Raw genomic sequence first — 56,538 nt, 5'->3', positions numbered from 1 at the left:
CCCCAACTGGCGAAACATGTTCAAGCCCTTGCGGCTATCCAGCAGGGCCACCGACTGCGGCGTAGTGACGATCACAGCTCCCGCCAGCGGCACCGCCTGCACCAGGGTCAGTTGCGCATCCCCGGTGCCGGGGGGCATGTCCACGATGAGATAGTCCAGCTCCCCCCACTGCACCTGGTAGAGGAATTGCCGGATGACGCCGTTGAGCATCGGCCCCCGCCAGATCACCGGCTGATCCCGCCCCACCAAGAGACCCATCGACACCATCTTGACGCCGTAGTTCTCCAGGGGGAAGATGTCCTCGCCGCCGTCTTCCCGCTTGCGCACCAACAGAGAGCGATCCTGCAACCCCAGCATCAGCGGCACATTGGGGCCGTAGATATCGGCATCCAGCAGCCCCACCCGCGCTCCGCTCTGGGCCAGGGCAACCGCCACATTCACCGATACCGAGGTTTTGCCCACCCCCCCCTTGCCGCTGGAGATGGCGATGATGTTGCGCACGCCGGGGACAGACTGGCGATCCGGCAGGGAGGGCGAGCGGGGAGTTTCTGCTGTAACGGTGACCTCGATGGTTTCAACGGGAGCCAGGCGGCGGATGGCAGCCTTGCACTCCTCGACGATGAATTCCCGCAAGGGGCAGGCCGGTGTCGTCAGCACCAGGGTAAAGGCCACCCGCTCCGGCTCGACGCGAATGTCGCGGATCATGTTCAGTTCCACCAGGCTGCGGCGCAGCTCCGGATCTTGAACCGGGCGCAACGCCTCAAGGATGGCGGCAGCATCGAGGGTGGAGGTGGTCATGGCATCAAAAATGAAGTAACGGCTCTATTTTTCACTCTAATCGGTTTTTCTCCAGGGTCTTCGCCCGCTGGCAGGACAGTTGCGAAACTGTCTGCCAACGCTGGCCCTCTGTAGCCGACTGGCCTAGGCTGGCTCTGGTTGGAAGACAAGGCTGTTGGCCGACGGAGGAGGGCAATGGTGCAAGCGCTGATCATGGGAGTCGGTTTGTGGTTGGGACTGACGTTCTTGGCCCAGTTGATCCCTCTGCTGGAAAAGAGAGGCTCCTGCCGCCCCTCAAGCTGGGATGAGCCCACTCCCTCCCGCGAGCTGCAGCCCACCTCGGCCTGGGATCCCTCCTGCCGCTACTTTTCTCGCTCACCCTATCTGCCCTGTGCTGTCAACCCCCTAGGATCCTGTCGCTGCCCTCATTACGTCGCGCCTCCAACCGCTGGGGGAAAAAGAATAAGCTGGAGTCTGTACCCGTGCCGATGTTCCAGGAAAAGAGTGGGTGGAGCCGGGCAAAAGTATGGAAATTCGTCCTGCCACGCCTGAGGATGTGCCCGTTCTGTTTGATCTCATCTGCGCTTTGGCCGAGTACGAGCACCTGAGCCACCTGGTAACGGGATCCGCCGAGCTGCTGCAACAGCATCTGTTTGGCCCCGAAGCCTTTGCTTCGGCCTTGTTGGCAGAAGTGGGGGGGCAAGCGGTGGGGTTTGCCCTCTACTTTCGCAACTTTTCCACCTTCCTCACCCGACCGGGGATTTACCTGGAAGACTTGTTTGTGCTGCCGGAGTTTCGCGGCAGGGGCATTGGCAAGGCGCTCTTGGCGCGGGTGGCCCAGGAGGCAGTGGCCAAAGGATATGGGCGGCTGGAGTGGATGGTGTTGGACTGGAACCAGCCAGCAATTGAGTTCTACCGGCGCCTGGGTGCCAAGCCACATCCGGAGTGGATCCTGCACCGCGTGGTGGGTGCTGAGCTGGAAGCTTTGGCTCGGCTGGCCGAGGATCCCTACCCCTCTTGAGCAAGAGATCCCAGGGATCCCTGCGCGAAAGGGGGATCCAGACCTCTATACTTAGCGGCTGAGCCGAGGTTGAGCCGAGCATGAGCCCAACGCAAACCGTCACTCCCCAGGGGGCTGAGATCCTCTGCATTGGCACAGAGCTACTCTTGGGGGAGATTACCAACACCAACGCCCAATACCTAGCAGCCGAGCTGGCCAAGCTGGGGATCCCGCACTACTACCAAACGGTGGTGGGGGACAACGAAGCCCGCATCCACCATGCTTTGGAGGTGGCCTGCAACCGCTCCAGCCTGCTTTTAATTACAGGAGGGCTGGGGCCAACCCCGGATGATCTGACCCACGCGGCACTGGCCTCTTTTTTCGGCGTGGAGATGGTGGAGCACCCGCAGGTTTGGGAGGAGATTTTGCGAAAGTACGGGCAGCGGGGCCTTGTGCCCTCGCCCAGTAACCGCAAGCAGGCTTTTCTGCCTCAGGGGGCAACCATCCTGCCCAACCCCCTGGGCAGCGCCTGTGGCCTCATCTGGCAGCCCCGGCCCGACCTGCACATTCTCACCTTCCCCGGCGTGCCGCGGGAGATGCAGCAGATGTGGCAGGAGACGGCTGTGCCCTATTTGCGCTCCCTGGGCTGGGGCAAGGAAGTGTTTTACAGCCGCGTGTTGCGCTACTGGGGCATTCCTGAATCGACCTTGGCCGAACGGGTGGGATCCCTGCTGGCGGGGGAAAATCCCACGGTCGCTCCCTACGCCAGCCAGGGGGAGGTGCGCCTGCGGGTTACCGGACGTGCCCCCACGCGTGAGGCGGCGGAAGCATTGATTGCCCCGGTGGTGGAGCAGATTTTACAGATTTCCGGGGAAGACTACTTCGGCAGCGACGAGGCCACCTTGGCCAGCGTGGTGGGGGAGTTGCTGCTGCAGCGGGGGCAAACCCTGGCGGTGGCGGAATCCTGCACCGGTGGCCTGCTGGGGCAGTTGGTAACCGGGATCCCGGGCAGCTCCCGCTATTTTGTTGGGGGGATCGTTGCCTACGACAACCGCATCAAGGAGCAGCTCTTGCGGGTGGATCCCGCGGCGCTGCAGCAGCAGGGGGCCGTGAGCGAGCCGGTGGCGGCCCAGATGGCGCTGGGGGCCAAGCAAGTCCTCGGCTCCGACTGGGCCTTGAGCATCACCGGCATTGCCGGGCCAGACGGGGGTACCCCCACCAAGCCGGTTGGCCTTGTGTATCTGGGCTTGGCCGACCTGGAGGGGAAAGTGGAAGTCCACGAGTACCGCTTCGGCAGCTTGCGGGGCCGCGAGGGGGTGCGCTGGTGGAGCGCCCAGACGGCGCTGGATTGCCTGCGGCGGCGCTTGCTCCGCTACCCCCTTTCGGGGGATCCACCTCAGCAAGGCCAGATCCTTGAGTAAGCTGGGGGAGCAGAGAGATCTCGGAGCGGGCTGATGACCCCCGCGGAGGCGGGCAAAGAGGCGCTGCGGCAGGGCCGCTTTCAAGAGGCCATCCAACTGCTGGAGGCCTACTTGGCTCAATCTCGCCAGCAGGGCGGAGCAGCAGCGATCCCGACAGGCTCCTCCGACAGCCAGACCCTGGAGGCCCAGATGAACCTGGTGCGGGCCTACCATCTGGCGGGCGAGGCGGAGAAGGCGCGGGCGCTTTGTCTGGAACTGCTGCAGCACCCGGATCCCCAGGCGCGAGGCTGGGCCCAAAAAATCCTGCCCCGCCTGCCCCAAACGGTGGAAAAACCCGCTGCTTCCCCGCCCTCCCCAGAACCGGCTTCTGAGGCTCAGCCGCTCTCCAGCCGCCAACGGGCCGCTCAACTGGGCCTGAGGATCCCCCTGCCGGAGCGGGCCGGTTCTCTACGCTGGGCCAAGTGGGGATCCCTGGGGGTGGGCATCCTCTTCCTCTGGTGGCTGAGTTTTGTGCTGGTGGGCGCTCACCTAGATTTCGGACGGCTGAGTTTTCCGCGGCAACTTTGGTTTTTGCAAGGGTTGCTGCCCTGGCTGCGCAATGGCCTGCGCTGGTTGGTAGCCGGCAGCCTGGCGGTCAACTTTGGCGTCGGCCTTTTGTTTTTTGCCCCCTGGCTGATGGATCACCTGCACCGGCGGCTGCACAAGCTGCGCTGGACCACCTTGGGGGAAATTGAGCGCCACAGTCCCGAGGCGGCCCGCCTGCTGCAGCGCCTCTGCGCCCAAAAACAACTGAAACAACCCCGCCTAGGGGTGATCCCGGAAGGGGGGCCGCTGGCTTTTGTTTACGGCACTCTTCCCGACGGCGGCCGCATCGTGGTCACCCAGGCCCTGTTGCAGCAGCTTGCCCCGGATGAGATTGCCGCCGTCTATGCCCAAGCCCTGGGGCGCATCGTCAACGGCGACATCCTGGTTATGACCCTGCTGGGATCCCCCCTTCAACTGGTTTACTTGGCTCTGGAGCAGGTGAGCCAACTGGGGAACAAACGGCGGGATCTCATCGGCCATGCGGCCCCCCTGCTCTACCTAATCTACACAGTGCTTTCCTACCCGCTGTTTTTCCTCTCTCGCCTGGGCACCTCCCACGCCGATCACTTCGCGGTGGAGGCCACGGGCAACCCCAACGGGCTGGTGGCCGCTCTGCTCAAGTCGGCTGCCGGCCTGCAGGAGGCCCACAAAAACGACCGCCGCCCATCTTCGCTGCTGCACTGCACCCGACTGTTCAGCTTCTTGGACTTCAAAACCACCGCCGCTGCCAGTGCCGCCGTCCGCCTGCGGGATCCCGCCCAAGCTGGCCAAGTCTTTCTCTGGGATCAGCTCAACCCCTGGGCCCGCTGGATGCAGGTCAACTCCAGCCATCCGTTGCCGGGGCACCGCTTCCAGGTTTTGGCGGAGTATGCGCAACGGCTGCGCCTGCTGCCGGAGTTGCGCCTGGGATCTGGATCCAAGTTGGATGGGGTCCGTCTGCAAAGCCGCTTCTGGCTGGATCTGGCCATCTACGCTGCCGAAGTGGTCGGGATCCTCGTCGGTTGGCTGGTGGGGCTGATCCTCTACCTGCTGCTGCAAGATCGCCTCGATCCCAAAGTCATTGCTGCGGTAGCGGTGGTGGGCTGTGGCCTAGGCCTGGGATCCAAGGCGGTGTTGATGTACCGCGGATCCCTGTCGCCCCAGACAACTGATGTACTCCACTTGCTGGCTGACCCCGAGGCGGATCCCTGCCGTGGCCAGCCGGTGGAGCTGGAAGGAGAGCTGCTGGGCTTGGGACAAGCCGGCTATCAACTGGGGGCGGAGCCGAAGCTGCAAGATGCCACCGGGCTGATCCCGCTGCGCTTTACCTCTCCCCTGGGACCGGTGGGCAATGTCTTTTCCGGCCTAAAGCAGCTCCGTGCCCTCATGGGCCGGCGGGTCAAGGTGGTGGGCTGGTTCCGCCGCGGCAACACCGCCTGGGTGGATCTGGCCTATGTGCAAGTGGGATCCGACCGGCTCCACAGCCGTCCCCGCCTGTGGCTGGCTTTGTTGGGTTTGGGAGTTGTCTTGCTGGGGATTTGGGGGGCCTTCTATTTCCCCAACCTGCGCTTCTACCTGCGACGGTGGTAGCCGACCACTAGCGACGAGAGGCCGTCAACTGCGCCTTGCGCAGCCGCACCGACTGGGGCGTGATCTCCACCAGCTCGTCCTCGCCGATGTACTCCAGCGCCCGCTCCAGGTTCATCTCCACCGGCGCCTGCAAATGCACCAGCTCTTCCCCGCTGGCAGCCCGGTGGTTGGTCAGTTGCTTGGTTTTGCAGACGTTCAACTCCAAGTCCTGTGGACGGTTGTGCTCGCCCACGATCATGCCCTTGTAGACGCGGGTACCTGGCGTAATGAAGAACACCCCGCGGTCTTCCGCATTTTTCAGTGCGTAGCTGGTGGCCACCCCTTCTTCAAAGGCGATCAGCACCCCGTTGCGGCGCATTTCCATTTCAGAGGTCAGGGGGCGATACTCCAAAAAGCTGTGGCTCATGATCCCCTCGCCGCGGGTGATGCGGATAAACTCCCCACGGAAGCCGATCAGCCCTCGGGCCGGGATGACAAACTCCAACTGGGCCCGCCCGTCCGCGCCCACCATCAGGTTCTGCATCTCCCCCCGCCGCTGCCCCAGCCGTTCAATGCAGGCGCCCACCGTCGATTCCGGCACATCCAGCACCAAACACTCATAGGGCTCGTAGGGTTGGCCGTTGACCTCGCGGAAGATCACCTTCGGCTGCCCCACCTGAAACTCGTAGCCCTCCCGCCGCATGGTCTCCAGCAAAATGCCCAGGTGCAGCTCGCCCCGCCCCGACACCAAAAAGCGATCCGGGGAATCTGTCTCTTCCACCCGCAGCGCCACGTTGGTTTCCAGCTCCCGCAGCAGGCGCTCCCGCAATTGCCGCGAAGTAACAAAGGTGCCCTCTTGGCCGGCAAAGGGAGAGTCGTTGACGCAGATCATCACCTGCAGCGTCGGCTCATCCACCTTGATCAGCGGCAAAGCCTGCGGGTTCTCGGGAGAGGTGAGGGTGTGGCCGATGTTGGCCTCGGCAAACCCCGCCACGGCGACGATGTGGCCGGCAGTAGCCTCGGTGAGCTCGACGCGCTGCAGGCCCTGGAAGCCAAAGAGCTTGGTTACCTTGCCCTTGACGATCGACCCATCTTCTTTGACCACCGCCAACTGATCCCCAAGGCGGATGGTGCCGTTGTGGATCTTGCCGATCACGATCCGACCCAGGTATTCCGAGTACTCCAGCGTGGTAACCTGCAGTTGTAACGGCTTGGCCGGATCCCCAATCGGCGGCGGGACATGCTTGAGGATGGCTTCAAAGAGGGGCTTCATGTCCAGCGGGCCGCTGTACCTTCCTTCCAGAAAAGCTTTCAGGTCAGCTTCTTCCAGGGCAAAGCCCCGCAGCCCCGAAGCAAAGAGGTAGGGAAAGTCGCACTGGTCTTCGTCGGCCCCCAGCTCCAAAAACAGATCCAGCACCTTGTCGATGGCCTTGTAGGGCTCGGCACGAGGCCGATCGATTTTGTTGACCACCACGATCGGGCGCAGGCCCTTTTCCAACGCCTTGCGCAGCACAAAGCGGGTTTGCGGCATCGGGCCTTCGTTGGCGTCCACGATCAACAAGCAGCCCTCCACCATGCCCAGCACCCGCTCCACCTCTCCGCCGAAGTCGGCGTGGCCGGGGGTATCGACAATATTGATCAGGGTTTCGCCGTAGCGGACGGCTGTGTTCTTGGCCAGGATGGTGATGCCCCGCTCTCGCTCCAGGGCATTGAAGTCCAACACGCAGGTGGGAATGTCCTCTCCCTCCCGAAAGGTGCCTGCCTGGCGCAGCAGGGCGTCCACAAGGGTGGTTTTGCCGTGGTCGACGTGGGCGATGATGGCGACGTTGCGGATGGGGAGTGACATAAGAAATAATCAACTCATAAAGTAACGCCCTATAGGCGAGCTTGCCCTAGGGCTGCTTCTATAACTGTAGCGCAAAGAAGCGTTACATTAAGAGATAGGGGAGCAACAGAGCGAACTCCCGCACCGACGCCGACAGGCCCTCCTCAGGGGATCCTGTCAACTGCGCCGGCAACCGGCCTAGGTTGCCTACATATCCGCGCCGCGTAGGTAGAGCAGCAGGATAACCGCCGGCCCTGCCAGAACGATCAAGGCCAGCAGCGCCAACTGCACGAACACTTCGTACTGTCCGAACATACCCCCAACTCCCAGAGCTTACGTTTTGTATCCTAAGGGCAGCCCTTCCCCTGAGATGAGAGAGCTGTTACAATTCTTTAATATTTGACACTGCCCAGGGATCCCTAGCGTTCCTGCTGCGCCTGAAACGGCATGGGATCGAGGTTAAACAGCTCCTGCAGGATTTGCATAGCCCTGCGCCGCGCCTCGATGTCCCGCTTGGCCCGCAGCTGCACCATGGGATCGTGCAGGATCTTGTTGACGATGCCGCGGGTGAGGGCGTCGATCACCTCCAGGTGCTTTTCGGCAAAGTCTTTGCCTAGGCGGGAGAGGGCTTTTTCCATCTCCTGCTCGCGTATAGACTCCACCTTGTGGCGCAGGCTGGAAATGGTGGGCACCGTCTCCAGAGAGCGCCACCACTCCATAAACTGCTCCACCTCTTCTTCCACCAAGTCTTCGGCATCCCGGGCCAGCTTTTGCCGCTGGGCGCGGTTTTCTTCCACAATGCGGGAGAGGTGATCCACGTTGAACACCTGTACCCCTCTTAGCTTTTCCACGTCGGGATCAATGTTGCGGGGCACCGAGATATCCACCAACAGCAGCGGCTGATTCGTCTGCAGCACCCCCGCCAGTTGCTCGTAGGTGAGGATCGGCTGGGTGGCGCCAGTGCTGGTGAAGACCAGGTTGGACTCGGCCACACTGCTCAACAGCGCCTCCCAGGGCAACACCTGGATCGGCTGCTCAAATTGTTTGGCCAGGGCCTCGGCTCGCTCCAAGGAGCGGTTGACCACGGTAATATCCACCGCCCCTTTGGCCAGGAGGTGCTGCACCAACAGGCGGGCCATCCTCCCTGCTCCCACCACGGTCACCTTGCCCTGGGAAAGGGATCCTTGCTCCTGCAAGGCCAACTCCACCGCTGCCGAGCTGATGGACATGGCGCCGGTGCCGATCCCCGTCTCGGTGCGGATGCGCTTGCCGGCGGTGATGGCCGCCTTGAAGAGGCGGTTGAGGATGCGATCCATGCCGTTGCAGGCTTGCCCCAGTTGCTGCGCTTTTTTCACTTGCGACAGGATCTGTCCCTCTCCCAACACCAAGCTGTCCAGCCCGGCGGCCACCCGCACCAGGTGCGTCACCGCATCTTGGTAGAGCAGCGTAAACAGGTGCGGGCGCAGTTGGGGCAGCGGGATCCCTTTTGCCTCCGCCAAAAACTGCATCGTCTGCTGGACACCGCTTTCCATTTCTGGGGTGACAATGTAGACTTCCAGCCGGTTACAGGTGCTGAGGATCGCCGCTTCCTCAATGTGGGGGTGGGCACGGAGCTGCTGGATCCTCTCTCCCACCTCGGCCTCGGAAATGCTGAGGCGCTCCCGGATCTCCACAGGAGCTGTGCGATGGCTAAGACCGACAACCGCGATAAACATGCCTCTCCGTCGTCTGTACAGCAACAGTTATTAAAAGCAAAATCTCTGAACAAAAGCAAATCATCCCTTTTCGGGAAGGTTGAGCTGAGACCGGTGTCAAGGCAGTTCCTTGTCTCGGTTCCAGCAAGCTTAGGTAACTTTTCTCAGCCTACCTAAACCCTAAGACCAGTATCGAACCGGTTTCGCAGGATTTTGCTGAAGAGTTATTACGTTTTTTCGGGTTGCAACTTGATAGATTTTTTAACGTTCGACCAAAGAGAAGAGCGACCTTCGCCAAGGGAAAGTCGCCCTCATCTTTTCGGCAGGGGATCTGTTTAGCGCAGTTGCAGGCTGCGGGGCTGTTGGCCGTCTTTCATGTGGATGGTATCCACGAAGCGCACCGTGCGCGACTGGCTGGAGATCACCAGGGTTTCGGTGCGGGCCCCACCGCCGAAGAAGCGCACCCCCCGCATCAGGTCGCCATCGGTAATGCCGGTGGCGGCAAAGAGCACTTCCTTGCCGCTGGCCAGCTCTTCACATTCCCACACCTTGTCGGGATCCTCGATGCCCTTTTCTTTCAGTTCCCGCCGCGTTTCCTCCACCGGCGGCAGGTAGGTGCCCGCCTGCACCACTTCGGGATCGTAGATCAGCCGCCCCTGGAAGTGGGCGCCCAGGCAACGCAGCGCCGCTGCCGAGATCACTCCTTCGGGAGCCGCCCCGATCCCCATCAGGGCGTGGATGCCGGTGCCGTTGAAGCCTGCCGAGAGGGCCGCCGAGATGTCGCCATCGGTAATCAGCTTCACCCGCGCCCCCGCCTCGCGGATTTGGCGGATGAGATCGACGTGGCGCTTGCGATCCATGACCACCACCGTCAGGTCTGAGATCTCCCGATCCAGGCTTTCGGCGATGATCTGCAGGTTTTTCTCAGGGGGATAGTCGAGGTGCACCTTGCCCTTAGCCTGGGGCGGAGCCGCCAGCTTTTGCATGTAGATGTCCGGCGCGTGCAGCAGGCCGCCTTTTTCGGAGATGGCCAGCACTGCCATAGAGCCGTTTTGGCCTTTGGCCACCAGGTTGGTACCCTCGCAGGGATCCACGGCAATATCGATTTCCACCAGCTCTTCCACACGGCAGAATTGCTCCGCATCCGGACGGGTACAGATGCCCACCTCTTCCCCGATGTAGAGCATGGGGGCCTCATCGCGGGTTCCCTCCCCGATGACGATGCGACCGCGCATGGGGATCTGGTTCAGTTTCTCCCGCATGGCCTCGACGGCCACCTGATCGGCAGTCTTGTTGTCGCCTTTGCCCATCCAGCGGGCCGCGGCGATGGCAGCCTGCTCCACCACTTCGATGATCTCTAGCCCCAACTTGTTGTCCACGGTGTGCCCCCTTTGTGATGTCGGAACGGTGAAGGCCAACTTAAGGATATCTTCAGACTCTGCTCCTCAGTTTACCAGGGTAGGCTTCTTCTCAGGATCCCGTTCTCTCAACCCCAATAATCTGAGAGAACAAATCCCCCAAAGTCAAGCAGAAAGAGCGATCCCCGTCTTGGCCGTTGGCTATTGTCGGCTGGGGATCAAGGGTGATAGCCTGGCTTAAAGCCAATAAGTTTTTCTTAAGGACATTAAAAAAACGCGATGAGAAGATACGTTTTCGTCAACCGTTCCCGGCAGGTTCAGGTGATCCGAACGATCCCCGGCCACTGGGAGCGTACCCTCTTCCCCGGCCAGTATGCCATTTTCGAGGCGGAGCCCGACGACTACCTAGAAGTGTATAGCTGCTGCTGCTCCACCACCCTTTTGGAAGAGCGCCGCCCCTGCCACTCGCTCTTGGATTCTTCGCTGCCTGAGGCCGATCCCCACTCCTGGCTGCCCCCCCACCTGGGCAGCTTGGCAGATGCAGTGAACGGATAAAGTGAATCAGCTTGGGGATCCCAGATCCTGAGGCCGATTCCCGATTTTGGTCAGCTTGGCAGAAGGGGCATCGGGGGGACGGGTCAGGCAACTGCCCCGTGCGGCGTCGCGGAAGGTGTCGATGCCTTCTATGCAATTGTGATAGCCACAATAGGGGCAATAGAGGCGATCCCCCGGCTGCGGCTCCACGTCAGCCTGGCTCCACCACCGCCGGCAGCGGTCACAGCAAAAGTGGTAGAGAAACTCCAGCGCCACCCTCATGGCAACCATCTCCCTGCCCTGGTAGAGTCCAGCGACGAGAAAGAAGGGGGATACCCTAGATCGCGGCGCTCCAGCTTAGCCGACCAGCAAGACAAAGTCATTATGAGTATGGTATGTTAGGTTTGGTTTACATTTGTACTTTACTGTAAGGAGCGTCGACTAATGTCTCAGGAAGGATGTCTGCGGGTGGGGCAGCCCGCTCCCGATTTTTCGGCCACTGCCGTTTACGACATGGAGTTTAAGACGGTGAGGCTTTCCGACTACCGGGGTAAGAAGTACGTGGTGCTGTTCTTCTACCCCCTGGACTTCACCTTCGTCTGCCCAACGGAGATCACGGCTTTTAGCGATCGCTACGACGAGTTTGCCAAGCTGGACACGGAGATCCTCGGCGTCTCGGTGGATAGCGAGTACTCTCACCTGGCCTGGATTCAGACCGACCGCAAAGCCGGCGGGGTGGGCGAGCTGAGGTATCCGCTGGTCTCCGACCTCAAGAAAGAGATCAGCGCCGCCTACAATGTCCTAGATCCGGCGGCAGGGGTGGCTTTGCGCGGCCTGTTCATTATCGACAAGGAAGGGATCATCCAGCATGCCACCATCAACAACCTGGCCTTTGGCCGCAGCGTGGATGAAACCCTGCGCACCCTGCAGGCCATCCAGTACGTGCAAGCTCACCCCGATGAAGTTTGCCCGGCCAACTGGCAGCCCGGCCAGAGAACGATGAACCCCGACCCGGTGAAATCCAAGGAGTTCTTCGCGGCGGTTGCCAAGTAGGCTTGCCCAGGCCCTGTCAGGGTGCAGGTACAGCTCCAGCTTTGCTGGAGCTTTTTTGGCCAAAGGCAGCCCGACAAAAGATCCGACTCTTCCCAACATGACCTTCCGCCTCCTCTCTCCCTCGGGGAGAGGGGCCGGGGGTGAGGGCTAACAGCGCCGAACCCTTTCAAACCCGTTGCCAGCAGAGACGAATAAACTAAAGATCCCCTGAGCTGGCCAGGGGATCCGACAAGACAGAAAGACAAAGGCCGCCGGAATTAGTCCCAGGGCTTCCCGTCGGTGAATTTGTAGGTAACCGGCTCTTTGTTCTTGCCGATGTTGTGATCCACCTTGCCGACGGGCTGGCGCCCCTCGTTGACCTTCTCGGGAAAGACGCCATCTTTGGGATGCACCAGCTCCGGCTGTCCACCCGCCGGGATGCGGAAGATCTGGTAGTCCTTGATCTTGAACTCCGAGATCAACTGGGCGCCGAGAGCCAAGCACTGCTCCTTGCGGGCGAAGGTGAGATAGTTTTTGCCCTCCACCATCTCGGCAGCGCCGCCGGTGGGCATTTCAAACACCTGCCCCGGCTTGCCCGTCCAGGTGATCACGTATTTTTCTTCGGTTTCGGCTGCGCTCAACAGCCCTCCGGTGGATCCGCCAAACAGAGGCAGCTTCGCCCCCTGACGGGGATCGCCTTCCATCACAGCCATAGCCTACCTTCTCGTTGTTGTTTGCGTTGTCGGGCCGCGCTTGGAGTTGCGGCGCGGAGCACTTTGAATCTACCATCGGCCCAATTTTTGACCCCAGATCTGCCGGCGAACTGTAATTTTTCGTAGCAGATCCAGATCCGACGCCGGCGGATCCCGGCTTACCCTGTGAGCCACTATAGAAGCAGGCCGCAGAGCTCTACCTTTGCAACAGGAACGACGTCCATGGCCCAGTGGTCCCTCCATCCCAGTTCGCAATCCAACGCCAGGGTCATTCTCATCCCCACTGCTTTTGGCCACGATACGCAGGCGCCGCTGGCCATTCTCAACGCTGGCGCCGAACTGTGTGCCTTCGAGCCTAGGTTGGGGATCGATGTGGATAAGCTGGCGGTGGCGCAGTTGCCGGGGCTGGTGGATGAGCCGCCCTACGGCATGTGTGAGGCGGCAGTGACGCAGGCTTGGCGACGACAACAGTGGCCGGTGTTGTTGCCTTCGGTCTTGGCAGCCAGTTGGGGGGCCATTCGTGCCCTTTGGAAGCACCACCCGGCCCTGAGTGTAGTGCATTGCAGTGCCCATGCCAACCTGATGCCTCCCGCAGAGATGACCCAGCCGGAGCAAGATATGGGCTATGGCAACGCCGCTTGGGTGGAGCGGCTCTACCAGCACAAGCTGCCGGTGGTGCATGTAGGGCTGCGCAGCGGCAGTGCCCGCGCCTACGCCTGGCTCAAAAAACACTCCAGCCCGATCTTCTGGGCCCAGGATGGCTGGGATCCGCAGCAGGTGGTGGAGGCTTTGCCGGAGCAGCCGGTGTTTTTGGTGGTGGACTGCAGTGTGCTGGATCCCTCTCTGGCGCCGGCGGTGCATTACCCAGAGCCGGGGGGGCTGGGCTGGTTGCGACTGTTACAAACCTGTGAGGCCATCTTCGCCGCTCGCCCGGTGGTCGGCCTTTCCCTGGGAGGGGTGGCGGTGGGATCGGCGACGCGGCCAACCGCCCGCGTGGTGGCCCGTCTGCTCAATTGGCTGCTGGCCTGCTACGGCCTCTACTCCCTGAAGCTGGATCCCGACCCCGCTATGCTCGAACGGCTGGAAAATAGATCGCGAACCTTTTGAGCCCAGCTTATGAAGTCTTTATCCGCATTCCTCTCGACCCTGACCCTACAGGTACAAGGCGGGGTTCCTGCGGTTTCTAGCTGACCTTGGGGTTAGGCTGAGGCACCAGCTTCGGCCCAGAAGCTTGGGGCTGTGCGTCCTCGGCTCTGTCCGGCACCGGGCGCAGGGGTGGGCCGAAGCGGCCAACGACTATGGTGTTGTGCAAGGCCGGGATCTGGCGGATGGATCCCTGGCGTAGGCAGCGGTGCAGGCGGCGCAGCAGGAAGAGGTCGGCCTCGGAGCACTCATCTCGGAACAGCCTCACGTTGAGCTCGTGTTCCTGAGCAGCGGTGAGCAGACCGGTGATCATAGCGGTTTGAATGATCTGCTGCACGGTCATGGTTGTCGCTTCGTTCATAGATTCATGCTGCTAAATCGAGATTTTTTGCTGCTCTTATTCTCGATAAATCCCTCTGATATTGACTCCGCCAAATAGCGGATTCGAGAATGGGGGCTTTCGAGGTGTTCATTGACTGCTGATTCATAAGGACTCCGTCCCGCTGATGCGACCAGATCCCATCCGAGGAAAAAGCCTAGAATCTTTGTGGTGCAAGCTTTTCTCGGCTAATCGGGAGCAAAGCCAGCAACTTGATACGTAGGGATCCAACCTTCGCTGCAGTGCGGAATTAGACTCAACAATGGGTTGCTTGAACTTGCCAAAGAGTGGCCGATTCCATGATTTTCCGAGCTGTTGTTTGAAGCTACAAACAGATGTCTGTAGCAATACGGAACTGGGAAGCGTCGCTCGTTACCGACAAATGGCGTAGGCTTGATTGGCCTTTTATCTGGGCTTTGTGGGACAGGAAGGCAACCAGGATGAGCGGCAACTTTGTGTTAGTGTAGGGGCACTCTGCGGTGGCGGTTGGCCATGTCGGAAAGTCCCCAACAAGTTGGCTGTGCTGTCCCGCTGGGCTGCTGCGGCTGTGGTTGTCTGGGCCTCCTGGCGGTGCTGGGCTTGGGGCTGGCGGGGGCAGGGATCCTGGTTTGGAATGGGATCCGCGCTTCGGGAGCCTATCGCACCTACCAGTTGGCGGTGGAGCAGCTCGAACAGAATGCGGTGGTGGTGGAGCAGCTAGGGGATCCCCTGCGTCCGGGCTGGCCCTCGCGGCTGCGCTTTCAGGAGGATGAGCAAGCCGGCTGGGCCTGTCTGTCCTTTTTGATCACGGGATCCCGGCGCACCGGCGAGGTGGCTGTGGAGTCGGAGCGGGGGGTGGCCGGTAAGGACTCCGTCCCGCTGACGCGAACAGCCTGGCAGTTGCGCCATCTGCAGGTGAAGGTGGATGGGGAGCCGCAGGCCATTCGGGTCATCGAGGGGGGATCCCGGTGTGAAGGGGAAGAGCCGCCCCTACAGCCTGAGGGCGAGATCTGAGTAGTCGGACAAGGGCAGCCACGGCTAGAGTCAAAAGGACTCCGTTCCGCTGACGCGAACGGTTGTGGCCCTGGATCCCTATGCGATCGGTTCCCTATCTGCGCTTGCTGCTGCTGTTGGCGCTGCTGGCCTCGTTCACGGGCTTGATTGTCTGGCTGATCCAATCGTTTTTGGATCTGTACTACGCCACCCGCTACCACCCGATTTTGGGGGGGCTGTTGATCGGGGTGCTGGTGTTGCTGCTGCTGGTGTTTTTGGCCGCTTCCATCTACTACTTGTTTCTGTTCCGCCCCGCCCCTAAAACCGAGAGGCTTCCCAGGCCGGCCCCCCCGGAGACCCCTGCCGAGAAGTGGGAGGCAGCGCGGCGCAACCTGGCGCACCTAGAAGCTCAGATGGCGCAGATCCAGGATCAGGTGGCGCGGGCAGCGCTGGCGGAGCGGTCAGCTCGGCTGGCCCAACAGTTGGCCCAGCCCCAACTGCAGGTGGTGGTCTTCGGCACCGGATCGGCGGGCAAAACCTCGCTGGTGAACGCGCTGCTGGGGCGGCGGGTGGGGGCGGTGGGGGCAACGCTGGGCACCACGCAGACGGTGGCGGTTTACGATTGGGACTTGCCCGGGATCCCCCACCCGGTGCAGATCGTGGACTGCCCGGGCATTTTGGAGATCGGGCCGGCAGGGGCGATGCGGGAAGAGGAGGCGCAGGCCCAGGCCCAGGCCGCCGAGCTGCTGTTGGTGGTGGTGGATGGGGATCTGCGCCAGTCGGAGGTGGATCCCTTGCGCCGGTTGATCGCCCTGGGCAAGCGGGCTCTGCTGGTGCTCAACAAAATCGACCGTTACACCTCGGAAGAACGGCAGCTCCTCTTGCAGCGCCTGCGGGAACGGGTTTACCCCCTGATCCAACCGGAAGATGTGCTGCTGGCTGCTGCTGACCCGGCCCCCGTGCGGCTGGGATCCCAAACCTGGCAACCGGAGCCCGAGGTGGCGGCGGTGCGGGATCGCGTCCAGGCGGTGCTCTACGCCGAAGGGGGATCCCTGGCCTTGGACAATGCCCTGCTGCAATCGCAGCAGTTGGGGGAAGAGGCCAAGCGGATCATCCAGGCGCAGTTGCGCCGCCAGGCGGAGGAGGTGATCGATCGCTTTCAGTGGATCGTGACCGGCGTCGTGTTTGTCAACCCCATCCCGGCGCTGGATCTGCTGGCCATTGCCGCCATCAACGCCCAGATGGTGGTGGAGCTGGGATCCCTCTACGGCTGCCAGATGAACCTGCAGCAGGGGCGGGAACTGGCCCTGTCCCTGGCCAAGACCCTGGCTGGCCTGGGGCTGGTGGAAGGGGCGATCCAACTGACCACCGGGCTCCTGGCTACGGTGGCTGAGGTGAGCGTGGTCGGTTTTTTGGCGACAGCCCCCATCCAGGCGGCCAGCGCCGGCTATCTCACCCGCATTGCCGGCAAAAGCTTCATCGAGTATTTCCAGCGCAACCAAAGCTGGGGGGAAGGGGGGATGCAGGCGGTGGTCAGGGCCCAGGTGGAGAGCACCCAAAAAGCGGGCTGGCTCAAGGAGTTTGTCCGCCAGGCCTCAGAACGGGTTTTTCGCCTGCGCTAGTCCCTGTTGGCGGCCTCGACAGCAATATCCGTCGGCAGGAAGGTCAGCTCCATCTGCGCCACATAGTCGGCGTAGCTCAGGGCGGGCACATCATCCCATTCCGCCAGGCCATGCATGCACTTCGACCATTGAATAAAAGTGGCCGGATAGATATAAGCCAAGCTGGGATCCTGCAAAACCTCTTTGGGCAGCGGCGGAGCCGACTTGAGCACCGCCAACAAAGCCGGGGGCTTGTGGAGGATCACGCGGGTGGCCTCGATCTGCTCTGGGGAAACCTTGAACTTGGCGGCGACAAACGAGATCACTTTGGAAAGGGTCATCACCCACCACCAACCTTGCCTACAGAAAGAGATTGCCCCCAAGCCAAGAGGCTGGCCTCAGGGATCCTACGGAGCCCAAGCAAGGGGAGCAGCGAGGATGGCCGGCTTTGGGATCCCCTTGCCTGAGGGGAGGACTTCTCGCTATTCTAGATAAGCTGAAAAATTGGAAAAACAGGTGAGCCGTGGCTAAAAAGAGCATGATCGAGCGGGAGAAAAAGCGCCAGCGCTTGGTCGAAAAATATCGGGAGAAGCGCCAACAACTAAAGGCGGCCATGGCCGATCCCAACATCGACCAGGTCACCCGCATGGAGCTGCATGCTCAACTGCAAAAACTCCCTCGGGCCAGCTCGCCCACCCGCCTGCGCAACCGCTGCTGGAAAACCGGGCGTCCCCGCGGCTATTTCCGGGATTTCGGGCTCTGCCGCAACAGCTTGCGGGAAATGGCCCACCGCGGCCTGCTGCCGGGCGTGGTCAAGTCGAGCTGGTAGTTTGCCTAAGCCGCCGTTGCTTGGTTCTACAGCCAAACCATTCTTTTGAGGGAGCCGGCGTGGGCCTGCAGCCTTTTCAGCTTTGTGATGAAGATCTCGCTCTAGAGGTTGTGGAGGCATTGGCCGGCGAATCCCAGTTGGCCGTGGATACCGAAACGATGGGCTTGATCCCGCAGCGGGACAGGCTCTGCGTCGTGCAAATAGCTAACGCTGCCGGCGAGGTGGTGCTGCTGCGGCTCAGCCGCGGCGTGAAGCAGGCCCCCCGTTTGGCGCGGCTGCTGACGGATCCCAACATCGAAAAGATCTTCCACTACGCCCGTTTTGACTTGGCCATGCTGCGCTACCACCTGGGGATCCAGGCCTGGCCAGTCTTTTGCACCAAGGTAGCCAGCAAGCTGGCCCGCACCTACACCAGTAAGCACAGCCTGAAGGACGTGGTGAGCGAGCTGTGCGGGGTGGAGCTAAACAAAGCCGCCCAAAGCTCCGACTGGGGAGCTGTCCAGTCCCTCTCGCCGGAGCAGTTGGACTATGCGGCCAACGATGTCCGCTATTTGATCCCGGTGCGCCACAAGTTGGCCCAGATGTTGCAGCGGGAGGAGCGCTGGGAGCTGGCGCAGCGCTGTTTTCAACACCTGCCCACCTTGGTGGAGCTGGATCTGCTGGGATATAGCAACGTCTTCGAGCACCAGTAGGCGGCAGCCCCGAAGAACCGGCCTTGCTGCTGGACGGCAGAGTATTGGGCAATACAGTTGGTTGCTCTCCTCTCTGGTGTAATGGGAAGGAGGCTGGCCGTGAAAACCACCGGAGTTGAGTCGATGTTGGAGTCGCAGCAGGTGGCCCAGAGCAGTGTCTCTCTTGGGCTCTTGGACAAGCCTATCCTGGAGCTGCGCCACGTCTCCCTGCAGTACCCCGGCAAGGGATCCCCGGTCACGATCATCCGCGACCTCAGCTTTTCGGTGGCCCACTCGGAGTTTGTCTCGATTGTGGGGCCGAGCGGCTGCGGCAAGACGTCTCTGTTGAAGATGATAGCCGGCCTCAACACCAACCACGGCGGCACCCTTTACTTTCGGTTGCAGCCCGTCACCGGCCCCCTCAAGAGGGTGGGCATGGCCTTCCAAAATCCGGTGCTGCTGCCCTGGCGCACTACCTTACAGAACGTGTTGCTGCCTCTGGAAGTGGTAGAGCCCTACAAGCGCACCTTCCGGCAAAACCTGGCTCAGCACAAAAAGTCGGCGCTGGAGCTGTTGGCCGCCGTGGGCTTGGATGGTTTCCAAAAAGCCTATCCTTGGCAGCTTTCCGGGGGGATGCGGCAGCGGGTTGCCCTCTGTCGAGCTTTGATCCACCAGCCGGAGCTGTTGTTGCTGGATGAGCCCTTTGCCGCCCTGGATGCCTTCACCCGCGAGGAGATGTGGGAGATGTTGCAGCGGCTGTGGCTGCGCACCGGCTGCACGACTATTCTCATCACTCACGATCTGCGGGAGGCGGTTTTCCTCTCCGATACCATTTATGTCATGGGGTCGCGGCCTAGCGAGATTGTCTTTACCCTCAAGGTGGATCTGCCCCGCCCGCGCCCGTTGGAGATCTGCCTGACGGACGAGTTTCACCACTTGGTTGCGGAAGTGCGCAAGCACATAAGGACTCCGTCCCGCTGACGCGAACGGCGCAGCAGCTAACCAAAGTTTTCTCGATAGATCGCCATAGATCGCCGCGCAACCCAGATGAAGAACTCCTTTGACCGATTTCTCCAGACGAAAGCGGCCTCGCTGCTCCTGCCGGTGGTCACCCTGCTGCTGACCCTTGGCCTTTGGGAGGCAGGGGTGCGGCTGTTGCAGGTTCCCCGCTTTGTTTTGCCTGCGCCCAGCGCGATCTGGCAGTCGATGCAGGAGTGGGACGAGGTGATCCTGGGGCACTCGCTGTTTACCCTCAGCTCAACCCTGCTGGCTTTTGGGCTGGCTTTGGTGGGCGGGATCTTGCTGGGATCCCTTATCGGCAGCTCCCGCCTGGCCCATCTGTGTCTGTACCCACTGCTGGTGGGGTTTAATACCATCCCCAAGGTGGCCCTGGTGCCGCTGCTGGCGATTTGGTTTGGCCTGGGCATGATCCCGGCGGTGATTACAGCTTTTTTGCTGGCCTTTTTCCCCATTGCCGTGAATGTGGCGGTAGGCCTGGAGACGGTGGAGCCAGAAATGCGCGATGTGCTGCGCTCCCTGGGGGCCAGCGGTTGGGAAATCTTCCTCAAGGTGGGGCTTCCCCACAGCTTGCCCTATCTGTTTGCCTCGCTGAAGGTGGCCATTTCGCTGGCCTTTGTCGGCGCGGTGATCGCGGAGACGGTGGCCTCTAACCGCGGGCTGGGCTACCTGATTGTGTCCGCCAGCTCTTCTTTTGATGTGCCCTTGGCCTTTGCCGGCTTGGTTGCCCTCGGCCTCATGGGTGTTCTGCTCTACTCTTTTTTCGCCGCTCTGGAGCGCTACCTCTTGGCCTGGCGGCAGTAGCGGGAGGGATCCCGACGGGAAAGCTGGCCCAAGCTAGCTCAAGTCGGGAAAGGTGGCCCGCACCGCCGGGTGGATGAGCTTTCCGCCCCGGATGTTGAGCCCCTTGGCCAGGCCCGGATCCTGCTCCAGGGCGGCGCTCAAGCCAAGGTTGGCCAACTTGAGGACGTAGGGGAGGGTGGCGTTGACCAGCGCCTGGGTCGAAGTCCAGGGGACGGCCCCCGGCATGTTGGGAACCCCGTAGTGCAAGACTCCGTGGGCTTCGTAAACCGGCTGGGCATGGGTGGTGACCTTGGTGGTGGCGATGCACCCCCCCTGATCCACGGCCACATCCACGATCAAAGAGCGGGGCCGCATCTGGGCCACCAGCTCTTCCTTCACCAAAACCGGGGCGCGGCTGCCCGGCACCAACACTGCTCCCACCACCAGGTCGGCCTCGCGGACGCACTCCTCGATGCTCTGGGCGGTGCTGTAGAGCAGCTCCACCCGCGACCCGAAGATCAGCTCCAGCTCGTTGAGGCGCTGCAGGTTGATGTCCAGAATCTGCACCCGCGCCCCCAGCCCGACGGCCATCTTGGCCGCCTCCGTGCCCACCGTGCCCCCGCCCAGGATCACCACCCGCCCCGGCGGCACCCCTGGGATCCCGCCCAGCAACACGCCTCGCCCCCCCTGCTGACGGGTGAGGTAGTGGGCGCCAAATTGCACCGACAGCCGCCCGGCAATCATGCTCATGGGCATCAAGAGGGGCAGGGATCCGTCGGGCAGCTCCACCGTCTCGTAGGCCAGGCAGGTGGCCCCCGAACGCAGCAGGGCCTGGGTCAGCTCGCGGCTGGCCGCCAGGTGCAAGTAGGTAAACAGGATGAGATCCGGATGGAGCAAGGGATACTCGGCGGGCAGGGGCTCTTTGACCTTCACCACCAACTGCTGCCGGTAGATCTCCTCCGGTGTGGCGGCCAGCTTGGCCCCCGCTTTTTGGTAGTCTTCGTCGCTAAAGCCCGCCCCCTGGCCGGCTTGGGTCTCCACCCACACCTGGTGCCCCTGCTCGGTCAGGGCCCGCACCGCCGCCGGCGTCAGGCCGACGCGAAACTCCTGCTCTTTGATCTCTTTGGGCACGCCAATGCGCATAGGGATCCCCACAGGGCTGTTCTCCAGTCTAGACAGACCGGCGCTGGGATGGGATCCCTGGCCTGCGCAGACCGGCCAAAATCCCTACCTTTTCCCCGCAAGGGGACGGAAACTGTGTTGAAGGGATCCGGTGGATCCCTGGCTAGGTTGGGGGTTGCTCCGCCCGGAAGGGATCCCTAGCGCAGGAAGCGGGCCAAGAGCAGCAGGCCGAGGCTACCGAAGAGGAGGTTGAAGCTCCAGGCTGCTGCCCAGGGAGGAAGGGCTCCTGCTTCTCCCAGGCTGCGAGATACGCTCAGCACCACGTAGTAGGCAAACACCAACAGGATCCCGAAGACGACGCCGCCATAGCGGCCCACACGGCGAGCGGTGCTGGATCCCAGGGGAAGGGAAATCAGCACGGCAAAAAAGCTGGCCAGGGGCAGGGAAAAGCGCATGTGGAACTCGGTGCGCAAGGGCTGGGTATTGAGGTTGGAGCGGGCCAGGCGGGAGATGCGCTCCGCCAGCTCCGGTAGGCTGAGCTCGTTGGGGGGAACTGGCGGCTGCAACAGGGCGGCCAGATCTTGGGAGACCGCCAGCGGCTTGCGGTCGAAGGGCTCTTCGGCCAGGCTGAGGCCATCGGGGCCGTAGCGGTGGGTCACTCCTTCGCTGAGGGTCCAGTCCAGGCCATTCCACACCGCCTGGGCCGCCAGCGTCACTTCCGCCAACCGGTACTTGCCCCCCGGCAAGGGATCCACCCGCAGGATAGTGACATCCTGCATGGTATTCAGCCGCGGATCCACCTGGCGGATGAAAAACCAGAGGTTGTCTAAGGACTCCGTCCCGCCAACGCGAGCGGTCTTGAAAAAGACGTCGTATTGCACCGGGCTTGTAGCTTGGGCCAGGAGCGCCTGCTGGTCAATGCGGCGGATTTCCCGTTTGCTGGCCGGCAAGAGCACGTTGCTGATCAAAAAAGCGCTCAGGCTCATGAGCAGCCCCACCAGCAACAGGGGACGAAAGATGCGCGTAAACGGGATCCCGGCTGCCCGCATGGCGGTAATCTCGCTGTTGCCGCTCAGCTTGCCCAAGGTGAGCATGGTGGCAAAAAAAGCAGCGATGGGCATGCCCAGCACCACCATCTCCGGCAGATCCAACATCAAGAGCCGCAACACCGTCAGGGGCGGCACGGATCCCTCGACCAGCCGCTCGGCCAGGGTAAAAAGCCGGCCCGCCAAAAGCAGCAGGGTTCCCCCAGCTATACCGGCCAAAAGGGGGGTGAGCATCTGTCCAAAGAGGTAGCGCTCCAGCAGACAGAACTTGGTGAACAAGCGGGCCATGGGCAAAAGTTGAGGGATTAGGGCTATTTCAAGCTAGCGTGAACGGTTCTCCGGCAGGCCCTCACCCCCGGCCCCTCTCCCAGAGGGAGCATTCCCTCACCCCCGGCCCCTCTCCCAGAGGGAGCATTCCCTCACCCCCGGCCCCTCTCCCAGAGGGACTGCCCTCACCCCCGATCCCTCTCCCAGAGGGACTGCCCTCACCCCCGGCCCCTCTCCCAGAGGGAGAGGGGAGCTGGGATCAACTCACAAGCTGTTTCGTGGCTGTTTGCCATGACCACGGCAGCGCTGGCGTTGAACCCAGGGTTGCCGGCCATTGCTCTGGATCAGGGCCGTAGCGAGGCCGGCGGCTCGGCAGGAGGGGGTAAGGGCTCGCTTTTGCCGCCGGGATCCAAGCGGGAATTGGGGGGCGAAGGGCCGGGATCCAGTTTGGCCCCCCAGGTGGCCAGGTAGGCTCTTTGTTCGGGGGAAAGGCGACGGGCGCCGCGGAAGTCTGCTCCCGCCACGATGGCGCCGGCATAGGCTCCCGTTTTGAAATCGGGCTTTTGTCCTGGCTGGGCCGGGGAAGCGGTCTGCAGGGATCCCACAAACAGCAAAGCGCGGTAGAGATCGGCCCCGCGCAGGTCGGCATTGCGCAGGTTGGCCCCGCAGAGGTTGGTGTGGCTAAGATCGCAATCCTGCAGGTTGGCTCCTTCCAGGCTGGCCTCGCTGAAGTCCACCCCCCGCAACAGGGTGCCATGCAGGTCGGCCCCTTCCAGCATGGTGCCCAGGTTAACCACGCGGATCCCGTTGAGGCGATCCCGCTGGTAGCCGCCTTTGCCGTCCAAGATGGGCCGGCCCAGGTGTTCGTCGCGGCGCAGGGGGCTGAGCAAATTGGCGGTGGAGAGGAAACGCAGGATCTTGGCTTTGCCGAAGCGATCCACGCCGTTGAGGAGCGCCGCCGTGCGCCCGGCAGCGATGGCCCGCTCCAGGGGCCAGTCGTCCAACTGCCCATCAGGGGAGAGAACCAGGTTGGAGATGCCCTCGAAGTAGGCGTCGATGGTCTGCTGCTGGGTAATGGTGTTCTGCTGGATGGTGAGGTCGCGGGAGATAACGTACTGCCGCCAGGCAATATAGGCGGCCAGGAGAGCGATGAAGATCTGCCCGGTAGCACCGAACACCTCCCCCAAAGCCCCGATCGCCTCCCAGCTTAGGGATCGCAGGGTTGAGAGAACCCCACTCCAGACCACTGCTCCTGCCACGGCCAAGCCGAGGGCTGCTGCCGCCCATCCCAGGCTGGGCCACGTGGTTAGCCACTGCCAGAGATCGCGCCCAATCTGCACCCAGAGCGGCTGCCCCCACCAGCCGGCCAAGCCCAGCCAAGCCAGCACTGCCCCCCAGCCCAGGGCCGGCTGCCCCGTCAACCCCGCCAGCGCCAGCAGCCCCGCCGGGATCCCCAACAGCAGCAGATTAAGCAGGGGGCGCCCAGACGAGAGGGAAGCCAGCGGCAACTCTTGGGAGGAGCCTTCGCGGGCAAGGGCTTCTTCGGTCATGGCAAGGGTATACTCTAGGGGTAGCGTTGGATCTACAAAAAAAGCCTGCGTCAGTCCGTATTTGGAGTTGGGGAAGAGGGCAGGATCCCGCCTCTCGGGTTTGGTAGGATAGCCTCGACCCTCCTTCCTTCTCTGGCCCAGCCTGGTGTGAGGATGACTCCTATGATCGCTTCCTTATCGTTTATCCGTCTGCAGAAATCCGGCGAACACCAATTTACAGCAGTCCTGCCTGACTTGTGGTTGCAGCGTCATGGTTCCCCAACCCTGGCACGACTGGCCGCCTCTCTGCTGTTGAGCACCAGCTTACTGCTGGCGGCAGGAAGGGATCCCAGTTGGGCGCAAACTTCCCTGGACACCGGCCTTTTGGAGAAGCAGGCCCTGCCCCAGGCGCCACCGCTGCCGGACGACCGCCCGGCCATTTTTGTCGATGCCGCCAACGGCAGCGATACCCAAGGGGATGGATCCCGCAACAACCCCTTCAAGACCATCACCCATGCCATTGGACAAGCGCCAGCGGGCAGCATCATCCAGCTGCTGCCGGGGATCTACAGCGCAGAAAGCGGCGAAGTCTTCCCCATCCGCCTCAAAGCTGGCCTTATCTTGCGCGGGGACGAGTCCAACCTAGGGGAGGGCTACCTGATCGATGGCGGCGGCACCTACATGAGCCCGACCCTGGCCCGGCAAAATGTTGCTCTGCTGGCCGAGACCGGCTCAGAGGTGCGCGGAGTTACCCTGCGCAACCAGGGGCGGCGCGGCTATGCCCTCTGGATAGAATCGGCTTCCCCCCGCATTCTCAACAACAGCTTTGTGGGCAGCATCCACGACGGGATCTTCCTTGCCGGCGCCTCCAACCCCTGGATAGAGGGCAACCGCTTCTACAAAAATGGGGCCAACGGCATCTCCGTCTTGGGTACTTCCCAGCCCACCATTGTCAATAACCTCTTCCAAGAGACCGGCTTTGGCCTCACCATCGACCAGCGCTCGGCGCCGATGGTGCGCAACAACCGCATCCTGCAAAACCGCACCGGCATTGTGGTTGGCGGCAGCGCCCGGCCCATCTTGCGCAACAATCTCATCGCCCGCAACCTGGAGACTGGCCTGACAGCTATCACCACCGCCCAGCCCGATCTGGGCACGGCCTCGGATCCCGGCAACAACATTTTTGAGGGCAACGGCCAGTACGACATCCACAACGCCACCCGCGGCCTGCGCCTCAACGCCAACGGCAACCAACTGGCGGGCAAAACCAAAGGGGAGCTGGATCTAGCGGGCCAAACCACGGTTGCTGCCCTGCCCAGCAGCGCCCCACCACCCATTGCTGCCGGCGGCCTGACGCTGCCCAGCGCCCCCCCGGCTCCCAGCCGGGATCCCCAGCCGGCGGTGGCCAAGCCAGCCGAAACTTCCACAAACCTACCGGTGGTGGCGGTGCCGCAATCGACGGCCCCCCTTCCCCCTCCTGCAGCGGGCTCGGGAGGGCGTATTTTGCCCAGCGGCCCCAGCCAGCCGTCAAGCACGCAACCCCAGGAGTTTGTTGCCGTTCCCTTCACCCCCGATGGCTCTACCACGCCTGCCCAGCCGGTTGAGCCGGCTCCTGCCGCCCCTGTCCGCCAGGCCTCTGCAGCTCCCCTTACCGACATCACCACCCTGCTGCCGCCGCTGGCCCGCCGCCAAGCCAGAGAAAACCCTCCTACCTCCTCCTCTGCACCCTCAAGCTCGGCCCCAGCTCCTCCTGCCCAGGCTGCCGACAAGGACTCCGTCCCGCTGACGCGAGCGGCAACCCAGTTTCGCGTCTTGGTAACCCCCAAGGGCAGCGACGATTTGCAGCGGCTGCGGCAGCTCGTCCCTGAGGCAGTGGAGACCGTGTTCAACGGCAGGACGATGCTGCAGGCCGGCCTCTACGACAGCCGCAGCCAGGCCCAGTCAGTCCTGGATCGCCTGTTGGACGCCGGCTTTGACGCAGTGGCGGAGATGATCTTCCGTTGATATCACTGCCCAGGGATCCCCCCCGGCAGGATAGGAACTCCCGAGCAGGGGATGTATGATGCCTAGCACGGCTTTTTCCAAAAGGACTGCGGAGAAAGCCGTGCCGTCAGGTTGCTCTGGGGATCAGCCAGGGCAAGCAATGGGGAAAGTCCGGTGCAAATCCGGCGCTGTGCCGCAACTGTGATGGGCTAAGGCCCTCAGTCAGGATGCCCGCCTGCGGCTTTGGCTCACAGCTTAGCTCTTCCGCGTCGCACGGAAGCAGGAGAAACCGGATGAAAGTAATTGTTGTATGTCTCAGCCTTGGGCTGGGGAGCTGGAGTTTGGGGATCCCAGCCTGGGCGCAAGCGGTCTTGGACACCAGTCTTAGTGCCGAGATTTTCAATCAACCCGTCACTACACCGTTTCGCCGCCCTGGCTTGCTGCGGGACTCTTCGCGCCCAGTCTATGTCATCACCCGCCAGCAGATGCGCGAGCAAGGGGCAAGGACGGTGCAAGAAGCCCTGCGCTATCTGCCTGGGATCCTCAGCGATGGCACAGCGGGAACTCAGTTGGGAGCTCTTAGCTCTCAATTCATGCGAGGGGCGCGAACGGCGCAGGTGTTGGTGCTCTTGGACGGCCGCCCCCTCAACGATCTGGGCTTCTTTGGCGGGTTTGACCTCTCTCAACTCACCACAGATATTGTCGAGCGAATTGAAGTCTCTCCCGGTGGCGGCTCTACTCTGTATGGCTCGGATGCTGTTGGCGGCGTGATCAACATCGTTACGGTGGAGCCACAGCCAGAAACGGAGACGGTGCTGGAAGCGGCGGTCGGCAGCTACGGCCTCAATGAGCAAGGGATCCAAAGTCGGGGCCAAGCCCAGGATCTGGGCTGGGTGCTCAGCTATCGCCGTCTGAAAAGTAACAACGACTTTCCCTTTGCAATTGAGCGGCTGGGCAAGTCAGGCAAGCGGGAAAACTCGGCGGTGGAGTACCACAACTTGCAGGCCAAGCTTACCTGGCAACTGGCCAAAGACCAAGTCCTAACAGCCAACGCCCTCTACCTCAATAAAGCCTTTCGTGTGCCCAGCAGTGTGGAATTTCCCTCTCCCGATGCAGAGCAAAACACCAACGATCTGCTGCTGGATCTCAGTTGGCTGTGGACTCAGGCAACAGGATCCCTGCAGGCAAGAGTCTTTTTTGACGATCTCAACTACCGTTTCAGTGCTCCGCAAAGCCAGGGATCCCGCGACGTCATCCTGCGCAATGGCTGGGGATCCCAGCTGCAGTATGCTTGGCAAGCCGGCGAAAACCTAGAGGGAGCTTTGGGGGTAGATTATCGCTCCATCTCAGCTCGCAATACAACTTTTTCCTTTGCCAACGGTTCTGCCAATATCAACTACGACGATACGGTTAACCAGGGCGCCCTGTTTGCCCGCCTGGATTACAGCCCGGATCCCAACTTCCACCTTGATCTGGGCATGCGCCAGGACTTCAGCAGTTTGGCCAATGGCTCGGCCACCTCGCCGGCTGTGGGGATCCGCTGGACAGTGGCGGAAGGCACCACCTTGAGAGCCAACTACGCCAGCAGCTTTCGCACCCCCTTGATCTCGGAATTATTCTTTCGGCTGCGAGGCTTTTTTGAAGTGGATGGCAACCCCAATCTCCGCCCAGAGCGAGGGGAGAGCTTTGACGTTGGCTTGGATCAGAGCCTGGGAGATTTTGGCCTGCTGCGGCTAACGTTTGCCCACAACCGCATCCGCGATGGCATCACCTTTGTCAGCCTGGGGCCGCGCCAGGGAACCTATGAGAATATTGGGCTGGTCGAATACACTGGCCTGGAAGCGGCTTTGGATTTGCGTTTGGGGGAAAACTGGACGCTTTTTGCCAACTACACCCTCAATGATCCCATCATCCGCGCTGCACTTAACCCGGCCACAGTTGGCAAACAGCTAGCCTTTGTGGGAGCCGATAGCTTCAACCTAGGCCTAACCTATCGCTATGAGCAGGGCGGGTACGGCTCGATCTTGGTCCATCACATTGGGAGCTTTTTTACCAACAACTCCAATACGGAATCCCTGCCAGGCTATACCACCGTGGCTTTGCGGGGAGGGATCCCGTTGACTGAGGCCCTGAGCCTAGAGTTGGGGATCGACAACCTGCTGGATGAGCAGTATGAAGTTTTCCCCGGCTATCCCGGCGTTGGCCGCACGCTGAGGGTGAGCTTGCGGGGGCAATTTTAGCATCCTCTCGGGCTATTTTGGGCTAACTATCTAGAACAAGCTGTCCTGGTGGAATTGTCTGCTTTGCAGTGGAGTTTGGATACAACTCTATGGTGAGCGCGACCAACTTTCCCTCTATTTCTCCATCGACAACTTTGGCTCAAGCTGAGTCTAAACATTGCCTCTGGGTTTGCACCACCTGCGGATCTCGCTGGGTCAACGGCCAAAAAGAAGGGATCAGCAAGGGAGAAATGCTCCTAGCTGCCTTGCAATCCCAAAGGCTCAATCCCCAACTGCAACTGAAGCCAGTTGCCTGTATGAGCGGCTGCAGCCACGCTTGTGTGGTTGCGCTGGCAGCCCCCCGAAAGATGACCTATGTCTTTGGCGATCTCGATCCAAAAGACGTGGAGCCAATCTTGCAAACGGCGGAGCTGTATTTGACAAAGCCCGATGGGATCCTGCCCTGGGCAGAGCGCCCCATCAAAAAGGGGGTGATTGCCCGCATTCCGCCAATCCAATAGGAGCAACCTATGGCTGTTTTCAATCCCTGGGTCACACCCCTAAACCAAACTTGGCAAGAGGTTTCCCCCATCGGCTGGACAACCGTTTACGAAGGGATCCCGGCTCACATCGACTGTCTTGGGCCGCTGCTCTATGAGCTCTTTCAGGAGCGCTGGGCCGAGATCCAAGTGGGCCAGGTGGTGGAGGGTGGCGTCCTGGAAGCGGCCTTCAAGGATCCCCCTACTCTCTGTGTGCTCTACGACGGCTACTTGACCGTGGCCACGGAAACTTGGCATTTGCATCTGTGTTTGGAGGAACACCAGGGCGGCCCCTACCGCAGAACTCCTCCTGAGCTGCGCCGCAAAAGATTGGTCGGCCGCGCCGCACTCTATCGCCGCCTCAATCCGCAGGGCCAGCCTCGCCAATGGGGGATCCAGTTTTGGAACGGGGCAGAGGAATCGCTGCTGCAGATCTTTTTGCCCAGTCCCTTTTTGGGGCCAGGAGAAGACTACCTGCCCGAAGGCAAAGCCGACTATCAGCGGCTTTCCCTTTATGAACGCCTGCGAGCCATTTACGTCGAGGGAAAAGAGCGGATCCCTTACGCAGATAACCCTCTCAAGCGGCCCTATTTGGCGGTTTGCCGTTCCAGCCGCTGCTATCCTTCTCGCCACTATCAGCCGGTGGTGGAAGCTTTGCAATCGGCCCTGCGCGAGGCCAATCTGGATGTTCCGGTTATCACCTCAGGATGCCTAGAAGTCTGCCAACAAGGGCCGGTGGTTTTCTACTCTGGTGACCGCACCTGGTACAAGCAAGTCACACCCCCAGTAGCGCGGCAAATTGTCCAGGAGCACCTGCTGAACAAGTGTCCCTTAAAAGCTCACCTCTTTCCTGGGGATTAGCCTATGGTCAGCCTACAAGCTCTTGTCCAGTCCATCCCCAAAACCCGCCGCGGGATCCCGGAGGTCATTTGGATCCAAGCCACCCGCGATCTAGCCCAAGGTCGATTTTGGCCCAGCCTATTGACCACCATCGGCTGCCTTAGCAACATTGCCTATACCTGTACACTGCCTTTTGTAACTGTTGGCATCGTCACGGGCACCACGTTAACTCGCCAAAGGGCAATCGTCAGCGCTTCGATGATTTGGCTGGCCAACCAAATCTTTGGCTACACCTGGCACAACTATCCCCGTACCCCTGATTCTTTGGCTTGGGGGTTGGTCTTGGGGATCGGCACGGTGGGGGTGGCGTGGCTGGCCAGCTATCGCCCGCTCTTTTTCCAGCCCCACCCTGTCCAACCTCGGCAATGGCTGCGCAATTACCTTTGGATCCTGGTCATGCTGATCCTAGGGTTCCTTGCTTTTGAAGGGCTAATCTTGGCAGCCGGCCTGGTGCTGGGCGGAACAGAGGGCTTGACCCTGCCCATCTTGGGCAAGATCTGGTTGCACAACTGGCTGTGGACGGGCTTTTGGCTTGGGATCCACGCGCTGCTGGCCTGGGACAGAGGACGCCGCCGACTGGAGTTGGCGAGAGCCCACCTCGGCGGGCTGGGGTATCCCCAAGGGAGATCCAGGCCAGAATAGGGGTGACCTGCGCGCGAGGGATCCCTTTGCAGCCCGCTCAGCTCGACAACTCCCCCTTTGACCGGCTCGTGGACTACGTCCCGCTGACGCGATCGGCTTCCTGCCGCTTGCTGCTGTTGAGCGGCAAGGGGGGCGTGGGCAAGACCACCCTGGCCTGTGCCCTGGCCCGTCACCTAGCCCAGAGGCAACCAGAGCGCCGTCTGCTGTTGCTGTCCACCGATCCGGCCCACTCCCTGGGGGATGTGCTGGGGATCCCGGTGGCCGACACCCCCCAACCCCTGCCGGAAAGTGCTCCGCACCGCTTGCGCGAATGGCCGAACTTGCAGGTGCGGGCTCTCCAGGCCGAGGTGCTGCTGCAGTCTTTCAAGCAGACCTACGGCCCTGCTCTGGAGCTCATTGCCGAGCGGGGCAGTTGGCTGGGGCGAGAGGATCTGTTGCCCCTTTGGGATCTGGACTGGCCGGGGGTGGACGAGCTGATGGCCATCCTCGAGGTCAACCGCCTGCTGGCAGGCCAAGAGGTGGACACAGTCATCCTGGACACGGCCCCCACCGGCCACACCCTGCGGCTGTTGGAGTTGCCTGACTTTTTGGATAATCTGCTGGCGGTGTTTGCCACCTTCCAGGCCAAGCACCGCGAGGTTGTCCAATCCCTGACGGGCACCTATCGACCGGATGAGGCCGATGCCTTTTTGACCCGGCTACAAAGTGAGCTGGAGGGAGGCAAAGCCCGCCTCACCGACCCGGAGAGCACCTCTGCTTGGCTGGTGCTGATCCCGGAGCCCTTGAGCGTGGCGGAGACCCGCCGCTTCTGTCAACAACTGCAAAGCCGCCGTGTGCCTGTGGGGGGTCTTCTGGTCAACCAGGTGCTGCTAGGGACGGTGGCGGCCGCAGGGGAAAAAGCGGAAGCAACCCCCAGCCGCCCCTCGCCTCTCTACCTGGCCCGCCAGCAGGAGCAGTGGCGCTGGCTAAAAACGCTTCAAGAGGAGCTGCCTGGCTATCCCATCTGGGTTTGTCCCTATCAACTGGAGGAGCCGATTGGGCCGACGGCCCTGGACAAGCTGGTGCAGCAGCTTCGCCCTTTGCCAGAGGTGCTGCCGCAGTTGGCAGGGATCCCCGCCCCGGGGGAACTCTCCCCTTCGCCGCAGCGGGACGAAGTCCTTGGGATTGCTTCTGGGCAGAGCCAGGCTTTGGGCCTTCCAGATTTTTTGGCCCAAGGGATCCGCCTTGTGCTGGTGGGGGGCAAGGGCGGAGTGGGCAAGACCACGGTGGCCGGGGCCCTAGCCTGGAACTTGGCCCAGCGCCATCCCGACCAGCGGCTCTTACTGGTCTCCATCGACCCGGCCCACTCGCTGGGGGATCTGTTTCAGACGAAGCTGGGTCAGGAGCCACTGCCTCTCTTGCCCAACCTGCTGGGCCAGGAGATCGAGGCGGCGGCAGTGCTGGAGCGCTTCCGCCAAGACTACCTGGAGGAGGTGGCGGCCATTTTGGCAGGCGAGGGGACGGCAGGGGTGGAAGTCCAGTACGACCCCCAGGCTTGGCGGCAGCTTTTGCAGATGCCCCCTCCCGGTCTAGACGAGGTGATGGCCCTGCTGACGGTGCTGGAACAAGAAGCCAGCGGCCAGTTCAACCTGGTGGTGGTGGATACCGCCCCCACCGGCCATCTCCTGCGCTTTTTGCAGATGCCGCAGGCCCTAGAAGGCTGGGTGAGCCTGGCCCTGAAGCTGTGGCTAAAGTACCGCGACGTGGTGGGCAGGCCGGAATGGGCGCAGCGGCTGCGGGATCTCTTGGCCCAGGTGCGCCAGCTCCAGCGGCGGCTGCGGGATCCCCAGTTTGTTAGCTTTGTCCCCGTCTTCAACCCCGAACAGGCAGTTCTGGCCGAAACCGAGCGTCTTTTGGCGGAGTTGGATGCCCTGGGGATCCCCCATCCCTACGCCGTTCTCAATCGGGTTTGGCTAGAGGACTCCACCCCCTTGGGAGAGGCCCTCCGCCGCCGCCACCAAGCCCTTCTGGCCCAGCTCCCCCGGCGATTCTCCCAACAGGCCATCTTGATCATCCCCTTCGTGCATCCTCCCAGCTTGGAGAATATCGGCTCCTACTTATTTGCTCCCCAGGAGCCCTAACCTGGGGGTAGATCTTGCTCACCCAAACGGTATGGATCCCAGACTGGAAGAGCGCGCCCGCGAGCTGCGCGCCCTGCTGCAGAAGGCCAGCATCGCCTACTACGTCCACGATGCCCCCATCCTGGAAGACAGCGTTTACGACCGCCTCTACCGGGAGCTGCAAGAGCTGGAGCGGGCTTACCCCGAACTGGTCACCCCCGACAGCCCTACCCAGCGGGTGGGAGAAAAACCTGCAGAGCATTTTCCTACTGTCTTCCACCGCATCCCCCTCCACAGCTTGGAAAATGCTTTCAACCCAGAAGAGCTAGAGGAGTGGCAAGAGCGCCTGCTGCGAGTTTTGGGCCGCGACAGCGAGACAGAGGAGGAGCTGGAATACGTCTGTGAGCTGAAGATCGATGGCGCCGCCTTGGCCCTGACCTACCTCGATGGTCTTTTGGAGCGGGGCGCTACCCGGGGGGACGGTCAGGCCGGAGAGGACATCACCCCCAACGTGCGCGCCATTCGTTCCATTCCCCTGCGGCTGGCGACGGCAGATCCGCCTCCCGTTTTGGAGGTGCGGGGGGAAGTCTATCTGGCCCTGGCTGAGTTCGAGCGCATCAACCAAGAGCGCCGCTCCGCTGGGGATCCCCCCTTTGCCAACCCGCGCAACTGCGCCGCCGGCACCCTGCGCCAATTGGATAGCCGCGTTGTCGCCGCCCGCAAGCTCAGCTTTTTTGCCTATGCCCTCCACTGGCCAGAAGGCTGGCCGAGCGGGGATCCCCCCCAAACCCAGTGGCAGTGTCTGCGGCAGCTCAAGGAACTGGGATTTCCGGTCAACCCCCTCTCCCAGGTGTGCCGGGGCTTGCAGGAGGTGATCCAATTTTACGAGCGGTGGCGGGGTGCCCAGCTCCCCTACGCCTGCGACGGCGTGGTGGTGAAGCTCAACTCCTTGCGGCTGCAAGAGGAGGCCGGCTTTACACAAAAATTTCCCCGCTGGGCCATTGCCCTCAAATACCCTGCCCAAGAAGTTCCCACCCGCATCCGCGCCATTTTTGCCAGCGTAGGCCGCACCGGCGCCGTCACCCCGGTGGCAGAGCTCGAGCCCGTGCTTCTGGCCGGCACCACCGTCAGCCGCGCCAGCCTGCACAATGCCGATCGCCTCGAGGAGCTGGATGTGCACATCGGCGACACGGCCATCGTGCGCAAAGCCGGGGAGATCATCCCCGAGGTGGTGGGGATCCTCAAAGAGTTGCGCCCCCCCGACGCTGTTCCCTACCGCCTGCCCAGCCACTGCCCCGAATGCCACACCCCCCTGGTTCGCCCTGCCGGCGAGGCGATAACCCGCTGCCCCAACCCAGACTGCCCGGCCAAGATCAGGGGGGAACTGCAGCACTGGGCCAGCCGCGACGCTTTGGATATCGAGGGCTTAGGGGAAAAGCGGGTAGCCCAGTTGGTGGAAAAGCTGGGGGTGCGCACCGTGGCCGACCTCTACCGCCTCGCCCCGGAACAGTTGGAGAGTTTGGCAGGGATGGGATCCCGTTCCAGCCAGAAGCTGGTGCAGGCCATTCAGCGCTCCCGCCAACAGCCCTGGGAGCGGGTGCTATATGGATTGGGGATCCCCCATGTGGGGGTGGTGACCGCCCAGACTTTGGCCCAGCATTTCCCCGCCCCAGAACTCTTAGCCCAGGCCAGGGCTGAAGACATCGCCCAGATCTACGGGATAGGGGCGGAAATTGCCGAGGCGGTGGTGGCCTGGTTTGCCGATCCCGCCCACCAGAAGTTGTTGCAGGAGCTGGGGGAGCTGGGGATCCCTGCCCTGCCCCAGCAGAAGGCCCCTGCTGTTTCCCAGGTGCTGGCCGGGAAGAAGTTTGTAATCACTGGCACCTTGCCCACCCTCTCCCGCCAGCAGGCCAAGGCTTGGATTGAGAGCCGCGGCGGCAAAGTGACCGCCAGCGTCAGCCGCCAAACCGACTATGTGGTGGTGGGGTCGGATCCCGGCTCCAAGCTCAAGCAGGCGCAAGAATTGGGGATCCCCCTGCTGAGCGAAGCGGAGCTGTTGGCCCTGGAATCCGGTGATCCGCAGCCTTGACAGGGGTAGATCCCCAGAAAACTTGGGGAAAGTGGGTTGTTCTAACGGCAGGGATGATTTATGATTCAACTCTAGTGAGGAGTGGACGCCAATAGGGGGGAAGCGAACGAAACACGGACAGTTCCTTCCCCTTTTTGGTTGCCAACAAAGGCCGTCACACCCCCCCGAAAGCATCCAACTTAACTGAAAGATCCCTTGGCCTTCGATAGCCATCTTTGCCAGGGCCGGGTAAGTTCTACTATGATGGGATCAGCGGAGACGCATGTTTCCGTTCACTCCTCACACCATCTGCCGCTCGGCGTTCAGTCGGGCGGTTTTTCTGTAGACCTGTCTAGGGGGGTCACAGTTATCTCACAAGAATCTCTGAGCACTTCGCCTGGGAACAAGCCCAGCGGAGATGCTAGACTGATAGACCAGTGAGTTCCACCCGCCTCGGCATTCCTACACTCTCATAGCCGATTTGCCCCACGCTTTGATTTGTTTGAATGTCCAGTCTTCCTCTGGCTTTTGCCGGATAGGATAGCCAAGAACAAGCAGCAACGAGGATCCCATGGCCAAATATGACTCCCACTTAAGGTGCTCCTTCTGCAATAAGTCCCAGGATCAAGTGCGTAAGTTGATTGCAGGGCCGGGGGTCTACATTTGTGACGAGTGTGTGGAGCTCTGCAACGAAATTTTGGATGAGGAGCTCTACGACGGCAACCCTCCTGCTACTGCTGCCACTGCCCCTGCCCCCAGTCGTCGCGAAACCACCAAGAAATCTTTTCGCAGCCTGCCTTCTCTGGCGCAGTTGCCTAAGCCGCGCGAGATCATGCGTTATCTTGACCAATATGTGATCGGCCAAGAGAAGGCCAAGAAGGTCTTGTCGGTGGCGGTGTACAACCACTACAAGCGCCTAGCGGCCAAGGCCAACCCCAGCAGCCTCGGAGCTGCGGAGCTGGATGAGGTGGAGCTGCAAAAGTCCAACATCTTGATCATCGGCCCCACCGGCTCCGGCAAAACCCTGCTGGCCGAAACCCTGGCCCGCATGTTGGATGTGCCCTTTGCTGTTGCCGATGCCACCACCCTCACCGAAGCCGGCTACGTCGGCGAAGATGTGGAAAACATCCTGTTGCGCCTGCTGCAGGTGGCGGACATGGATGTGGAAGCAGCCCAGCGCGGCATCATCTACATCGACGAAATCGACAAAATTGCCCGCAAGAGCGAAAACCCCTCCATTACCCGCGACGTTTCCGGCGAAGGGGTGCAGCAGGCTTTGCTGAAGATGCTGGAAGGCACCATCGCCAACGTGCCCCCCCAAGGCGGACGCAAGCACCCCTACCAAGACTGCATTCAAATCGATACTTCGAATATCCTCTTTATCTGCGGGGGCGCTTTTGTCGGCCTAGAGAAGGTAATCGAGCAGCGCATCGGCAAAAAGTCGATGGGCTTTATCAAGCCAGGGGAGCAGCTAGCAGTTACCCGTGAGCAGCGCATGGCCAACGCCCTCAAAGCTTTGGAGCCGGAGGATTTGATCAAGTACGGCATGATCCCCGAATTCACGGGACGAATTCCGGTGGTGGCCACTTTGGATCCGCTGGATGAGAAGGCGCTGGAGGCCATCTTGACGCAGCCTAAGAATGCCATTCTCAAACAGGCGCAAAAGCTGTTGCGCATGGACGGGGTGGAGCTGGAGTTCGAGCCGGCTGCCATTTCTGCCATTGCCAAGGAAGCCTACCGTCGCAAAACGGGGGCGCGGGCGTTGCGGGCCATTGTGGAGGAGCTAATGCTGGATGTAATGTACGAGGCGCCCTCCCGCCGTGACCTAAAGTACATCCGCATCACCGCCGAGATGGTGGAGCGCCGTTCCACGCACGAGCTGATCCCTCACCCTTCCACCCTGCCCAAGCCTGAGTCTGCCTAGGATCTCAGCCCTGCCCGATCCCTGCTGCGTCAGCCTATGATTGGTGTTTGGTTTTGAAGTAAAGGGCAAGGGGGCGCATGGGGCGAGCGGATCGCGAGTATGCGGTGATCGGTCTGGGACGCTTCGGCACGAGTTTGGCCCTCACGCTGATGGAGCGGGGGCACAATGTTTTGGGGATCGACCGCAGCCGGGAGATCGTGCAGCGTCTGGCGGATCAACTGACGCAGGTGGTGGCTCTGGATTCCAGCGATGAGGATGCGCTGCGAGCGGTGGATATTCTCTCCTTCGACACGGTGGTGGTGGCCATCGGCAGCGATTTCGAGAGCAATTTGCTGACGACGGTGGCCCTCAAGAGCTTAGGGGTGCGCAACGTGGTTTGCAAGGCTTCGACGGAGCGGCAGCGCTCGATTCTCTTGCGGGTGGGCGCCGATCGGGTGGTGTTGCCGGAGCAGGAGGCGGGCCGGCGTCTGGCTCAGGTGTTGACGGCACCAGGGATCCTGGATCAATTGGAGCTGGAGCCGGGCTACGGCATTACCGAGCTGGAGGTGCCGGAGGCGTTGGTGGGCCATACGCTGGCGGAGTCAGACTTGCGTCGCCGCTTTGGCATCACGGTCTTGGTGGTGAAGCGAAAACAATCGTTGGTGGTCTCACCGCCAGCAGACTACCTGTTGGAGAAGGGAGATCTGCTGGTGGTGCTGGGGGCCAATACCAATATCTCGCGGCTGAACGAGATGTAAGGGGGGATCCGATGAGAGAGGGTTGTGTCCCGCCGTCGCAACCCGAGGGGGCTGGGGGCTGGGGGTCTGCCCGAGCTGCGGGAAGCCCTCGCCTGATGCTGCCTCAGTCCTCTTGGATCCCGGCCAACCGCTTGCATCGGCTCGTTTTTGGGGACAGGCGTCGCCCGCTGCCGCCGCCTCTGCGCCTGGTCGCAGGGTTGGGCCTGCTGGCGGTGGTGGGAACTTTGCTGCTGATGCTGCCGGGAATCGGGCGCGGAGATCCCTTGAGCTGGAATGAGGCGCTATTCACGGCCATGTCCGCCCTGAGCGTAACGGGGCTCTCGACGATTGTGGCGGCGGAGGATCTCACTCTGTTCGGCCAGATCGTCTTGCTGCTGTTGATCCAAATTGGCGGGGTGGGCTTCATGGTTTTGGCGGTGGTGGTGTTCCAACTGATCGGGCGGCGCATCTCCCTGCTCAACCGCTTGGCGCTGTGCAATTCGCTGGGCCTGATCGATCCGGGGGCCATTCTGGAATTGACGCGGCGGGTGTTGATCGGGGTCACCCTGATCGAGCTGGGAGGGGCCCTGCTGCTCTGGGTGCATTGGCGGGATCTCTACGGGCCAGGTCGGGCGGTTTTTCTGGCCATTTTTCACGCCGTGTCAGCTTTCTGTAATGCGGGGTTCGACCTATTTGGGCAGGAGGGGATCCCTACGGATGGCCTGTCGCTGGCGATCTTGGGCGCTCTGATTTTTATCGGCGGCTTGGGCATCCCGGTTTTGTCGGATTTGTTAACTTGGCCGCGGGGCCACCGTCCCTCTCTGCACACCCGCATCACTCTGGTTGTGGTAGTGGCCTTGCTCTGCACAGGCGGCTTGGGGATGTTCTTGGCCGAGAGTTTGCCCGAGGGATCCCTGCGGGAGCTGAACTGGCCCCGCCGCTTGGGCCTGACGTTTTTTCAATCGGTTTCGGCTCGTACCGCCGGGTTCGCCGGGATCCCCATTGAGGATTTGACCCCGGCAAGTCGGTTGTTGCTGATGGCTCTCATGTTTATCGGGGCAGCTCCGGCTTCTATGGGGGGTGGCATCACCACCGGAACCTTGGCGGTGTTGGTGCTGGCCCTGTGGGGCTATGCCCGCGGCCTGCCCAGCGCCCAGATTGCCGGGCGCAGTTTGGATCCCTCGATGGTGCGCAAGGCGGCGGCGGTGCTGACGGTTTCTCTGTTTGTGGTGCTGTTGGCGGCCTGGCTGATCTTGATTTCCCACGGCAACAGCAGGCTGGATCCGGTGTTGTTTGAAGTGATCTCCGCTTTTGCCACCTGCGGTCTCTCGACGGGGTTTACCGGGGAGCTGAACTTGTTTGGCCAACTGATCATCGTTTTGGTGATGTTCTGGGGCCGCTTGGGGGCACTGACCATCGTCTTGGCTTTGGCCCAACAGCAGCCCCGCCCGTTGGTGACCTACCCTGAAGAGTCGATCTTAATCGGTTAGCTAAGGCAGTCTTCGTTAGACTGGGTATCGGAGTTCTCTGTCTCTCGCGTTGCCAGGAGCCATCCGTGTCCAAGTTCCTTCTCATCGGTTCTACTGAGCCCTTCAGCGGCAAGTCGGCAGCCATCTTGGGTTTGGCCAAGCATTTGCAGCGGCAGGGGGTGCAAGTTACCTACAGCAAGCCGATTGGATCGTGGGCTAGAGAGGATGGCTCCCCGGAAGGGATGGATCCGGATATGCGCTTTGTAGCGGAGACGCTGCGGCTGACTCAGATGCCTCCCATGCTTCTCCAGCTCAACGAAGAGGCGTTGCTGGCTCACATCCAGCAGTCGCTGGAGAAGCTGGCCCCCGCCTGCTCCGTTGCCCCTCTGCTGGAGTTTGCCGAGGGATCCGCTGCGGATTTGATCCTGCTAGAGGGCCCCGCCGATCTCTACGAGGGAGAGTTGTTTGGCCTCTCCTTGGCCAAAATGGCCCAAGCCCTGGATGCTCAGGTACTGCTGATCAACCGCTACCACTCCCCTTTGGCGGTCGATTCTCTTCTCTTTGCCCACCGCCAACTGGGATCCCATTTGGCCGGCGTGCTGCTCAACGATGTGCCGCCCGACCAGATGGAGCCCACCAAGACCACCGTTCGACCCTTCCTGGAGGCGAAAGGGATCCCGGTTTTGGGCATTTTGCCCTCCCACCGCATTTTGCGCAGCATCAGCGTCGGCGAGCTGGCGCGGCAACTGGAGGCCGAGGTGCTCTGCTGCCCAGATCGCCTGGATTTGATGGTAGAAAACATCGCCGTGGGGGCGATGAACGTCAACTCGGCCTTGAAGTACTTCCGCAAGCTGGAGCACAAGGCGGTGATCACCGGCGGAGACCGCACCGATATTCAACTGGCCGCCCTGGAAACTTCCACCCTCTGCCTGATCTTGACCGGCAAGCTGCCTCTGGATCCCCGCATTCAATCTCGAGCAGAAGAGCTGGAAGTGCCGATCCTCTCGGTGGATCTGGACACTTTCACCACCATTAACCGCATCGAACGGGTTTTTGGCCAAATTCGCCTCCATGAGGAGGTGAAAGTCCGCTGCATCCAGGAGCTAATGTCAGCAAATTTTGACTTTTCTCGCCTCTATGCTCATTTGGGCTTGACACAACCCCTAGTGTCAGCGGCGGGCACCTAAAAAAATCATTATCAGACCTCTCTACCCCTAGTGCTTAATTAGATATTTTTCCAAAACTAAGCACTATACCTGATCAAGATGAAAATAAGCTCTGTTCTGGTGCGCTGGCTTCTAGTGTCTGATGCTTTCCAGCATCTGCAATGATTTCTGCAAAAAAACGCAGAGATCTCCCGCCGAGTTGGCCTACTCGCTGAATTGGGGGGATATCATGCGAGTATTCATCACCTCAACACACCACTCCTCCCCCAGGTTTTCTGGGGGTTTTTGTTTGCGCTGTTTTGGCAGGAGTTCCCTATCTCTATACCCTAACGGGGCTTATGCTGCTGATGGTGTGAAATAAGGCTTCGCTGACGCTGCTTCCACTAAATATCTACTAAGTAGTGGCGCTGACAGGCCTGGGGGGGTTAAGATCCAGTGTCTGTTGCGAGCAGGGATCCTGAATGATGGCCCAAGTCTCACGGATTCACAACCGTGGAGGAGCGCGCCCTAGCCGTCCGCTTGCTTGCCCCCACAGCGGCATCTTTACCGACGGGGGCTGTTCCCCCAATCCGGGGCCAGGGGGATGGGCGGTGGTGGTGGTTGAGGATGACCAAGTTGTGGAGAAGTTTTGGGGAGGGGATCCCGCCAGCACCAACAACCGCATGGAGTTGACCGGCCTCATTCGGGCTTTGCAATATTGCCACGACACCCAGAGCAACAGCATAGACACCATCTACAGCGATTCTCACCTTTGCGTACAGACCTACAACGATTGGATGGAGCGCTGGGCAGCGCAGGGGTGGCGGCGGCGCACGGGGTCGGTGGAAAACTTGGACTTGGTGCAAGAGCTGTATCAACTGAAACGGCAGTGCCCGCAGGTGCGGGTGGCCTGGATCCCAGCCCATCGGGGTCTGCGCTGGAACGAATATGTGGATGGGCTGGTCGCGCGCGCCCGATCCAAGTAACTAGTTTCTACATAATTTCGGCGGGCGGGCCTGGGATCACAGACAGCCTTCGAGTTTATCGCTTATGCTCAAGAGGACGGCTCGTTGCAGGTGTGGTATGCAGGCCCAACTTTATCGTCGCCCTCGTCCGTTCTCCCTGACATTGATGGCGGTGGGGGGCTCTTGGCTTTTGGGCTCCTGTCAGCTCAGGGCACCCCAGGTGCAGTTGCCCGGCGATGTCCTGCCGGAGACGGCGCTGGTGCCCCAGTCAGCACCCTTAGTGCTGGCCTTTTCTACCAAACCAGAAGAGGCGCTGCGCACCCACCCTGACCTTTTGGCTCAGTGGGAGAGCTGGACGGACAAAGCTTGGGCTAGCGCCGGCCAGGAGTTCTCCCGCGAGGAAATCCAGGCCTGGGCCAGGGATCAATTCACGCTGGCGGTGGTGATCCCCAATCTAGTGCCGGGGGCTGCGGAGCCGGTGCCCGGGATCCTCTTTGGAGCCAGCACCCGCAACGCCGATCTGTCCAGGCAATTCCTGGCCCAAGTGCGGCAACAGGCAGAGGCGGAAGGGGCCAACTTCGAGCAGCGCCAGGAGCAAGGGGTGACTCTCTACGTGCAAACCAATGGGGAGCCGGGCGAACGGTGGGTGACTGCGGAGTTTGGCAACCGCTTCGTGGCCCTGGCCAACGATCCCAAGGTGATGGAGCAGGCAATTGCTGTCTATCGCGGCCAGGCGGAGCCCATTAGCCGCGCCGAAGCTTTCCAAGCTGCCGTGGGCGATCTCTACCAGAAGCCGGGCGCCCTGGCCTTTGCCTACTTCAACTTCCAGGCTTTGCAGGAGGATCCCGAGTCTTTCCGAGATTGGACGCGGGACTGGGATCCGGCAGAGCTGGGATCCCTGCAGCCGCTGCGCTCTTTGGCTATGGCTGCCCACTGGCGGGAGCAGGGCCTGCAGATGCGCCTACTCACCCAACTGGATCCCCAAACTCCCCTGCTGCGCAGGTGGCAGACTGCCCGGGGCGAGCTGATCCAGCGGCTGCCCGGCAGTGCCCTGGCGGTGATCACCACCCAGCAGGTTGCCCAACGCTGGCAGGCGGTTGTGTCGGAGCTGGAAGAGGATCCCCAGGCCAAAGAGTCCCTGGATGAACTGCGGGCCGAGTTCCGCACCAACACCCGCCTGGATCTGGATCGAGACCTGATGGCTTGGCTGGATGGGGAGATAGCCTTGCTGGTGGCGCCCGATGCCCAGGCCCACCCCCTCTTGCAAGGCATGGGGGCGGCTTTGATCATCGAGAGCAGCCAAAAAGACAAAGCCAACGCGGCCCTGGCCCAGTTGGATCGGCTGGCTCAGGAGTCGGGCGCGCGAGTAACGGAAGCCGATGGCCAGGTAACCTGGGCGGATCCCTTGTTTAACCGTCCGCTTCTAACCCGTGCCTGGGAAGGCAACTACCTGATGGTTACCACCAGCACGGCGGCGCTGCAAAGCCTTGCCCAGCGCCAGGGCAATCTGCTTCCTCAAACCGAGCCGCTGAAAACCCTCTACAACCAGTTGCCCAAGCCCAACTACGGCTACTTTTTGCTGAATTGGCGAGGCCTCCGCACGGTGCTGGAAGCCGCCTTGCCAGGTGGGCTGGCCAGCGTAGAGCCGGAAGCCCGCGAGCTGCTGACCCGCATCGATGGGGTGGGGATCACCAGCTACCCCGCCGGGGAGCACGCCTTTGGGCTGGAGCTGCTGGTTACCGTTCCGCCCAAGCCACAGCCGTAAGCTCCTTCTCCCCTCTCCCAGAGGGAGAGGGGCCGGGGGTGAGGGCAGCTCCCTCTGGGAGAGGGGCCGGGGGTGAGGGCTACAACCGGATCAGGCCGTAGGTGAGGGCTACAACCGGATCAGGCCGTAGGTGAGGGCGTAGCGCACCAGCTCGGTGCGGCTGCTGGTGCCCGTCTTGTTGAGGAGGCGGGTGACGTATTTTTCCACGTTGCGCACGCTGGTTTGCAGTTGTTTGGCAATTTCTTTGTTCATCAGACCTTCTGCCACCTTCTCCAACACCTGCTGTTCCCGCGGCGTCAGCTCCACCTTAATCGGTGGGGGCAAAGGAGTTGGGGTGAGGGGCTGAGAGGGACTGGTTGGGGGGAGAGTTCGCTCCGACAGCAGGGCGCGAATCGAGGCCAGCTCGCGGGCCACCACTTCCGAGGGGCTAGCCGCGCGCGAGCGCTCAATGAGATTGGAGACAATGGCCACCAGCTCTTCCGGATCGAAGGGCTTGGGCAAGTAGGCATCGACGCCGGCCCGGTAGCCCTGGATGCGGTCGGCAGTCATGCCTTTGGCGGTGAGGAACACCACCGGCAGATGGCTGTAGGGCTCGAGTTTTCGCACTTGCGCCAAAAATTGGTAGCCGTCCATGCCCGGCATCATGATGTCGGAGATGATCAGTTGCGGTTGGGCCGTGCCGAGAAGCTGCAGAGCCTGCTGGGCGTTGGCAGCCGGGATCACCTCAAAGCCGCTGTCTTCTAGGTAGGCTTGCACTGCCTCCCGCAGACCTGGCTCGTCATCTACCAACAAGATGCGGGCCAAGGCAGGTTCGGGTTTGGCTTGAGCGGAGGGGGCCATTGGGCAGCTCCTGGATAGCTTTCAAGATTTTGGCTGGGAGAAACACCCTTGCTCACACTTTCAAGCTCTACTGGGCCGTGGGCAATCTGAGGCGAAAACAAGAGCCTTGGGGGGAGCTGTCCACGCGAAGGTCTCCTCCCATCTGGGTGGCCAAGTCGCGGCTAATGGCCAACCCCAGCCCCTGTCCTGGCTTAGAAAGATCCGCCCGAAAGAAAGGGTCAAAGATCCGCTCCAGGTTCTCGGGGTGGATGCCGGGGCCATTATCACAGACGGCGATCCACACCTCTTGGCGAGAGGAGGCGCTTGAGCCTCTCGCTTCCTCGGTGAGCTTGACCTCCACCCTGAGCTGGATGTCGCCGGGGGGCGGGGTGTACTTGCAGGAGTTGTCGATTAAGTTATCCAACACCTGGCGCAGGGCGCGGGGATCCGCCTGTACCGGCGGCAGGGAAGGGGGAAGAACGGCCTGAAAGCGATGTCCCTGTGCTTCTGCCAGAGCCTGATAGATGGGGATCCACTCCCGCAGCAGGTCGGCCAAGGCAAGTGGCCGCAGGTGGAGAGGGGCTGGGATCCCGTCCAAGCGCTCGAGCTCCGCCAGCAGATCCTGCAGATGCCTGCACTCTTGCTCAATGCTGAGGCCAATCCAATGGTTGCGATCGTCGGGGGGCAGACGCTTTTGCAACAACTTGGCCAACGTGCTCAGGGCAGTTAGAGGATTGCGCATCTCGTGGAGCAAGGTGGAGAGCTGCTGGGCAGATAGGGTGATCCCCCCGCCAGGCCTGGGATCCCCAGCTCCACAGGCAGGCTCTGGCTCTGGATGGTGTTCGGCAACTTTTCTGGCTCTCGGCATGGATCCAATCTCTAGACTCTCCCGGCGCTGGCAGATCGATCCTAGCCCCATCTCCCCTGCGATCCGCCATAAGGATATCGGGATGAGAGCGGGATCGGTGGCTCATAGCTGGCGGGGCAGGTAGATGTTGAGAATTTCCCCCCGGTGGGCGCGGTGGCGCACGGTGAGGTAGCCCCCCAAGGCGCGGAACAAGGTTTGGGTGACGGGAAGGCTGAGGCTCACTGCACCCGTATCCGGCTGCACGACCAACAGCTGCCCAATGGCTTGGGGAGATTTGGGCTCTGAGTCGGCAGCGGCGTTGCTGGCCTCAGGTGTGTTGACCTGAAACTGGAGTTTGACCAGCTCGCCAGCGCTGACCAGCTGGGCGCGAATGTGGCTGCCGGCCGGTGTGCTGCGGGCAATGCGATCCACCATGCCGAACAGCACCGCTTCCAGCGCCTTGGGATCGCTGACCACATCCGGCAGCTCGTCGGGGATCTGCAGCTCCAGTTGGGATCCCCGTCGTTTCACCTGCTCCTGCCAGCGAGGTAGGTTTTGCCGCACCAAGTCCACCAACGCAATGGGCTCTAGCTGGAGCCGACGCCCTTCGCCGGGAGTGGCAGCGGGCATCACCGTTTCCGTGGCCTGGAAGAACAGCCCGAAGCGGTTGATCTGCTCGGTACATTCGCGATCGATTTTCTCTACGTATTCCCGTACCCGTGGCGGCAGGTCGCGCCGCTTCAGAATGAGACTGACCAAGGTGCGGATGGTGCTAAGGGGGGTCTGGATCTCGTGAATGAGAGCCCGCAACAGTTCTGCCTCCGAAAGGCTGCTCTGTTGACCAGAGGACTGGCTCTGGGGAGAGGAATCTGTGGGGGAAGGGGGAGAGGAAGCTGCCGAGAGCCGCCCCTTCTTGGTGTCTTCTGGCCGGGTTGGGGGCGCAGGGGAGTTCTCCACCTCAGCTCTGGCAGGGGGCAGGCAAGCGGGCGAGGAGCCCGATTCGGCCAAGTTCCCTAACAAAAGAAGGCTGCTGAAGCGGGCCAGCACCCGCACATGCGGCTGCATCAGTGGATAGTGGATGGCCAACTCTCGCCAAGCAGCAAGCTGATCCGGCCTGCCCTGTTGAACCCGCTGCTCCAGGCTTTGCCAAGCCCGATGCACCACCTCCGGCTCAAAAGACACCATCATGCCTCTTTGCCGCGTGTGGGGGTGATACCCTTGGGCGGCCACCGCCGAAAAAACAGGGGTGAGCACCAGCAAAAAAGGCTCCTCCACCAAGGGATCCCGCGGCAGGAGAGGGATCACCGTCTGGCCAGGGGTCAGGATCGACTCCGGCGACAGATCGGGGGTAAACAGCCAGGGGGCTTCGCGGGCCGGCTCTTGCAGCTTCAGGTTGGGTTCTGGGGCGTCGATGGGCAGCGGCAGCTGGGGCAGCGGATCCCGCACCACCCAGGGGGGCCACCAAGACACCGGCCCACCGATCACCACGCCAAACCGTCCCACCTCTTGCCATAGCTGGAGCAGGGCTGCCACCGTCTGCTGCCACGAGCGCTCCCCCGCCCCCGGCAACCATTCCGGCAAAGGCAGAGCAGCCCACAAGGCTTCCATTAAAGACAGAAATCGGCGGCTGTTCACGGATCCCTTTGTCCCACCCTTCCCCTGTAGGCTAGCGGTTGTGGTGCTCCCAGGACAGCGGAAAACCTCACCTGCTCCAGGGCGGATCCCCGCCTTGCTCACCCAATCCGTCCATCCGGCAGGGTTGCCCCGCGCAAATTGGCACCGCTGAGGTTAGCCGTGCTTAGATCGGCTCGGGTCAGGATCGCGTCGCCGAGATCGGCGTTTTCCAGGTTGGTGCGCCCCAAGTAGGCGTCCACCAGGTTGGCATGCCTCAAATCGGCCCCGGCCAGATTGGCCCGACTGAGATCCGTCCGCGTCAGCTTGGCCGAGCGCAGGCAACTGGCGGAAAAATCGGCCCCGGCCAGATCTGCCTCACTCAAGTTGGCTTCTGTCAGATTCACCTGGCGCAGTATCGCCTCCTTCAAATTGGCCCGCATCATCTGCACTCCTTGCAGGTTTGCTCCTGTAAAGGCAGCCCCCCTTAGGTCGGTCTCGCTCAGGATGGCTCCCTGCAAACAGGCCTGCTGCAGATTGGCCCCTTGCAAGTTGGCCCTGAGCAGGCTGGCCTCTTTGAGATTGGCCCCGCTCAGGTCGGCCCGCGTCAAATCCGCTCCCGCCAGGTTGGCTCCGCTCAGGTCGGCGCGGCTGAGATTGGCGTTGCGCAACACCGCTCCCCGACGACTATCGAGTCGCAAGTTGGCCCCCCGCAGACAAGCCCCCCCCAAGTTGGCGCTGGTGAGGTTAGCCCAGCGCAGATCCGCATCCAGCAGATTGGCATCCAGCAGCAGGGCCAGGGTCAGGTTGGCCCCATGCAAATCTGCCCCCTGCAAAGTGGCGCCGTGCAACTGAGCATCTCTGAGATCCGCCTCGCTCAAGTCCGCCTGGCTGAGGTTGGCCCCACCGAGGTTAGCCCCAACAAGGTTGGCCTTCTGCAGCTTGGCCCGCCCCAAAAAAGCAAAAATCAAATTGGCACTGCGCAGGTTGGCTTGCGAGAGATCCACCCCGATTAAATCGGCCCGGCTTAGATCCAGGGCGGCTAGGTTTTCGCCCGCAAAGTTAGTGCGTCCTGCCCGGTAGAGGCGGAGCAGCTCCTTGGCATCCATAGGTAGAGAGGGGGAGCTCAGATGAAGCAGTGAGGGGGGATCTAACTGGTGGCCATTCTAGAAGAAAATCACGACGTTTCCCTACCGCTCTGCGCCGCCCTCACCCCAGCCCCTCTCCCAGCCCTCACCCCCAGCCCCTCTCCCAAAGGGAGAGGGGAGTTAGAGCGGCGCGTTGGCGACAGCGTATGGAATTCGAAGGCGATGGCTATGAGTGCTAGACGGGATCCCCAAACAGGGGGTTGGCTCTCAAACCAGTCCGAACAGACGGCGCTCTGCCTCTTCCATACGTTCCAACAGAGCAGCAAATTTCGTAGAGATCTCCTCCACTTCCTGCAAAAAGGCGCGCAACGCCTGGTACTTGAGAACCAAGGCTTCTTCCAGGCTACAGGTTGGGAACTGCTCATCCAACGCCTGGCCCAACTCGCTCAGGGCCTGTTCGATAGCCGCTTTAACCGAGCTGACGCTGCGCCGCACCAGACGCATCACCTCCTGCTCTAGCTGCGGCTTTTGCCGAGTTAGCTCGCTGCTGGCCAACACCTGTCTCAGGGAAGCATAGGGATCCACCAGCTCGCCAGGCACTTCCGGCAGAGCGTGTTCTCCACCGCCGCCGCGAAGGGGCTGCACCAGGCGCCACTCCGATTGCTCCAGCTTTTTCAAAATCCCCCTGAACATCGCGGCGGATCCCTCGACATCCCTCAAGAAGCCGCGCAACACCTGGTGTTTGAGCGTCAGATATTGGGCGGGATCCTCATCCTGTAGTCCTTCGTCCAGAGCATTGCCCAACTCGCTCAGGGTGTTCTCGATGGCCACCATCAGGGATCCGGCGCTGCGATGGAGCAGTTGGCGGCAGGACTCTGGGATCGCCTGTCGGAGGTCAGAAGAGGGGTTGGGCGATGTTGCCAGAGCTGTAAAAGCCGGAGACCCTATAGAGGGATCCTCCCCATCCTCGACCCAAGTCATGGGAGCGCCAACAGCATCTTCTGTATCGAGCCAATCGAGAGCGACAGAGGCGGGCTCGGCAGCTAACCCTCCACCAGCGGCGGTTTCTGGGGGCACGGAAACGTAAAGAGGCTTCAGCATCTGCAGCACGGCATTGGCAGCTTGGCCATCCTGATCAGGCTCCTGCGACTGTTGCACCGCCTCCTTCAGCCGAGTTTCCAGCTCTTGGGGGGAATTGCAGGCCCTATAAAGGGCTGTGAGCAGCTCATCCAGGCTGTAGCGCCGTAGGGCCGCCAACCCCTGCAGAGTGGGCTCTACTTTGTGGTACAAAGCCGTGAACAGAACCAGCTTGACCCGCAAAGGGCTGGCTTGCCGCATCACCCCTGCCCGCAACTCGAAGGGATCGTAGTCTTGCTTTTGCAGTTGCAAACCCCCGTACTTCAAAGACAAGACAGGCGAGGGCTGAGCCCAAACCGATGGATCTGCTTGCGGCTGTTGATACAAAGGCTCCAGCTTGCTCAGCAGCATCTTGGCGATGCGGGCATACTCGGCTTTTTTGTTGATGCGGCTGATGGCATCTCGAAAGCGCTGGCCCAGAGCATCAAGGGTTGCGTGCTCACGGCAGAGCTGCTCCAGGAGTGCCTTCAGGTCTATTTGGCTCAACTTGCCGACATCGCCTTCCCAGGTGCTGGTGCAGGCAAAGTAAACCAGCTTTTTGACTCGGTCTGCGTACCCGCCCCGCTGCACTTCTTGCACGACAAGGCCCAGGGGATCCGAGACTACCATAGGGAGCTGCCAAGCAGGAGTATGCCGAATCTAAGCTTACGAGGGTCTTTGCGGTTTTTGAACAGGGCTGGGTATCTTGCTGGGCAGAATAGCATATCCTTCCCAGGCAGAACCCACCTGATGTTTGCCCAGGGATCCCCCCTGGAGTTTAGCGGCCTAGTTTTTGCAAGACCCTTTCCGCCTGCACCACATGGCGGTTCAATCCCAGGTTTTCCGCCGGGATCCCCAGGGCCAGGCCCACCAATTGCGGCACATGCAGGATCGGGATTCCCAGCTTGCGCCCGATCACCTGCTCCACCTCCGGCTGGCGCGAGTCCAAATTGAGGTGACACAGGGGGCAAGGGGTAACCACACAATCGGCCCCCGCCTCGATTGCTTCGAGGAGGTGCCGGCCTGCCATCGAGAAAGACTGCTGCGGGGCATAGCTGGAAAGGGGCCAACCGCAACACTGGGTGCGCCCGCGATACCAAACAGGGGTGGCCCCCAAATGCTCGAAGAGATCCTCCAGCAAACGGGGATCCCGCGCCACGTCAAAGCGGGAGATATCGTAGGCCCGCAACAGATAACACCCGTAGAAGGCGGCGCAGCGCAGCCCCCACAGAGGCCGTTTCACCTGTCGGGCCAATCGCTCCAGGCCGTAGTCATGAACCAGCACCCACAGCAAATGGCGCACATCGCCGGTGCCTTCGTAGCAGCTCTCACAGCTTCCTTGCTGGCACAGGGTTTGCACCCGGTGAAAGTACTCAGGATCCGCGGTTTTCGCAGCTTTCAACTTTTCATTCACGCGGCCCAACACCCCCTGGCAAGTGCTGCAGTGGGTGAGCATCGGCAACCCCAATGCCTCTGCCAAAGCCAGGTTGCGGGCATTCACCGTATCTTCCAGCAGCTCCGATTCTTCCTTGAAGGTGCCGGAACCACAGCAGGAAGCTGCCTCCAGCTCCACCAGTTCGATGCCCAAATGCCGCGCGATCCGGTTGGTAGAGTCGTACAGCTCGCGACAAGCCCCCTGGGCCACACAGCCGGGGTAGTAGGCGTAGCGCCAGGATGAAGGGAGGGCCGCAGTCATGAGAAGAAGCGAAAGAGCACTGGGTTTGCGATTGAGATGGGGGCTCTGGTGAACAGAGGCTAGCGCCTATTCCCCTTCAGGGGGCGCTGCTGTCTTGGCATCCCAAGCAGCCTCTGCCCCGTAAGAGTCGATATCAATGGCCTGGGAGCCCCCCATAGCCAACAGGGCCAGTAGGGATCCCAACTGCCACCACACCAAGCCTGCCGTACTCAGCACCAGGATTCCACCCACCCAACTGGCCAGAGTCAGAGACAGGCCAAAGACGTTCAAACACGCCACCACAAAACCAAGGGTAAACAAACAGCAGAGACCGTAGGTGAGGATCACCCCAGGAGTCCGGTAGCGAATTGTTGCCTGGCTATCTCGGTTGAGCTGCCAAAGGGCTACCTGGTATTCCAGCTTATCTTTGAAAATGATGCCGAAGATAAGAGCAAAAAAGCTAAGCAGGGCAATGGCGGAGTAAATGGGGGGATTAACAAAAGAACTGGAGAAGTTGCCGCCAGCGTAAAGGGGTTCCATGGGCCTCACCTCGGTTCGGGATCCAGGCTTTTAGCTTAACATTTCTTAGTACTAAAGATATCTAGGCTGCAACGAAGATTTGCCAAGGCGGTTCGGATGGCACTAGAGTAGCGTCAAGTCTTGCCAGCCCGTCGTCTTTTGCAAGTGTCTTGGGTGAGGTCATCATGCCGCTTATCCCACAGGGGTTGCGCCCCCATTGTCATCTCCTCCGGGCAGGGATCCCGTTGGTTGGTGCTTTGGCTTTGGGGGCCTGCTGGAGCAACCGCATAGGTGCCGAGTTGCCCACATCGGCTCAGAATCCTTTTCCCCCCATCCCCACCCCACCACCACCCCTGCCTTCCCCCAGTGGGACTCCGGGCCTTCCCCCCTGGTGGCCCCGCGCACAATCGCCGGGGTGGAAAGATTCTCCCTATGCGGGGGTCTTGTCTGGCTTTTTGCAGGGATTGGCGGCCCAAGGGGGAGCGCTCTCACAACAGGGGATCCTGCTGTGGACGCCGCAGGGGGAGCTGTTGGCGGAGCACCTGCTGGATCGGCCTTTGCCGGTGGGGGCCTTGGATCAGTTGGCCATCAGCTTGATGGCTCTGGAGACTTGGGGCTACGAGCATCGCTTTGAAACCCGGTTCTACACCACAGGCCATCGGTCAGGCCACCGCCTGACGGGAGATTTGATCCTCGTGGGCAGCGGGGATCCCTATTTCACAGAGGCAAATGTGGCCGAGCTGGCCCGTCACTTACACAGCCTTGGGATTCGCCAGATCGACGGGGATGTGAAGGTGGTGCCCCCCTTCCGTTTGCTGGGCCAGCCCGATCCTGTGGCCGGCGCCCGGCGTCTGGCAGAGCTTCTCAGCGGTACCCAACAGCCCCATCCGGTTGCCATTGGCGGCTCTGTGTCGCTCCTGAGGGATTGGCCTGCAGATGCCCATTGCCTGGCCGTCTACACCTCGCTGCGCCTGGGATCCCTGCTGCAACTCCTCAACGGCAGCAACGACCGGGCCATGGCAGAAGCCCTGTTGGCGGAGCTGGGGGGCAAAACGGCCCTGCTGGAGTACCTGCGGCAGCGATTGGTGGCTCAGCCCATTGCCCGCCTGGATCCCCAAATGGCCCCTGCTGAGCAAGACATCCGCCTTGGAGAAGGAGGGCAAGCACTGTACCTCTCCCCTCGCGCCCTAGCTCATCTCTGGGAACACCTGCTGGATCTCACAGATGGGGATCCGACTCGGATCCTGCCCAGAGCAGGCATCGGCCACAGCACCCTGAGGGCGCGCACCTTGCCCCCAGGTACGACTGCCCAGGTGGGATCCGCTGCGGAGCGGCTGATGCTGATGGGGCAGTTGCCCAATGGCCACAACTTCATCTTGCTCAACCACAGTCCCGATCTGGGCGTTTTGCGCCGGCAACAGGATCAGTTCCTGCAGCAGGTGCTGGCCGTTGGGGAGCCTCTCCGCTGAACTGTGCCCCGCCCTCACCCCCAGCCCCTCTCCCAGAGGGAGAGGGGACAGCATTCAGGACTGAAAAAGGCGGGAATAGAGCTGCTGGTGGGCTTGGCAATCGCGCTCGTTGAGGGGGGCGAAGCTGCTCAGGGCAGGCCAATTGAGAGCAGGATCCCGCCGGACAACCGGCAGGATCTCCTGCTGCACCACGGTCTCAATCGGCTCATACAATTGGGCCAGCAGACTTTGCCCCTCGCTATGCCCCAAAGGCACCAAGCGCACCGCCGCCGAGACCCACCCGGTGAGGGAGGCAAACAAAAAGGCCCGTAGGGTATCTTCCAGCCCAATGCCTGCCTGAGCACAGATCCAGCCGAAGGCCAAGGGATGATGCCACGGCTCCCCCACTGCTTGGGGGACGGAGATTCCCCAGGTGCGTTCTGCCAGTTGAGTCAAACGCTTCCCCAGATCCAAGCTGGCTTGCCGCGGCTCCGCCGCCCAACGGGTGGCTTGCAATTGCCGCTGCAGCTTCTCTACTCCCGACGGGGATCCCGCTTGCGCCAAACGGTGGGCCAGGGCACAGGCTCTGCCCTCAATGGGGGCCAAGCTCATGTGCAAAACCCCCAGCAGATACTGCTGCACCCCGACCCGATCCCGAAGTTGACCCGCCTGAACCGCCGTTTCCAAACCCCACGAGTGGCAATAACCACCAATCGGCAGGGCAGAATCGGTAAGCTGCAGCAAAAGATAGAAAGCGTTGCTCGATCCCCGCGAAGCAAGTTGGGAGAAAGGTTCGCCGCGCATCTTCACGAAGCTTTAGCGGGGGCGGATCAGGCCGTAGCCGCCGTGGTTGCGGACGTAGATGACGTTGATCTCGCCGTTTTCGATATTGCGGAAAACATAGAAGTCGTGATCCACCAGCTCCAACTGGTGCAGCGCTTCTTGAACTGACATGGGAGGCATGGCGAAGTATTTGGTGCGCACCACCTCAGCCGGCAACTCCGGCTGCCGTTCGGTATTAAGCGGATCGGTAACAGGCTGCTGGGACACCGCCCAAGAGGTTTTGGGGGCGTGGCGGGTGCGGTGCACGCCATTGCGTTCTTTGTATTTGCGCAGCTTGCGGGCCAGCTTGTCGGCCACACGATCGATGCTGGCATAGAGATTTTCGCTGCTTTCTTCCGCCCGGATAACGGTGCCATTGGCGTAGACGGTCACTTCGGCAGATTGGCTGGCACTGATACGGGGGTTGCGGGCTACCGATAGATTGACATCAACCTCACTGGTGATCTGGGCAAAATGGCTGACAGCACGCTCAATTTTTTCTTGAACGTAGCTGCGGATGGCGTCGGTAATCTCGACGTTCTTCCCTTGGATCACAAGCTTAGTCATGGAGACTCTCCCAGTTGTATCGGTTTACGCCTAAAGTTAGCGCCTTACCCTCGCAAAGGATCCCTAGAAAACAGCCCCCACCTCAGGCATGATCGCGGCCCGGCAACTTGCGAAAAGGGGCCATGCAAGCGGCACTAACCTCTTGGGTTAAGTCTAAGTTAACACCTCCCCTCGGGTTCCCGACCAGGAGTTAAGAATAAATTTAGGCTGTCTTAACTCTTGATGGCTCGCACACCAGTGCGATTGCTCGGGCAAAGAGGGATCCCTAGAATTCAGAACCCTAAGTTAAGTTAGGTGGAGAAGGTATGAAGCAAAGGGCTGGAGAGAGCAATCTTGCCGGCGAAACTTGAAATACTTTCTTTTGCTAACACTTGAATTCGACTCTGCGGATCGGAGAGGTGAAGGATAGATGGGTAAAACTCTCCCAACAACACTCGCTATTGTCAATACCTAAAAGAGGGAGCCGAGTTGTTCAAGGAAACTCCCATGCAGTCGAGAAAAGCAGCGGCTGCTGAACCGGCACCTTCCCCCAGTCCGAATATCCCTCTATTCTTCCCGTCAATATCCCTCTATTGGGTCATTATACAACCTGGTGTGGGCCGCAGCGGCAGGGGACGCTTTGTCTGGCCGGGGCAGAAACTGACAGAGAAGATGAAGAAGTGCTAACTGAAATTAAGGTTTTTATCAAGATAGAGTTTCTGTGAAGCCATCGTTCCCAGAAGTAGCAGGTCTGAGAAGCTGTTTTTGGCCTCTGGGTTGGTGGCCGGTTCTGCTAGGGTTAAGGCCGGTTTGTGGGCAAGAAGTGGGGTGAACTCGGTGGGCAAAGGGATCCCGTTGCAGGCGGCGGCGCTGTTGGACAGAGCAGAAGCGGCTCTGCAGGAGCGGTTTCAGGCGATGGACCAGGTTCTCAGGGAGAACCTGGCGCGGGTGTTGCGGGCCTTCCACGACCAGCAGGTGGGATCCCACCACTTTGCCGGCGTATCGGGCTACGGCCACGACGACCGGGGGCGAGAGGTGTTGGATCGGGTGTTTGCCCAGATCATGGGCTGTGAGGCGGCGCTGGTGCGGCTGCAGATGGTCTCCGGCACCCATGCCATTGCCTGTGCTTTGTTCGGGGTGCTGCGCCCGGGGGATGAGCTGTTGGCCATCACCGGCCCCCCCTACGACACTCTGGAGGAGGTGATCGGCCTGCGGGGATCGGGGCGGGGATCCCTGCGGGAGTTCGGCGTTACCTATCGCCAGTTGGATCTGCGGAAGGGCGATGTCGATTGGCAGGCTCTGAAAACCGCTCTCAGACCGCAAACCCGCCTGGTGCACATCCAGCGCTCCTGTGGCTACAGTTGGCGGCCCAGCTTCTCCATTGCCCAGATTGCCGAGATGATCCAGATCGTCAAAGCACAAAACCCGGAGGTGGTGGTCTTGGTGGACAATTGCTATGGCGAGTTTGTGGAAACCCAAGAGCCAACCCATGTGGGCGCCGATCTGATCGCCGGATCCCTGATCAAAAATCCAGGCGGCACCCTCGTCCCAGCGGGGGGCTATGTGGCGGGGCGGGCCGAGCTGGTGGAGCAGGCTGCCTGCCGGCTGACGGCGCCGGGGATCGGCTCGGAAGGCGGGGCCACCTTCGATCTCAACCGGCTCCTGTTTCAAGGGTTGTTTTTGGCCCCGCAGATGGTGGCCGAAGCGGTCAAGATTGCCCACCTGGCCGCCCAGGTGTTTCACGATCTGGGCTACCCGGTCTCGCCTCTGCCACAAGCGCCCCGCACCGACATCATTCAGGCCATTCAACTGGGATCCCCGCAGAAGTTGCAGGCTTTTTGCCGCGCCATTCAAAGCAGCTCGCCGGTGGATTCCTACCTCACCCCGATCCCAGAAGTGATGCCCGGCTATGCCGATCCGGTGGTGATGGCGGCAGGCACTTTTGTTGCGGGCAGCAGTGCTGAGCTCTCTGCCGACGGGCCGATGCGGGATCCCTACACCGTCTATTTGCAGGGGGGAACCCATCTTGGCCACGGGCGGCTGGCCCTGGAAGCCGTCTTACAAGCTTGGGATTCCCTGTGAAGTTACCCACCCGCCCCGGCAAACCAATGGATAAAATTGAGGCGTGGTTTTGGCTCATAGGGGCGGGGAGTCTTGTCGATGTTGAGCTTGTGTCGTTCTTTCGCACTTCCCCGCCGCTGGGGATCCTGTTTGGCCCTGAGTCTGGTGGCGCTGGGGCTGTCCAGCAGTTGTCGGTGGTTGGATCTGCTGCAAGAGAGGAGCGCGCAGGTGGGATCCTCCCTTGCTTCTTCTCCCCTGTGGAGAGATGGCCGAACCCTGGCGGGAACCCTCAGCCCTGAAGATCTGAGCAACCCTCAGGATGGCAGCTTTTGGGATGAGATTTCGATTACATCTCAGCCGGGGCAGATCCTGATTGCGGCCCTGGAGAGCGAAGATTTCGATGCTTACCTGGAGCTGGTGGATGGCCAAGGACGGGTGATCGGCTTTGACGATGACTCCGGCCCAGATATAAATGCCTTGTTGGCGGTGCGTCTGCCAGAGGGCGGCACCTACACCCTGCGAGCCACCAGCTTTGAGCCAGAATCCACCGGCAACTACCGGCTGACCTATGTCCTCACCCAGATCGATTGGCAGCAAACTCCATCAGGCCGTCTGCAGGAGGGATCCCTGCAGCACCCCGAGGATGGCAGTTGGATGGACGAATATCCCATTGCCGCTCGCGCCGGCCAGATCCTGATCGCCTCCCTAACCAGCGCCGACTTCGATGCTTTTTTGCAACTGTTGGATCCCAGCGGAGAAGTCGTGGCTTGGGATGACGACCAAGGCGGCGGAACCGATGCTCTGATGATTGCCTTTCTGCCCCGCACCGGCACCTATACCCTGCGGGCCAACACCTATGGGCCAGGAGAAAAAGGGGCTTATGAGCTGCAGTACACCTTACGCTAGCACCCAGGCTCGTCAAGGTTCTTCCTCTTCTGGTGAAGGAGAGCGGGCAGCCTTTACCTTAAGGCCGATAGGGTGATGACCAGATTTTGACGGGAATCGTTATTTTTTCTATAGTTATGCTAAGTAGCGGTGAAAACCTTGCGAATTTTGCGCTCCCCTCTCCCGCTCCAAAGGGGAGGCTACTCATCTATGGCGGTGCAGGGCGCTGCGGAGATGTTTTAGACCGGCTTGAAATGGCTATGGCTAAGGTTAGCAACCTCTGGTTTTCTTCAAGCTTTCTGAACAAGGATGGTCGGCACTTACTGAGGTTTATGGGAAAGCATGACATCTTATCCTAAGTTGTGACGGAGCTGAAATATTGCTCTCACAGGTGAGGTCTTTTTTCTAGAATCAGGTCAATGGCCTAGACCATTCTTTTGCAGCTAGCCCCTATCCCCACAAAATGGATGCCATGACTCCTGAAATGGTACGCCAGTTTTGGTCTTTGGTCAGCGAGATTGGCAGGCCAGATTGGCTCACAAAACGCGATGACGACTTGGTGAATCTGCTTCTGAGCGCCTGCCAGAGAAAACATGTCCTCAGCAGTGTCGATGCCTCGGTGCTCAATCGCTACATCAGCATTCGCTTGCCCTTGATTCGCGATATCCTCGTTGAGTGAACGACTCCCGGCACTCATCTTCGTTGAGTAAACACAATTCACAAATACAGTGCGGGGCTTCCCGCCGATTAAGCTAAACCGAGAGAGGACAAGGCTTTCCCAATCATGCTGACCGCACAAATCACCTTGCTGGTCTATGGAG

General features: G+C 61.2%; 51 protein-coding genes and 1 riboswitch (1 of these 52 only partly in view). Of the genes, 30 read left to right on the top strand and 21 right to left on the bottom strand.

The window, feature by feature from the left end; translation table 11 throughout:
- Positions 1-798: the 5' portion of an Mrp/NBP35 family ATP-binding protein gene (locus NW851_RS09565; protein WP_414338078.1), read on the bottom strand. 285 nt of this gene lie to the left of the window's left edge; only the first 798 of its 1,083 coding nucleotides appear in the window; its start codon is at positions 796-798; the stop codon falls past the left edge of the window.
- 174 nt (positions 799-972) lie between these two features.
- Here NW851_RS09565 and NW851_RS09560 point away from each other — a divergent pair, with 174 nt between their 5' ends.
- From NW851_RS09560 to NW851_RS09545, 4 genes are all read left to right on the top strand, one after another.
- The gene (locus tag NW851_RS09560) at positions 973-1,329 is read left to right on the top strand and encodes a DUF6464 family protein (RefSeq protein ID WP_414338075.1); all 357 of its coding nucleotides are present in this window, start codon (positions 973-975) and stop codon (positions 1,327-1,329) included.
- Entirely contained in the window at positions 1,304-1,798 is a 495-nt protein-coding gene (locus tag NW851_RS09555) for an N-acetyltransferase family protein (protein WP_414338073.1), read from the top strand. The genes NW851_RS09560 and NW851_RS09555 overlap by 26 nt, the downstream gene beginning before the upstream one ends.
- 80 nt (positions 1,799-1,878) lie before the next feature.
- Complete coding sequence (locus NW851_RS09550) at positions 1,879-3,198, top strand: competence/damage-inducible protein A (RefSeq protein WP_414338070.1); 1,320 nt, start codon at positions 1,879-1,881, stop codon at positions 3,196-3,198.
- 33 nt (positions 3,199-3,231) lie between these two features.
- Complete coding sequence (locus NW851_RS09545) at positions 3,232-5,352, top strand: M48 family metalloprotease (RefSeq protein ID WP_414338067.1); 2,121 nt, start codon at positions 3,232-3,234, stop codon at positions 5,350-5,352.
- Between the two features lie 7 nt (positions 5,353-5,359).
- Here the strand turns inward: NW851_RS09545 and typA are convergent, their stop codons facing one another.
- From typA to glpX, 4 genes are all read right to left on the bottom strand, one after another.
- Positions 5,360-7,177 carry a translational GTPase TypA gene (gene typA / locus NW851_RS09540; protein ID WP_414334407.1) on the bottom strand — a complete coding sequence of 606 codons (1,818 nt, stop codon included), beginning with the start codon at positions 7,175-7,177 and terminating at the stop codon, positions 5,360-5,362.
- Between the two features lie 186 nt (positions 7,178-7,363).
- Positions 7,364-7,471: a photosystem II reaction center protein Ycf12/Psb30 gene (psb30, locus tag NW851_RS09535; protein ID WP_011433833.1), complete on the bottom strand. Its 108-nt coding sequence runs from the start codon at positions 7,469-7,471 to the stop codon at positions 7,364-7,366.
- A gap of 104 nt (positions 7,472-7,575) precedes the next feature.
- On the bottom strand, positions 7,576-8,871 hold the full coding sequence (locus NW851_RS09530) for a glutamyl-tRNA reductase (RefSeq protein ID WP_414334406.1): 1,296 nt from the start codon (positions 8,869-8,871) through the stop codon (positions 7,576-7,578).
- Between the two features lie 314 nt (positions 8,872-9,185).
- Positions 9,186-10,229 carry a class II fructose-bisphosphatase gene (glpX, locus tag NW851_RS09525; protein WP_414334404.1) on the bottom strand — a complete coding sequence of 348 codons (1,044 nt, stop codon included), beginning with the start codon at positions 10,227-10,229 and terminating at the stop codon, positions 9,186-9,188.
- 258 nt (positions 10,230-10,487) lie between these two features.
- On the opposite strand from glpX, the gene NW851_RS09520 reads away from it, so the two are divergent.
- Complete coding sequence (locus tag NW851_RS09520; RefSeq protein ID WP_414338064.1) at positions 10,488-10,763, top strand: DUF1830 domain-containing protein; 276 nt, start codon at positions 10,488-10,490, stop codon at positions 10,761-10,763.
- Between the two features lie 6 nt (positions 10,764-10,769).
- Here the strand turns inward: NW851_RS09520 and NW851_RS09515 are convergent, their stop codons facing one another.
- The gene (locus NW851_RS09515; RefSeq protein ID WP_414338062.1) at positions 10,770-11,033 is read right to left on the bottom strand and encodes a hypothetical protein; all 264 of its coding nucleotides are present in this window, start codon (positions 11,031-11,033) and stop codon (positions 10,770-10,772) included.
- A gap of 153 nt (positions 11,034-11,186) precedes the next feature.
- Between NW851_RS09515 and NW851_RS09510 the strand changes: the two genes are divergently transcribed.
- Positions 11,187-11,795: a peroxiredoxin gene (locus NW851_RS09510; protein ID WP_414334399.1), complete on the top strand. Its 609-nt coding sequence runs from the start codon at positions 11,187-11,189 to the stop codon at positions 11,793-11,795.
- Positions 11,796-12,052: 257 nt separating this feature from the next.
- Here the strand turns inward: NW851_RS09510 and NW851_RS09505 are convergent, their stop codons facing one another.
- Positions 12,053-12,487, bottom strand: coding sequence for a photosystem I reaction center subunit II PsaD (locus NW851_RS09505; RefSeq protein ID WP_414334398.1), 435 nt, complete (start codon positions 12,485-12,487; stop codon positions 12,053-12,055).
- Between the two features lie 222 nt (positions 12,488-12,709).
- Here NW851_RS09505 and NW851_RS09500 point away from each other — a divergent pair, with 222 nt between their 5' ends.
- Positions 12,710-13,594, top strand: a complete 885-nt coding sequence (locus NW851_RS09500; protein ID WP_414334396.1) for an arginase family protein — start codon at positions 12,710-12,712, stop codon at positions 13,592-13,594.
- Between the two features lie 76 nt (positions 13,595-13,670).
- Here the strand turns inward: NW851_RS09500 and NW851_RS09495 are convergent, their stop codons facing one another.
- Positions 13,671-13,991, bottom strand: a complete 321-nt coding sequence (locus NW851_RS09495; RefSeq protein ID WP_414334394.1) for a hypothetical protein — start codon at positions 13,989-13,991, stop codon at positions 13,671-13,673.
- A 510-nt stretch (positions 13,992-14,501) separates the two neighbouring features.
- Here NW851_RS09495 and NW851_RS09490 point away from each other — a divergent pair.
- Positions 14,502-15,002, top strand: coding sequence for a cytochrome c oxidase assembly factor Coa1 family protein (locus tag NW851_RS09490; RefSeq protein ID WP_414338059.1), 501 nt, complete (start codon positions 14,502-14,504; stop codon positions 15,000-15,002).
- A gap of 80 nt (positions 15,003-15,082) precedes the next feature.
- The gene (locus NW851_RS09485; protein WP_414338057.1) at positions 15,083-16,603 is read left to right on the top strand and encodes a YcjF family protein; all 1,521 of its coding nucleotides are present in this window, start codon (positions 15,083-15,085) and stop codon (positions 16,601-16,603) included.
- Here the strand turns inward: NW851_RS09485 and NW851_RS09480 are convergent.
- Entirely contained in the window at positions 16,600-16,923 is a 324-nt protein-coding gene (locus NW851_RS09480) for a hypothetical protein (protein ID WP_414334389.1), read from the bottom strand. The genes NW851_RS09485 and NW851_RS09480 overlap by 4 nt on opposite strands.
- Positions 16,924-17,105: 182 nt before the next feature.
- Between NW851_RS09480 and rpsN the strand changes: the two genes are divergently transcribed.
- The 4 genes from rpsN to NW851_RS09460 all read left to right on the top strand — a co-directional run bounded on the left by rpsN (position 17,106) and on the right by NW851_RS09460 (position 19,903).
- Positions 17,106-17,411 (top strand): 30S ribosomal protein S14, encoded by a 306-nt coding sequence (gene rpsN / locus NW851_RS09475; RefSeq protein ID WP_414334387.1) that lies wholly within the window; start codon positions 17,106-17,108, stop codon positions 17,409-17,411.
- 59 nt (positions 17,412-17,470) lie between these two features.
- Positions 17,471-18,103 (top strand): ribonuclease D, encoded by a 633-nt coding sequence (locus tag NW851_RS09470; RefSeq protein ID WP_414334385.1) that lies wholly within the window; start codon positions 17,471-17,473, stop codon positions 18,101-18,103.
- A 99-nt stretch (positions 18,104-18,202) separates the two neighbouring features.
- Positions 18,203-19,063 carry an ABC transporter ATP-binding protein gene (locus NW851_RS09465; RefSeq protein WP_414334383.1) on the top strand — a complete coding sequence of 287 codons (861 nt, stop codon included), beginning with the start codon at positions 18,203-18,205 and terminating at the stop codon, positions 19,061-19,063.
- Positions 19,064-19,129: 66 nt separating this feature from the next.
- A complete protein-coding gene (locus NW851_RS09460; protein WP_414338052.1) occupies positions 19,130-19,903 on the top strand; it encodes an ABC transporter permease in 774 nt (257 codons plus the stop codon).
- 33 nt (positions 19,904-19,936) lie between these two features.
- Here NW851_RS09460 and ald read toward each other — a convergent pair whose 3' ends face one another.
- The 3 genes from ald to NW851_RS09445 all read right to left on the bottom strand — a co-directional run bounded on the left by ald (position 19,937) and on the right by NW851_RS09445 (position 23,867).
- Positions 19,937-21,025, bottom strand: coding sequence for an alanine dehydrogenase (gene ald / locus NW851_RS09455; protein ID WP_414334380.1), 1,089 nt, complete (start codon positions 21,023-21,025; stop codon positions 19,937-19,939).
- 176 nt (positions 21,026-21,201) lie between these two features.
- The gene (locus NW851_RS09450; protein WP_414338049.1) at positions 21,202-22,338 is read right to left on the bottom strand and encodes an LptF/LptG family permease; all 1,137 of its coding nucleotides are present in this window, start codon (positions 22,336-22,338) and stop codon (positions 21,202-21,204) included.
- A 323-nt stretch (positions 22,339-22,661) separates the two neighbouring features.
- Positions 22,662-23,867 (bottom strand): pentapeptide repeat-containing protein, encoded by a 1,206-nt coding sequence (locus NW851_RS09445; protein WP_414338046.1) that lies wholly within the window; start codon positions 23,865-23,867, stop codon positions 22,662-22,664.
- 162 nt (positions 23,868-24,029) lie between these two features.
- Here NW851_RS09445 and NW851_RS09440 point away from each other — a divergent pair, with 162 nt between their 5' ends.
- The 13 genes from NW851_RS09440 (at position 24,030) to NW851_RS09380 (ending at position 42,280) form a co-directional block, all read left to right on the top strand.
- The gene (locus tag NW851_RS09440) at positions 24,030-25,850 is read left to right on the top strand and encodes a DUF1565 domain-containing protein (RefSeq protein WP_414338043.1); all 1,821 of its coding nucleotides are present in this window, start codon (positions 24,030-24,032) and stop codon (positions 25,848-25,850) included.
- A gap of 91 nt (positions 25,851-25,941) precedes the next feature.
- A riboswitch (cobalamin riboswitch) is annotated at positions 25,942-26,083 on the top strand.
- 39 nt (positions 26,084-26,122) lie between these two features.
- Positions 26,123-28,069, top strand: a complete 1,947-nt coding sequence (locus NW851_RS09435; RefSeq protein ID WP_414334714.1) for a TonB-dependent receptor plug domain-containing protein — start codon at positions 26,123-26,125, stop codon at positions 28,067-28,069.
- Positions 28,070-28,158: 89 nt separating this feature from the next.
- A complete protein-coding gene (locus tag NW851_RS09430; RefSeq protein ID WP_414334715.1) occupies positions 28,159-28,569 on the top strand; it encodes a DUF1636 domain-containing protein in 411 nt (136 codons plus the stop codon).
- A gap of 9 nt (positions 28,570-28,578) precedes the next feature.
- On the top strand, positions 28,579-29,448 hold the full coding sequence (locus NW851_RS09425; RefSeq protein ID WP_414338039.1) for a (2Fe-2S) ferredoxin domain-containing protein: 870 nt from the start codon (positions 28,579-28,581) through the stop codon (positions 29,446-29,448).
- Between the two features lie 3 nt (positions 29,449-29,451).
- The gene (locus NW851_RS09420; protein WP_414338036.1) at positions 29,452-30,129 is read left to right on the top strand and encodes a hypothetical protein; all 678 of its coding nucleotides are present in this window, start codon (positions 29,452-29,454) and stop codon (positions 30,127-30,129) included.
- Between the two features lie 2 nt (positions 30,130-30,131).
- Positions 30,132-32,249, top strand: coding sequence for an ArsA family ATPase (locus NW851_RS09415; RefSeq protein WP_414338033.1), 2,118 nt, complete (start codon positions 30,132-30,134; stop codon positions 32,247-32,249).
- Between the two features lie 31 nt (positions 32,250-32,280).
- Complete coding sequence (gene ligA / locus NW851_RS09410) at positions 32,281-34,317, top strand: NAD-dependent DNA ligase LigA (RefSeq protein WP_414338030.1); 2,037 nt, start codon at positions 32,281-32,283, stop codon at positions 34,315-34,317.
- A 550-nt stretch (positions 34,318-34,867) separates the two neighbouring features.
- The gene (clpX, locus tag NW851_RS09405) at positions 34,868-36,220 is read left to right on the top strand and encodes an ATP-dependent protease ATP-binding subunit ClpX (protein WP_414334720.1); all 1,353 of its coding nucleotides are present in this window, start codon (positions 34,868-34,870) and stop codon (positions 36,218-36,220) included.
- A 77-nt stretch (positions 36,221-36,297) separates the two neighbouring features.
- A complete protein-coding gene (locus NW851_RS09400) occupies positions 36,298-36,957 on the top strand; it encodes a potassium channel family protein (protein WP_414334721.1) in 660 nt (219 codons plus the stop codon).
- A gap of 95 nt (positions 36,958-37,052) precedes the next feature.
- Positions 37,053-38,426 carry a TrkH family potassium uptake protein gene (locus tag NW851_RS09395; protein WP_414338025.1) on the top strand — a complete coding sequence of 458 codons (1,374 nt, stop codon included), beginning with the start codon at positions 37,053-37,055 and terminating at the stop codon, positions 38,424-38,426.
- A 65-nt stretch (positions 38,427-38,491) separates the two neighbouring features.
- A complete protein-coding gene (locus tag NW851_RS09390) occupies positions 38,492-39,592 on the top strand; it encodes a phosphotransacetylase family protein (RefSeq protein ID WP_414334723.1) in 1,101 nt (366 codons plus the stop codon).
- Between the two features lie 440 nt (positions 39,593-40,032).
- Positions 40,033-40,536: a ribonuclease H family protein gene (locus NW851_RS09385; RefSeq protein WP_414338023.1), complete on the top strand. Its 504-nt coding sequence runs from the start codon at positions 40,033-40,035 to the stop codon at positions 40,534-40,536.
- A gap of 97 nt (positions 40,537-40,633) precedes the next feature.
- On the top strand, positions 40,634-42,280 hold the full coding sequence (locus NW851_RS09380; RefSeq protein ID WP_414338021.1) for a DUF3352 domain-containing protein: 1,647 nt from the start codon (positions 40,634-40,636) through the stop codon (positions 42,278-42,280).
- Between the two features lie 108 nt (positions 42,281-42,388).
- Here NW851_RS09380 and NW851_RS09375 read toward each other — a convergent pair whose 3' ends face one another.
- From NW851_RS09375 to NW851_RS09345, 7 genes are all read right to left on the bottom strand, one after another.
- Positions 42,389-43,120, bottom strand: coding sequence for a response regulator (locus NW851_RS09375; RefSeq protein WP_414336233.1), 732 nt, complete (start codon positions 43,118-43,120; stop codon positions 42,389-42,391).
- A gap of 67 nt (positions 43,121-43,187) precedes the next feature.
- Positions 43,188-43,967, bottom strand: a complete 780-nt coding sequence (locus tag NW851_RS09370; protein WP_414338019.1) for a sensor histidine kinase — start codon at positions 43,965-43,967, stop codon at positions 43,188-43,190.
- A 102-nt stretch (positions 43,968-44,069) separates the two neighbouring features.
- Positions 44,070-45,554, bottom strand: a complete 1,485-nt coding sequence (locus NW851_RS09365; RefSeq protein ID WP_414338016.1) for a sensor histidine kinase — start codon at positions 45,552-45,554, stop codon at positions 44,070-44,072.
- A 125-nt stretch (positions 45,555-45,679) separates the two neighbouring features.
- Complete coding sequence (locus tag NW851_RS09360) at positions 45,680-46,666, bottom strand: pentapeptide repeat-containing protein (RefSeq protein ID WP_414338013.1); 987 nt, start codon at positions 46,664-46,666, stop codon at positions 45,680-45,682.
- Between the two features lie 246 nt (positions 46,667-46,912).
- On the bottom strand, positions 46,913-48,391 hold the full coding sequence (locus NW851_RS09355; RefSeq protein WP_414335484.1) for a hypothetical protein: 1,479 nt from the start codon (positions 48,389-48,391) through the stop codon (positions 46,913-46,915).
- Positions 48,392-48,539: 148 nt separating this feature from the next.
- The gene (locus NW851_RS09350) at positions 48,540-49,457 is read right to left on the bottom strand and encodes a CoB--CoM heterodisulfide reductase iron-sulfur subunit B family protein (RefSeq protein WP_414338009.1); all 918 of its coding nucleotides are present in this window, start codon (positions 49,455-49,457) and stop codon (positions 48,540-48,542) included.
- 66 nt (positions 49,458-49,523) lie between these two features.
- On the bottom strand, positions 49,524-49,976 hold the full coding sequence (locus NW851_RS09345; protein ID WP_414335488.1) for a hypothetical protein: 453 nt from the start codon (positions 49,974-49,976) through the stop codon (positions 49,524-49,526).
- A 164-nt stretch (positions 49,977-50,140) separates the two neighbouring features.
- Here NW851_RS09345 and NW851_RS09340 point away from each other — a divergent pair, with 164 nt between their 5' ends.
- Positions 50,141-51,424: a D-alanyl-D-alanine carboxypeptidase gene (locus NW851_RS09340; protein WP_414338007.1), complete on the top strand. Its 1,284-nt coding sequence runs from the start codon at positions 50,141-50,143 to the stop codon at positions 51,422-51,424.
- A gap of 54 nt (positions 51,425-51,478) precedes the next feature.
- Here NW851_RS09340 and NW851_RS09335 read toward each other — a convergent pair whose 3' ends face one another.
- Both NW851_RS09335 and hpf read right to left on the bottom strand, forming a co-directional pair.
- Positions 51,479-52,207 (bottom strand): urease accessory protein UreF, encoded by a 729-nt coding sequence (locus tag NW851_RS09335; RefSeq protein ID WP_414335491.1) that lies wholly within the window; start codon positions 52,205-52,207, stop codon positions 51,479-51,481.
- Between the two features lie 12 nt (positions 52,208-52,219).
- Positions 52,220-52,792, bottom strand: a complete 573-nt coding sequence (gene hpf, locus NW851_RS09330) for a ribosome hibernation-promoting factor, HPF/YfiA family (protein ID WP_414335493.1) — start codon at positions 52,790-52,792, stop codon at positions 52,220-52,222.
- Positions 52,793-53,626: 834 nt separating this feature from the next.
- Here hpf and NW851_RS09325 point away from each other — a divergent pair.
- From NW851_RS09325 to NW851_RS09315, 3 genes are all read left to right on the top strand, one after another.
- Positions 53,627-54,853, top strand: coding sequence for an aminotransferase class I/II-fold pyridoxal phosphate-dependent enzyme (locus NW851_RS09325; protein WP_414335499.1), 1,227 nt, complete (start codon positions 53,627-53,629; stop codon positions 54,851-54,853).
- A gap of 78 nt (positions 54,854-54,931) precedes the next feature.
- The gene (locus NW851_RS09320; protein WP_414335495.1) at positions 54,932-55,738 is read left to right on the top strand and encodes a PPC domain-containing protein; all 807 of its coding nucleotides are present in this window, start codon (positions 54,932-54,934) and stop codon (positions 55,736-55,738) included.
- A gap of 451 nt (positions 55,739-56,189) precedes the next feature.
- Positions 56,190-56,396 carry a hypothetical protein gene (locus NW851_RS09315; RefSeq protein ID WP_414335497.1) on the top strand — a complete coding sequence of 69 codons (207 nt, stop codon included), beginning with the start codon at positions 56,190-56,192 and terminating at the stop codon, positions 56,394-56,396.
- Positions 56,397-56,538: the final 142 nt, after the last annotated feature.

It is taken from the genome of Synechococcus sp. H55.7, assembly GCF_047462395.1.
Taxonomy (GTDB): domain Bacteria; phylum Cyanobacteriota; class Cyanobacteriia; order Thermostichales; family Thermostichaceae; genus Thermostichus.
The sequence above is the reverse complement of the archived record's forward strand: the minus strand, read 5'-3'. Positions and strand labels throughout refer to the sequence as shown.

Coding starts and splice junctions, on each gene's coding strand:
- NW851_RS09560 (WP_414338075.1), top strand. CDS start 973: ATGGTGCAAGCGCTGATCATGGGAGTCGGTTTGTGGTTGGGACTGACG.
- NW851_RS09555 (WP_414338073.1), top strand. CDS start 1,304: ATGGAAATTCGTCCTGCCACGCCTGAGGATGTGCCCGTTCTGTTTGAT.
- NW851_RS09550 (WP_414338070.1), top strand. CDS start 1,879: ATGAGCCCAACGCAAACCGTCACTCCCCAGGGGGCTGAGATCCTCTGC.
- NW851_RS09545 (WP_414338067.1), top strand. CDS start 3,232: ATGACCCCCGCGGAGGCGGGCAAAGAGGCGCTGCGGCAGGGCCGCTTT.
- typA (WP_414334407.1), bottom strand. CDS start 7,177: ATGTCACTCCCCATCCGCAACGTCGCCATCATCGCCCACGTCGACCAC.
- psb30 (WP_011433833.1), bottom strand. CDS start 7,471: ATGTTCGGACAGTACGAAGTGTTCGTGCAGTTGGCGCTGCTGGCCTTG.
- NW851_RS09530 (WP_414334406.1), bottom strand. CDS start 8,871: ATGTTTATCGCGGTTGTCGGTCTTAGCCATCGCACAGCTCCTGTGGAG.
- NW851_RS09520 (WP_414338064.1), top strand. CDS start 10,488: ATGAGAAGATACGTTTTCGTCAACCGTTCCCGGCAGGTTCAGGTGATC.
- NW851_RS09515 (WP_414338062.1), bottom strand. CDS start 11,033: ATGGTTGCCATGAGGGTGGCGCTGGAGTTTCTCTACCACTTTTGCTGT.
- NW851_RS09510 (WP_414334399.1), top strand. CDS start 11,187: ATGTCTCAGGAAGGATGTCTGCGGGTGGGGCAGCCCGCTCCCGATTTT.
- NW851_RS09505 (WP_414334398.1), bottom strand. CDS start 12,487: ATGGCTGTGATGGAAGGCGATCCCCGTCAGGGGGCGAAGCTGCCTCTG.
- NW851_RS09500 (WP_414334396.1), top strand. CDS start 12,710: ATGGCCCAGTGGTCCCTCCATCCCAGTTCGCAATCCAACGCCAGGGTC.
- NW851_RS09495 (WP_414334394.1), bottom strand. CDS start 13,991: ATGAACGAAGCGACAACCATGACCGTGCAGCAGATCATTCAAACCGCT.
- NW851_RS09490 (WP_414338059.1), top strand. CDS start 14,502: ATGTCGGAAAGTCCCCAACAAGTTGGCTGTGCTGTCCCGCTGGGCTGC.
- NW851_RS09485 (WP_414338057.1), top strand. CDS start 15,083: ATGCGATCGGTTCCCTATCTGCGCTTGCTGCTGCTGTTGGCGCTGCTG.
- NW851_RS09480 (WP_414334389.1), bottom strand. CDS start 16,923: ATGACCCTTTCCAAAGTGATCTCGTTTGTCGCCGCCAAGTTCAAGGTT.
- NW851_RS09460 (WP_414338052.1), top strand. CDS start 19,130: ATGAAGAACTCCTTTGACCGATTTCTCCAGACGAAAGCGGCCTCGCTG.
- ald (WP_414334380.1), bottom strand. CDS start 21,025: ATGCGCATTGGCGTGCCCAAAGAGATCAAAGAGCAGGAGTTTCGCGTC.
- NW851_RS09450 (WP_414338049.1), bottom strand. CDS start 22,338: ATGGCCCGCTTGTTCACCAAGTTCTGTCTGCTGGAGCGCTACCTCTTT.
- NW851_RS09445 (WP_414338046.1), bottom strand. CDS start 23,867: ATGACCGAAGAAGCCCTTGCCCGCGAAGGCTCCTCCCAAGAGTTGCCG.
- NW851_RS09440 (WP_414338043.1), top strand. CDS start 24,030: ATGATCGCTTCCTTATCGTTTATCCGTCTGCAGAAATCCGGCGAACAC.
- NW851_RS09435 (WP_414334714.1), top strand. CDS start 26,123: ATGAAAGTAATTGTTGTATGTCTCAGCCTTGGGCTGGGGAGCTGGAGT.
- NW851_RS09430 (WP_414334715.1), top strand. CDS start 28,159: ATGGTGAGCGCGACCAACTTTCCCTCTATTTCTCCATCGACAACTTTG.
- NW851_RS09425 (WP_414338039.1), top strand. CDS start 28,579: ATGGCTGTTTTCAATCCCTGGGTCACACCCCTAAACCAAACTTGGCAA.
- NW851_RS09420 (WP_414338036.1), top strand. CDS start 29,452: ATGGTCAGCCTACAAGCTCTTGTCCAGTCCATCCCCAAAACCCGCCGC.
- ligA (WP_414338030.1), top strand. CDS start 32,281: ATGGATCCCAGACTGGAAGAGCGCGCCCGCGAGCTGCGCGCCCTGCTG.
- clpX (WP_414334720.1), top strand. CDS start 34,868: ATGGCCAAATATGACTCCCACTTAAGGTGCTCCTTCTGCAATAAGTCC.
- NW851_RS09400 (WP_414334721.1), top strand. CDS start 36,298: ATGGGGCGAGCGGATCGCGAGTATGCGGTGATCGGTCTGGGACGCTTC.
- NW851_RS09395 (WP_414338025.1), top strand. CDS start 37,053: ATGCTGCCTCAGTCCTCTTGGATCCCGGCCAACCGCTTGCATCGGCTC.
- NW851_RS09385 (WP_414338023.1), top strand. CDS start 40,033: ATGATGGCCCAAGTCTCACGGATTCACAACCGTGGAGGAGCGCGCCCT.
- NW851_RS09380 (WP_414338021.1), top strand. CDS start 40,634: ATGCAGGCCCAACTTTATCGTCGCCCTCGTCCGTTCTCCCTGACATTG.
- NW851_RS09375 (WP_414336233.1), bottom strand. CDS start 43,120: ATGGCCCCCTCCGCTCAAGCCAAACCCGAACCTGCCTTGGCCCGCATC.
- NW851_RS09370 (WP_414338019.1), bottom strand. CDS start 43,967: ATGCCGAGAGCCAGAAAAGTTGCCGAACACCATCCAGAGCCAGAGCCT.
- NW851_RS09365 (WP_414338016.1), bottom strand. CDS start 45,554: ATGGAAGCCTTGTGGGCTGCTCTGCCTTTGCCGGAATGGTTGCCGGGG.
- NW851_RS09360 (WP_414338013.1), bottom strand. CDS start 46,666: ATGGATGCCAAGGAGCTGCTCCGCCTCTACCGGGCAGGACGCACTAAC.
- NW851_RS09355 (WP_414335484.1), bottom strand. CDS start 48,391: ATGGTAGTCTCGGATCCCCTGGGCCTTGTCGTGCAAGAAGTGCAGCGG.
- NW851_RS09350 (WP_414338009.1), bottom strand. CDS start 49,457: ATGACTGCGGCCCTCCCTTCATCCTGGCGCTACGCCTACTACCCCGGC.
- NW851_RS09345 (WP_414335488.1), bottom strand. CDS start 49,976: ATGGAACCCCTTTACGCTGGCGGCAACTTCTCCAGTTCTTTTGTTAAT.
- NW851_RS09340 (WP_414338007.1), top strand. CDS start 50,141: ATGCCGCTTATCCCACAGGGGTTGCGCCCCCATTGTCATCTCCTCCGG.
- NW851_RS09335 (WP_414335491.1), bottom strand. CDS start 52,207: ATGCGCGGCGAACCTTTCTCCCAACTTGCTTCGCGGGGATCGAGCAAC.
- hpf (WP_414335493.1), bottom strand. CDS start 52,792: ATGACTAAGCTTGTGATCCAAGGGAAGAACGTCGAGATTACCGACGCC.
- NW851_RS09320 (WP_414335495.1), top strand. CDS start 54,932: ATGTTGAGCTTGTGTCGTTCTTTCGCACTTCCCCGCCGCTGGGGATCC.
- NW851_RS09315 (WP_414335497.1), top strand. CDS start 56,190: ATGACTCCTGAAATGGTACGCCAGTTTTGGTCTTTGGTCAGCGAGATT.